The organism is Streptomyces sp. NPDC055103, assembly GCF_053607625.1.
Genome location: NZ_JBSGTX010000029.1, coordinates 1 through 57,272 on the forward strand (window position 1 = coordinate 1; position 57,272 = coordinate 57,272).

The window sequence follows — 57,272 nt, forward strand, 5'->3', positions numbered from 1 at the left end:
TGCGGCCGGGGGGGGGGGGGGGGGGGGGGGGCCCCGGGGGCCCGGCCCCCCCCCCCCCCCCGCGTCCGCGGGATGTCACATACGGAAGCGGGCGGCGTTGCCCTTGTCCGTGTCCTGGTAGCCGGCGACCGACTCGTCGAGGAGCTGGGCGATGCGCGCCAGGTCCTGGTTCATGCCGGCCATGTCGCGGGTCAGGCGGTCCTGGGTCTCGCGGTACGCGATCTTGGCCTCACCCTCCCAGTTGTTGGCGACGCGGTTGACCTCGGCCATGAGGTCGTCGAGCTTCTGGGTGAGGGTGCTGGAGGTCAGCCGGGTGTCGGCCGCCGCCTGCGTCACGGTGTCGTAATTGACCGCAGTGGTCATGGTGATGACTCCTGAAGTGAGAGTGGCGCGGAGGACTGGTCGAGCCGGTGGCTCAGACGCCGAGGATGGCGCTCTGGTTGCCGCCGCCGGCGCCCGCGCCGCCGCTGGCGTCCATCGTGCGGAAGGACCGCAGACGGTCCTCCTCCTCGCGCGAGAAGCCGTCGGCGCTCATGCGCATCATTTCCTCGAGCTTGCTGAGCTCGTTGCGCATGCTGCGCAGACGCAGGTTCAGGTCGTTCTGGACCCGGTCGTACTCCTTGCTCGCAGCGCCCTGCCAGCCCGCCTGGACGCGGTCGACCACGCCGTTGAGGGAGGTGATGCGGGACTGGAGCTCGTCGGAGAAGTCCTGGATCCGGCCTGCGAGCCGAGTCTGTTCGGCACTGGTTACGTTCAGGTCTTTCGACATCTTGCCCCTTCTTCCTTCGGTGGCTTCGACGGCCGGGCCGTCGGGCCTTCCGGTTGTGATGCGGACGGGAATCTTCTGATGCCGCCCCCGTGCGGGGTTCGCACTGCCGTGCCCCCCGCGGTCACTTTAGTCATTGGCGGCGGCAGTTCCAACTGCAAAGGAGGCACCGGATACTTGACCGTTACGAGGTTCACCGAACCCCCCTCCTGCGGCGGCTGTCGCGGATCACGACGGCGCTTCCGGCGACCACGGCCACCAGGACACCGCCGATCCCCAACGCATAGGTGGCGAGCCGTTCGGAGCGCTCTTGGGGCGTCTCCGACAGCGCCAGACGGGCCGCCTCGGGCGCCGGCGGCTTGGGCGGGCCCGGGTCGGGCACGGGCGTGGAGGGCGGCGTCCCCGGCGGCGCGTCGGCGAGCGCCCGCACCGGGTCGACGACCCCCCAACCTACGTAGTTGTCCCGGCCGTTGACGGAGCGGACGGCGGTCTGCTCGATCCGGGTGACGATCTGGGCCGCGGTCCACTCGGGGTACCTGGCCTTGAGCAGGGCGGCGACACCGGCGACGTACGGGGCGGAGAAGCTCGTGCCGTTGTCGACGCACTGGCCGCCGCCGGGGACCGTGGAGACGATGTCGACGCCGGGGGCCGCTACGCCCACGAAGGTGCCGGACTGGGAGAACACGGCCCGTTCGTTGTTCCGGTCGGACGAGGCGACGGCGAGGACCCCGGGGAAGGCCGCCGGGAAGGTCGTCTTGAGCTTGCCGTCCATGCCGTCGTTTCCGGCGGAGGCGACGACGACGATCTTCTTCTCGATGGCCTTGGCGATCGAGACGGCCATCGGCGAGTCCGCGTCGAGGGCCTGGGTGGTGTCCTGCGAGATGTTGATGACGTTCGCGCCCTTGGCGACGGCCCAGTCGATCGCCAGGGCCATCGTGTCGGACTTGCCGCTGTTCTTCTCGTCGTTCTGCCGGATCGGGATGATCGTCGCCTCGGGCGCGAGGCCGACGAAGCCGGTGCCCTTGCGAGGGCGGGCCGCGATGATGCCGGCGACCTTGGTGCCGTGGCCGACCTCGTCGACGGTGCCGTCGGTCTTGCCGCGCTTCTCGTCGCCGAAGCCGGGGTTCTTCGGGTCCGGCTTGAGGAAGTCCTTGCCCGCCTTGGCGTCGACGGCGGTGCGCAGCTGCGGGTTGATGTCGTCGACGCCGGTGTCGATGACGGCGACCCGGACGCCCTTGCCCTTGGTGTGCTGCCAGAGCTCGTCGAGGAGGACCCGCTGGAGCGGCCAGGGGGTGCCCTCGATCTGCTTCTTCATGGGGAACGTGCACTCGCCGCTGCCGTCGAGCGCCCAGCGCTCGGGGCGGGGCGGGGCCGCGGACTCGGTCGCGGCCTCCGTCACCGAGGAGGCCGCCGCCGCGGGCGCCGCGAGCAGGCCCGTCAGCGTGGCCGCGGTGAGCAGGGCGGCCGCCGTGCGGTACGTCGTCGTCACCGGTGCCACCCCCTAGGAACCCTGCGGCTGACGCGCGCTGTTGGTGTCGAGTCGTGGGCCCTTCGACAGGAACTCCGACCATTCGATCGGGACGAGGACCGGCATGACCTTCTCGTAGCCCAGACGCTTCTGGGCCTCGGAGGGTTCCGGGCGTCCGTCGGTCTGCTTCTCCTGGTCCCCGGTGCCGATCTCGGAGCGGGCGGCGTCGCTGTCGCCGTTGGCCTGCACGGCGTAGCGCAGTCCGGTGTCGGTGACGAGGAAGAGCGAGCCGTAGGGCGTCTTCTGCTGGCCCTGGCCCTGGACCTGCATGTAGAGCAGTCCGCTGCCCGGCGTGACGTACGTGCTGGTGCCGCCGGCCGTGATCTCGGCGGGGTACTTGGTGCCGGCCCAGGTGGTGAGGGTGGTCTCGCCCTTCTCGTCGACGTCGGTGAGGACGCTGCAGACGGTGTCGCGGGCGCCCTCGCCGGTGGCGGCGTTGACCTGGACGGACTGCTTCTGCGGCCAGCGCGCGTCGCCGTTGAAGACCTTCGGGTCCGGAACGAAGGAGGAGGCGTCGACCGTGGTGCGCTTGCCGTCCATGTCGAGGACGCCGGTCTCCGGGGAGTTGATGAGGAGCCAGGCGGTGAACGCGGAGACGGGCTGGACCCGGCCGGGCAGCACGACGTAGTTCTGGGGGCCGGAGCCGGTCTGGGCGAGGAGCACCATGCCGACCCGGTTCTCGGCTCCGGTGAGGGTGTTGCCGGGGATGTCGGCGGAGGCGCCCGCCTTGCCTTCGAGGCGGGGGAAGTCGATCGCGTCGCCGGTCTTCAGGGTGGCGAGCCAGTCGTCGGTGACGGGCTGCGGCTGCTTGCCGAGGCCGACGAGGGCGGTGATCAGTCCGGGGCGGTCGGCCCGCACCGGGTACTTGGTACCGGTGTGGTCGACGAGGAACTGGGCCGAGTCCTTCTGGCCCTTGACGTACAGGATCTCGCCGTCGTCGAGCTTGTTGGCGTCCTCGGTGCGCGCGAGGTCGCGCTGGGCGAAGAGGAAGGTCGCCTTCTGGACGCTGGCGCCCTTGCCGCCGCCGGGCTGCTCGCAGACGGCCCAGCGCTTCTCCTTGCCCGCGTCGTCCGCGGCGGGCAGCCGGTCGGGGGCGTAGGGGATGCCGAGGATCGGGCCGCGCTGCTTGCCCTCGTCGAGCGTCTTGTCACTGACCTGCACGACCTGGAACTGGTCGGGGTTGAGCAGGAGACGGGCGGAGGCGAGGTTGAGGACGGGGTGGAGCAGCGTCTTCGCGTCCTTGCCCTTGCCGGTCTCGAGCACGACGTACCGGGTCGTCGACTGCTTGCCGACGATGACCCGGGTGCCGGGGACGTCCCAGTTCTTGGGGGCCTGCGGACTGAACATGCCCCAGGCACCGAAACCCGCGATGACCAGAGCGGCGACGATGAGGCCGGGGACGATCGCGCGCAGCGGCCTCGGCGCCCCCTCCTCCGTACCGGAGGGCGAGGGTTGGAGGAATGCCGCCACCGTGCGCTTCTTCGCAAAGGTGTACGCGTTCAGCTCGTCCCGGCGCGATGCCATGAGTCCCCATTCTCGTCAGGCGCAGTCTTCGCGCGAGGTCCGGGGGAAGTGGCACCCGGGCCCCGGCTGTCGGACCGGCCCCCTACTATGCCTGCTGTCCCGTGGTGTTCGTGGGGCGGGTAGGGTGATCCGGCCGCCAAAGCCCTGGCGGGCCAGGGCGATCGGGACGAATTGAGGGGGATTCTCCATCATGGCTTCCGCCACGCGGACGCGGCCCGGCGCGGCCACCGCTTCCACACCCCCTTCCACGGGATCCGTTTCCTCGGTCTCACCGAGGCTTCAGGCACGTCCCGGACACTTCGGTTCGTTCCGATTGCAACAACTCGTACTGATAGAGGTGGCGGCGGCCCTGCTCGCCGTCGCCTGGGTCGTGGACCGGCTGATGCTGGTGCCCGCGGGTGTCGTGGCCGTCGTGCTCGTCCTGCTGGCGCTCGTACGCCGGCACCGGCGGTCGCTGCCCGAGTGGCTCGGCACCTTCCTCGCGCTGCGCGCCCGGTCGCGCAAGGCCGCTTCCTTCGTGGTGCCCGAGGGCACGGAGCCGGGGCTCGCTCCGGTCGTCGAGTGCGACCCGGCGCTGCGGACGTACGCGTACAGCGACCGTGACCGGCGGCCGGTCGGGATGATCGGTGACGGCACCTTCCTGACCGCCGTGCTGCGGGTCGAGTCGGACGGCACGGCGCTGCGGCCGGACCGCGGGGCGCGGCCGCTGCCCGTCGGGCTCGTGCGGGACGTCCTGAGCGTGGACGGCATCCGGCTGGAGTCGGCGCAGATCGTCCAGCACACGCAGCCCGCTCCGGCGCCGCACCTGCCGGCGCAGTCGATGGCCGCGCGCAACTACGGGCCGCTCCAGGCGCAGACGGGTTCGCCCGCGCTGCGGATCACCTGGATCGCGCTCAAGCTCGACCCCGAGCTGTGCCCGGAGGCGGTCGCCGCGCGCGGCGGCGGCATGACGGGCGCGCAGAAGTGCGTGGTGCGGGCGGCGGACCAGCTGGCGAGCCGGCTGGCCGGTGCCGGTTTCCGCGCGAGCGTGCTGACCGAGCAGGAGCTGACCTCGGCGATCGCGACCTCCACCTGCGCAAGCCCGATGGCGATCGCGCAGGCGGGCCGCGGGCAGGCGCAGACCCGGCGGACGCAGGAGACCGCGCGGACATGGCGGGTCGACGACCGCCGGCACACGACGTACTGGGTGGGGCGCTGGCCCCAGTTGGGCGGTCCCGGCGGCAGCGCGGGCGCCTCGATGCCGCAGCTCGTGGCCCTGCTGACCTCGCTGCCCGCGCTCGCGACGACGTTCAGCCTGACGCTGAGCGGCGGGGACCGGCAGGAGGTGACGGTGACCGGACACGTACGGATCACCGGGCGCAGCGACGAGGAACTGGTCGCCGCGCGGCACGAACTGGAGCGCGCGGCGCGCGGGGTGCGGACGGGCCTGGTGCGGCTCGACCGGGAACAGGGTCCCGGCATGCTCGCGACGCTGCCGCTGGGGGGTGCGCGCTGATGTCCCACGCCTCTCCTTTCGGTACGCCGCCGGGTTCCGGCGCCCCGTCCGGCCTTTCGTCCGCTCGCCGTGACTCCCGCGCGTCCCGCGCCTCCGGGCGTACGGGGCGGGACGCGCGGCCCCGGTTCGGCTTCGGGCTCGTCGGGCCGCGCCGCGACCGGCACTCCGTCCCCCTTGACCAGCTCGACGCGCTGGCCCTGCCCGTCGGTGACGACGGTGTGGTGATCGGCGTGGACGCCGAGAGCCGGCCCGCCGTGCTCGGCATCAACCGGCCCGTGCCGTACGACGTCACGCTCATCGGCGGCCTGTGGACCGCTCAGGTGCTCGCGCTGCGCGCGGCCGCCACGGGCGCGCGGGTCGCCGTCGAGACCGGCCGCGCGCAGGCGTGGACCGCGCTCGCGCAGGCGGCGGGCGGCGGGCAGCCGTGCATCTCGCTGCACGACGTGGGGCGGGTGCCGCCGCAGGGCGCGTCGGCGGGCAGCCCCGTGGTCGTGGTGCGCGACTGCGGCATGCGGCCGCCGCGCGGCCGTGTCGTGTCGGCGCCCTGGCAGTCGGTCGTGACGCTGCTCCCGTATCTGAGCCCGGTCGCGCCCCGCCTCCTGGAGAAGTCCTCGCTGGTCGGCGTCCAGCGGGTCTCTCCGGACGAGGCCGCGCAGATCGGCCGCATCATGAGCCTCCCGCGCCACGAGTACGAGGCGCTGTCGACGCTCGCGGACGGGGTGACCCTGTGGTGCACCCAGGGCGACCGGCAGTTCGTGATGACTCAGGCGACGGACGCCGAGACCGGATTGTTGGGCGGCGCGCGCAGAATGGACTGAGCGGCACGAAGTCGTTCAAGTACGTCCGTTTTTGCATCGTTTTGAACGGTCGGGGTTCTCACTCTGCGGTGTGGCCGGGTCACTTGGGGGCTTGACCCGGTCGGCGTGGTGCTCGCGGAGCGGCTGCCGGGCCTGCCCGCGGGATGCCGCGCCGTTTAGGCTGGAAGAGCCCCGCCCACAACGGCACAAGGGTGCTCGACCACACCAGGAGGCAAAGTGAACGGCGATCGCGACGAGATCCACGGGGGTTGGAATCCGCCCGCCGACGATCAGTCCGACGCGGATCCCGCCGAGATGACGGGTGAGTTCACCATCGACTACACCCCGCCCGCCTGGTACACGCAGAACGCGTCGGGCGGTGCGGCGGCGGGCGGTGCCACTCCCCCGCCGCCGAGCGGGGCGCCGGTCGCGGTGCCCGGCCTCCCGGCGGGAAGCGGCTTCGAGCCCGGCTGGGCTGCGCAGCAGCCGGGCCCGCCGGTGGCACCGATGTCGCCGATGGCTCCGGTGAACCCTGTGGCTCCGGCGGCGCCTGGCGGTCCTGTGGCACCGGTTGCCCCTACGGCGCCTGTGACTCCTGCGGTGCCGGCTGCTCCTGTGGCTCCTGTGGTCCCCGCGGCTCCTGTGGCGCCCTTGCCCGTCCCTGTGCCTGAGGTGCAGGCTTCCTCCGCACCGACGCCTCCGCAGGTGCCGGTGCCCGCGCCCCTGCCGATTCCCGCGCCCGCACCCGCGCCCGAGACGCCCACGGCGGCGAGCGCCGGGGGCGGCGAGCCGTTCGGGGGCGGCGACGTGGAGAGCGGCGCGACCGTGCGCTTCTCGCCCGGCTCGCTCAAGCGCGAGATGGCCGAGCGCTCGGCCGCGGCGAAGGCCGCGCGGGAGGAGGCCGCCGGCGGGGAGACTTCCGGCGCGGACGGCACGGCCGGCGCCGAGGCGCCGGCGGCCGTCGAGGGCGATGCCTCCGCCGGTGCGGCGGTGGACGCCTCGAACCCGGGCGACGTGGTAACAAGCGCGTCCGATGCCGACGGTGGGACGACGGACGCTCCGTCGGCCCCCGCGGCGGACACCGAGGCCGGCACCGAGGCGGGCACCGAGGCCGGCGCCGAGGCCGAGAGTGACACCGGCGTGGGCACCGACACGGACGCCGATCCCGTCGTCGACACGGACACGGACGGCGGTACGGAGCACGACGTCGTCGTCGCACCGGCCCAGGACTCCGGGGTCGCCGCCGCGCAGCCGGACTTCCCCCCTGCGGCTCCGGGTCCGTACCCGGGTGCCGCGCCCCAGGCCGACGCCGCCCCGGGCGCCTTCCCCGGCGCCGCGCCGCCGGCCGCACCGGCTCCCGGCGCCTATCCGCCCGCGGCGCCGCAGGGCGGGGCCGGACTGCCGCCGCTGCCGCCGTCGTTCCAGCCGGCCGCGCCCGCGCCCGCTCAGCAGTGGCCCGCTCAGCAGTGGCCCGCGCAGCCGGCCCCGGGTGCCCAGCCGGCGCCCCAGGCCGCGCCGCTGCCGCCCACCGCTGCCTGGCCCGCCCCGGCAGGGCCCGCCGCGCCCGGAGCCGCCGCGCCCGCCCCCGTACCGCCGCAGAACCCCGTACCGCCGCAGGCTCCCTCGGCACCTCAGGCTCCTGGCGCGTACGGATATCCGCAGTCCGGCGCCGTGCCCCCGCAGGCCCCGCAGGGCGGATACGGCTTCCCGCACCCCGGTACTCCCCCGCAGCCGCCGCAGGGCGGTTACGGCTACCCGCTGGGGGCACCTCCCGGGCCGCAGGGCCCAGGGGGACAGCAGCCCGGCGGTCCCGGTGGTGTGCCGCCGCAGGCGCAGACCGGCGGTGCGGCACCGGGGTACGGCTACCCGCACCCCGGTGCGGTTCCGCCGCAGGAGCAGCCGCCCATCGACCCGCGGACCGGGGCCGCCTGGCCCTCGCCGGTGACGCACGATCAGCGCGAGCGGTCCGTGCCCGGTGCTCCGCTCGGGTACAACGCGGCCGTCGAGCTGTCCTCCGACCGGCTCCTGCGGAACAACAAGCAGAAGCCGAAGTCGAGTCGCAACCCCGGCAACGCGGCCCGCTTCAAGCTCGGCGGCAAGAAGGAGGAGGCGGAGCGGCAGCGGAAGCTGGAGCTGATCCGGACTCCCGTGCTCTCCTGCTACCGGATCGCGGTCATCTCGCTCAAGGGCGGTGTCGGCAAGACCACGACGACGACCGCGCTCGGGGCGACGCTGGCGACGGAGCGGCAGGACAAGATCCTGGCGATCGACGCCAACCCGGACGCCGGCACGCTCGGCCGCCGTGTGCGGCGCGAGACCGGGGCGACCATCCGCGACCTGGTGCAGGCGATCCCGTACCTGAACTCGTACATGGACATCCGCCGGTTCACCTCGCAGGCGCCCTCCGGTCTGGAGATCCTCGCCAACGACGTCGACCCGGCCGTCTCGACGACCTTCAACGACGAGGACTACCGGCGCGCGATCGACGTCCTCGGCAAGCAGTACCCGATCATCCTCACGGACTCGGGTACGGGTCTGCTGTACAGCGCCATGCGCGGGGTCCTCGACCTGGCCGATCAGCTGATCATCATCTCCACGCCCTCCGTGGACGGAGCGTCCAGCGCGTCGACGACGCTGGACTGGCTCTCCGCGCACGGTTACGCGGACCTGGTGCAGCGCTCCATCACGGTCATCTCCGGGGTGCGCGAGACCGGCAAGATGATCAAGGTCGAGGACATCGTGCAGCACTTCCAGACCCGCTGCCGCGGTGTCGTGGTCGTGCCCTTCGACGAGCACCTGTCGGCCGGCGCCGAGGTGGACCTCGACATGATGCGGCCGAAGACCCGTGAGGCGTACTTCCACCTGTCGGCGATGGTGGCCGAGGACTTCGTCCGCGCGCAGCAGGCGCAGGGGCTGTGGACCGGCGACGGCCAGGGCGCGCTGCCTCCGCACATGGCACCGCCGATGCCGGGCCAGGGAACGCCCGAGCAGTACGGGGCGGGGCAGTACGGCGCTGGGCAGTTCGGGGCCGGGCAGTACGGGGCGGGGCAGCCGATGCCCGAGCCGTACGGTTCCGGACAGCCGATGCCCGGACAGCCGATGCCCGGACAGCCGATGCCCGGTCAGTACGCGCCGGAGCAGGCCGCGCCCGGGCAGCCGATGCCGGGTCAGGGCGGTCCGGGGCAGCCCCTGCCCGGTCAGTACGCGCCCGGGCAGCCCGCTCCGGGTCAGCCGTACGCGCCGCAGCCCGGGCAGCCGTACCCGGCGCAGCCGCAGCAGCCGTACCCCTCGCAGGCGTACCCCCAGCCGGGTCAGCCGATGCCGGGCCAGTACGCGCCCGAGCAGTACGCCCCGGGGCAGCCGGCTCCCGGTCAGCCGTACCCGGCGCAGGCGCCGCAGCCCTATCCCCAGCAGCCCGGACAGCCGGGTCAGCCCGGACAGCCGGGTCAGCCCGGTCAGCCGGGTGTGCCGCAGGCCTGGCAGCAGCAGCCGGCGCAGGATCCGTCGCAGCCTCAGCCCGGTCAGCCGCTGCCCCCGCAGGCCGACCCGCAGGGGGCTCCGCCAGCCCCTCAGCAGTAAGGCGTCACAGGCTTAGACCAATGAGGCTCCGTATCGGTCGTCCGTTACGGAGCCTCTTGGCATTCCCGCAGTCCACAAGGGGTTTGAGGCATCGTTGACGCGGTCGGCCGCCGCTGGTAGACCTTCGCTTCACCAGTTGGCGCCCCCAAGATCCACGACACGAGGTCACGTCCTATGGTCATGGTCACGAAGGTCCCGTCCCGTCCGGCCGTCCCCCGAAGACTCCTCCGGCTGTTTCTCGCCACGGGCGTCGCCGCCACCGCGCTCACGGCCGTCCCGCAGGCCGCGCAGGCCTCACAGGCGGCCCCGGCCGCCCCCGTCGCCCAGGCCACCGCCGACCCGAAGAGCGGCGGCACCACCCTCACGGTCGCCATCTCCCAGAGCATCGACTCGCTGAGCCCGTTCCTCGCGCAGAAGCTCACCTCGACCAGCATCCACCGGCTGGCGTACGAGTACCTCACCAACTACGACGCCAAGGACGCCCGGACGGTCCCGGGCCTGGCGACCGCGTGGGCGCCCTCGGCGGACAAGCTGACGTGGACGTACACGATCCGCAAGGACTCGACGTGGTCCGACGGGAAGCCGGCCACCGCCGAGGACGCGGCCTGGACCTTCAACAAGATGATGACGGACCCGAACGCCGCCACCGCGAACGGCAGCTTCACGTCCAACTTCAAGAAGGTCACCGCCACCGACCCGCAGACGCTCGTCATCGAGCTCAAGAAGCCGCAGGCGACGATGACGGCGCTCGACGTGCCGATCGTGCCGAAGCACGTCTGGGAGAAGGTCGGCGACTTCTCGAAGTTCAACAACGACCAGCAGTTCCCGATCGTGGGCAACGGGCCTTTCGTCATCACCGACTTCAAGGTCGACCAGTACATCAAGCTCAAGCCGAACAAGACCTTCTGGCGGGGCGCACCCAAGTTCGACGAGCTGGTGTTCAAGTACTACAAGGACGGTGACGCCGCCGTCGCCGCGCTCCAGAAGGGCGAGGTGTCCTTCGTACCGAATCTGACGCCCGCCCAGGCGGCGGCGCTGAAGACCCAGAAGAACATCAAGGTGAACGACGCCCCCGGCCGGCGCTTCTTCGCCATCGCCACCAACCCGGGCGCCCGCTCGCAGGACGGCAAGACCTTCGGCAACGGCCACAAGGCGCTGCTCGACCCGGCGGTGCGCAAGGCGCTCTTCCTCGCGGTCGACCGGACGACCATCGTCGACAAGGTCTTCCAGGGCCACGCCGTCGAGGGCGAGGGCTACATCCCGCCGCGCTTCGGCTCGTACTTCTGGAAGCCGGAGGCCGCGCAGAAGCGGGCCTACGACCCGGCCGAGGCTTCGAAGGTGCTCGACGCCGCCGGGTACCGGAAGAACGCCGACGGCAAGCGGGTCGGCAAGGACGGCAAGGCGCTGGACTTCCGCATCCTGTGTCACGCCACCGACCCGAACGACAAGGCGATCGGCAAGTACCTCCAGGAATGGTGGGGCAAGCTCGGCATCGGGCTGAAGGTCGAGTGCCTGGACAGCGTCTCCGACCCGTGGGTCAAGGGCGACTACGACCTGGCCTTCGACGGCTGGTCGGTCAACCCGGACCCGGACTACGTCCTGTCGATCCACACCTGCGGCACGCTCCCGGCCACGCCGAAGGACTCCGGCGCCACCGACAACTTCATCTGCGACAAGGAGTTCGACGCGCTCTACGCGCAGCAGGCGGTGGAGTACGACGCCGCCAAGCGGGCGGATCTGGTCAAGCGGATGCAGTCCCGGCTGTACGACACGGGGTACATGAACATCATGGCCTACCCGAACGCCCTGGAGGCGTACCGCACGGACCAGATCAAGTCCATCACGACCATGCCGGAGGCCGCCGGCAACCTGTGGGGGCAGGACGGCTACTGGAGCTGGTGGTCGGCCGTGCCCACCGCCTCCGCCTCGGCGTCCGGCTCCGGCGACGGGGACGGCGGCTCGTCCACCGGGGTGATCGTCGGGGTCGGCGCCGCCGTGATCGTCCTCGCCGGCGTGGGCGTCTGGGCCGCCCGGCGCCGTCGCACCACCGCCGACGACCGCGAGTAGTCCGGGTGACGACGGCAAGCACCGCCGCCGACGTGGCGCGGGCCGAGAAGGCCCGCGCCACGGACGGCGCACCCCGCACCGGTTCCTCCCTCGGCTATCTCCGCCACGCGGCGGGGAAGCTGGGCGGCGCGCTCGTCTCGCTCCTCGCCGTGCTGGTCACCAGCTTCTTCCTCTTCCGGATCATCCCCGGTGACCCGGTGAAGGCGATGACCCACGGCGTGCCCACCACGGCCGAGCAACTCGCCACACTGCGCCGTCAGTTCGGGCTCGATCTGCCGCTCTGGCAGCAGTTCACCGATTACTGCGCCAAGGCGCTGAGCGGTGATCTCGGCACCTCGTTCCAGTTCCGGGCCCCCGTCGGGGAGCTGATCGCGGAGAAGCTCCCCGCGACGCTGCTGCTCACCGGGGTCGCCGTGGTGATCTACTCGGCGCTCGGGCTCTGGCTCGGCACCCGCTCGGCCTGGCGCCACGGCGGGCTCGGCGACAAGCTGAACACCGGCATCGCGCTGACCCTGTGGTCGGTGCCGTCGTTCTGGCTCGGCCTGCTGCTCATCATCGTGTTCTCGGTCGGCATCGGGCCGATCCCGGGGCTCTTCCCGACGGGCGGCATGGAGTCGGGGACCGGCGAGACCGGCTTCGGGTACGTCCTCGACGTCGCCCACCACCTGGTCCTGCCCGTCGTCACGCTCGTGGCCGTCGGCTACGCGCAGACGCTGCTCGTGATGCGTTCCTCGCTCCTCGACGAGATGGGCGGCGACTATCTGACGACGGCGCGGGCGAAGGGGCTGCGGGACGACGTCGTGCGGCGCCGGCACGCCGTGCCGAACGCGCTGCTCCCGACCGTGACCATGATCTTCATCAACCTGGGCCATGTGGCGGCCGGTTCGATCCTGGTGGAGACGGTGTTCTCCTGGCCGGGGCTCGGCGGGCTCTTCTACCAGGCGCTCAGCGTGCCCGACCTGCCGCTCGTCCAGGGCCTGTTCGTGGTCTTCGCCGGGGCGATGATCCTGATGAACCTGATCGCCGACCTGCTCTATCCGCTGCTCGATCCCCGGGTGGGCCGATGACCTCCGTGAACCCGACCGCTTCGTCGCTGGCCCGGGAGCGGCGCCGGGCCTCGGTGGCCCGCTTCTGGAAGACGTACCGCACCCACCGCGCCGGTCTCTACGGCCTCGCCGGGCTCGCCCTCATCGCGCTGCTCGCGCTCACCGCCCCGCTGACCGTCGGCGCGGACGTCCAGTCGGTGACCGAGGCGCCGGGTACGGCCCTGGAACCACCGAGCGCCGAGTTCCCGCTCGGCACCGACCAGTTCGGGCGCTCGCTGCTCGGGCTGCTGATCTGGGGCGCCCGGATCTCGCTGCTCGTGGGGCTGCTCGCGGCGGCCCTCTCGGTCGCCATCGGCACCCTGGTGGGGATCCTCGCCGGGCACTACGGCGGCTGGATCTCGACGGTCGTCATGCGGATCACCGACTGGTTCCTGGTGATGCCGACCCTGGTCCTCGCGATCGTGCTCGCCACCGTCATGTCCCGGTCGATGTGGACGGTGGTCCTGGCGATCGGTGTGACCTCCTGGCCGACGACGGCCCGCCTCGTGCGGGCGCAGACGATCGCGGTCGAGTCCCGCCCGTACATCGAGCGGGCGACCGCGCTCGGCGGCGGCCACGGGCATGTCATGAGCAGGCACGTCCTGCCGAACGTCATGCCCCTGGTGCTCGCGCAGACGACGCTCGGCATCTCGACGGCCATCCTCACCGAGGCGACGCTGGCCTTCCTCGGGCTCGGCGACCCGACGGTCGTCTCCTGGGGCGGGATGCTCCAGGACGCCCGGGAGGCGGGCGCGGTCTCCTCCGGGCACTGGTGGTACCTGGCCCCGCCCGGCATCGCGATCGCGCTGGTCGCGCTGGCGTTCACGCTGTGCGGCCGGACCGTCGAATCCGTACTCAACCCGAAGCTGGGGGCGGGGCGTTGAGCCTGCTGGAGATCAAGGACCTGCGGGTGACGTACGGGTCGGGGCCCACGGCCGTGCCCGCCGTACGCGGGGTCGACCTGACCCTGGAGGCGGGGAGCAAGCTGGGGGTGGCGGGCGAGTCGGGCTGCGGCAAGTCGACGCTCGCGCTGGCGCTGCTGCGGCTGCTGCCGGCCTCGGCGCGGATCGAGGGCGAGGTCCTCCTCGACGGCGAGGACGTCCTCGCGATGTCGTGGGGGCGGCTGCGGGCCGTGCGCTGGGCGGGCGCGTCGATCGTCTTCCAGGGCGCGATGCACTCGCTCAACGCGGTGCACCGGATCGGGGACCAGATCGCCGAGCCGTTGCTCGTGCATGGCAGGTCGACCCCGGCGGCGGCCCGCAGACGCGTGGGCGAGCTGCTCGAACACGTCGGGCTGCCCGCCGCCCGGGCGGCCGCCTATCCGCACGAGCTGTCGGGCGGTCAGCGGCAGCGTGTGATGATCGCGATGGCGCTCGCCTGCGACCCGCGCCTGATCGTCGCGGACGAGCCGACGACCGCGCTCGACGTGATGATCCAGGCGCAGATCCTGCGGCTGATCGAGGGCCTCGTCGCCGAGCAGTCCATCAGCCTCCTGATGATCAGCCACGACCTGGCCGTGCTCGCCGACACCTGCGACCGGCTGGCCGTGATGTACGCGGGGCGGGTCGTCGAGGAGGGCCCGGCACGGGCGGTGTACGAGGCCGCCGAGCATCCGTACGGGCGGGCGCTGTCCTCGGCGTTCCCCCGGATCGGGGACCTCGCGTCCCGGCGGGCGCCGCGCGGCCTGCCGGGCGACCCGCCGGATCCGGCGGACCTGCCGGCCGGCTGCGCGTTCCATCCGCGCTGCCCTGTCGCGGTGGACGCCTGCGCGGCGGAGGACCAGGAGCTGCGGGTGGCGGGCGCGGGACGCCGGGCCGCCTGCGTACACGTGGGGAGCACGTCATGAGTACCGCCGTGAGTGCCGTCCCGGGCGCGGAGGCCCCGACGGGCCCGCTGCTCGCGGCGAGCGGGCTGCACGTCGTCTTCCCCGGGCGGCGGGGCGCCCCGTCCGCCCGCGCGGTCGACGGGGTGGACCTGGACATCGGCGCGGGCGAGATCGTCGCGCTCGTCGGCGAGTCGGGGTGCGGCAAGACGACGCTGGCCCGCTCGCTCCTGGGCCTCGTGCGGCCGACGTCGGGCACGGTCTCCTTCGACGGGAGACCCCTCGCGTACTCCTCCGGCGCCCTCAAGGCCTACCGGAAGCGGGCCCAGCTGGTCCTCCAGGACCCGAGCGGCTCGCTGAACCCCCGGCACACGGTGTACGACGCCGTGGCCGAGGGGCTGCGGATCCACGGGTACGCGGGGGACGAGCGCGCGGCGGTCGCCAGTGCCCTCTCGCGGGCCGGGCTCCGGCCGCCGGAGCGCTTCTTCCTGCGCTATCCGCACGAGCTGTCCGGCGGTCAGCGGCAGCGCGTGGTCATCGCGGGCGCGCTCGTCCTGGAACCCGAACTGATCGTCGCGGACGAGCCGGTGGCATCGCTCGACGCGTCCGTCCGGGGCGAGATCCTGGCACTGCTGCTGCGCCTGCGCGACGAACTCGGGCTCTCGGCCCTGGTGGTGACGCACGACCTGGGGCTCGCGTGGAACATCGCGGACCGGGTGGCGGTGATGTACCTGGGCCGGATCGTGGAGACGGGCCCGGTGGAGTCCGTCCTGACGGCACCGCAACACCCGTACACGCAGGCGCTCTTGTCGGTGCTGCCCGAGTCCGGGGGCGCTCCGGTGGTGCTGACCGGGGAGCCGCCGGACCCGTCGCGCATCCCGTCCGGCTGCCGCTTCCACGCCCGCTGCCAGGTCCTCGCCTCGGGCCGGGCGGCCGAGGTCGCGGACCGCTGCCGGGGCGAGGGCCTGCCGGTCCTCGACGGCGGCGGGGCGCGGGCGGTGGCGTGCCACTGGGCGGCGAGGGAGCCTACGGGCTGAGCTCGCGGCCTCCGGGGGGGAGGGCGGCTGAGCCCGGGGCATGAGCCAGGGGGCCTGGGCCGGGCGCTCTGGGCCGGGGCCTGAGCCGCGGGCCCTGGGCCGGGGGGCCTGAGGATCCCGACGGGCTGCAGAGCCCGCGGCCTCGGGAGACGACGGGCCGAGCCCGCGACCTCGGGAGACGACGGGCCGAGCCCGCGCCCTCGGGAGACGACGGGCCGAGCCCGCGCCCTCGGGAGACGACGGGCCGAGCCCGCGCCCTCAGGAGGCGGCGGGCTCGGCACGGGGGGGGACGGATCGGCGCGGGGCTACGGCACGGCGGGCTTCGCCGGCTTGCCCTCCGGGGCATCGGGCTCGACCTGCGTACCCGTAGGGGCATCCGGCTTGACCTGGGCGCCCGCCGGGGCGTCCGGCTTGACCTGCGTACCCGTCGGCGCGTCCGGCCTGACCGACGGCGTCGTCGGCTTCTCCATGCCGGCGGCGGGTGCCGCCTTCGGCAGGATCTCGCAGGCGCTGATCGAGGTCCGGGTGGAGACCGACTTCACCGTGCAGGTGTCCTTACCGACGCCAGCGTCCACGGTCCCCCAGTGTTCGCCGACGACGAGAACCGCGCCGCCGGGTCCGCTGATCGTGTCGTCGCCGGGCCCGGACTGGATGAGTCCGCCGGACTCGGGGCCGAGGGCCTCCGCCTCGATGGTGTCGGCCTCGCTGCCGCCGAGGACGCGGCCGGAGAAGTCGATCGTGCCGACCTTGATCGTGTCGGCGCCGTCGTTGCCGGTGACGATGCCGCCGCCGCGGTTGAACTTGCCGGGCGCGCCGGTGACCGAGCCGGTGGTGATCTTGTCGTCGCCGTCGTCGCCGTGGACGACGGCGCCGTGCGCGGCGCCGTCGCCGGAGACGGTGGCGACCTTGATGACGTCGTTGCCACGGTTGCCGCGGACCATGCTGGAGGCGTTCTGGGGGACGAGGTGCTTGGCGCGGATGACGTCGTCGCCCTCGCCGCCCATGACGGCCGAGTCGATGACGAGGCCGCGCACCTCGATCATGTCGTTCCCTCCGCCGCCCCACACGGTGACGTTCTCCAGGTCGCTGTCGCAGAAGATGTGGTCGTCGCCGCTCGTGCCGCTGACGAGGTCGCCTGGGGGCGCCGCGACGTCGTTGACCCAGCACTGGTGCATCGGCACCCGGACCGCCTGCGGGGCGGACGCCTGGGCGGGTGCGCCGGCGAGCGAGGCGGCGGCCGCTCCGGCAAGCAGCGCGGTGAGCGCGGCGGGACCGCGCAGGGCTCCTCGGCGGTTCCTGCGGCGGGTCCTGTGGCGGGAGGGTGGCGTGGCGGACATACGGCTCTCCTCTGCTGCGAACGGGGGTGGACGCGGGGTCAGGCGATGGTGCGGGCCGGCGCGAGCGGCGGCGCGTAGCCCACGATGCGGCGGGTGCCGATGCCCGGGTCGAGGGCGGGCGCGGAGTTCACCCAGCGGCCGAGGCACATCTCGGCGGTGATGCCGGGCCCGAAGCCGGCGAGCATGCCGCGCGCGCCCTCCGGCTGGCCGCCCTCCTCGAAGAGCCGACGGACGGCGTCCAGGACGACGGCGCTCGCGATGTTCCCGTACTCGGTGAGGGTGGCGCGGCTGAACCGGAAGGCCTCCGGGGGCACTTCGAGGAAGCGGCTGAGGTCGTCGAGGATGCGCGGGCCGCCCGCGTGGATGATGTAGAAGTCGAGGTCTCCGGCGTCCCAGCCGTGCGCTCCCGCGGTCTCGCGGAGCGCCGGGGCCAGCGGTTCCATGGTGGTGGGCACCCGCTTGTCCAGCAGGAAGTGGAAGCCGGTGGCGCGGACGCTGTAGGCGATCCAGTCCTCGGTGTCGGGCACGAGGTAGGAGTTGTTGCGCTCCAGGGCGATGCCGGTGCCGCCCTGGCCGCGGACGACGGCGGCGGCGACGGCGTCGCCGAACAGGCCGTTGGAGAGCAGCGAGCCGACGCCGAGGTCGGTGGGCTGGTAGCAGAGCGAGCAGAACTCGCAGGCCACGATGAGGACGTTGGCCTCGGGGTAGGCCGTGCAGAAGTCGTGCGCGCGGTTGACGGCGGCTCCGCCGGCCGCGCAGCCGAGCTGGGCGATGGGCACCTGCCGGGTGTGGCTGGGGAAGCCCATGGTGTTGATCATCCAGGCGGTCAGCGAGGGCATCATGAAGCCCGTGCACGACACGTAGACGATCATGTCGATGTCGGCCGGGCGCAGCGCCGCGTTCTTCAGGGCCTCCTCGACGACCGCCGGCACCCGGGCCTTCGCCTCGGCCTCGTACCGGATGTTGCGCTCCTCGAAGCCGGGATGCTTCAGGGTCTCCTCGATCGGCTGGACGATATGCCGCTGATTCACCCCGGTGTTGCCGATCAGCCTTAGCGCCAGGGGCAGTTGGGGATGACCGGCATGGTGCGATCGAGCGAGTTCGAGCGTCTCCTCCATCGTGATCACGTGCTCGGGCACGGACACAGCGGGCTTGCACAAGGTCACCACGACACTCGCTCCTTCGTCTCGTTCGCGCGAACTGTCGCCCACACTCACCCGGTGATCGCCGGCCCGCAACCGCGAGCGCGACCGACCGGTCACGGAGGGTGACCCGCTCGGCGTACGGGCGTGCTCCGTTCAGGCGGCTGTCGACGCTCGGCGTGTCGCGGCCGTACGCCGCCGGGAACACGCACGTCATGACCCCCGAACCCACGGCCGCGCCGCGGCCCGCCCGCACCTGGACCGTCGAGGACCTCCCCGGCCTCGACTTCGACCCGCTGCTCGTCGAGCTCCTCGACAAGGAACCCGTGGCCCGTATCCGGCTGCCGTTCGCCGCGGAGAACGAGGCCTGGCTCGTGACGCGGTACGAGGACGTCCGCGCGGTGACCTCCGACCCGCGCTTCAGCCGGACGGCCCTGCTCGACCACCAGGTCACCAAGATGACCGGCCACATGGTGGCCTCGAAGGCGGCCCTCAACTACGCCGATCCGCCGTACCACACGCAGCTGCGCAAGGCCGTGACCAAGGCCTTCACCGGCCAGAGCACCAAACGACTCAAGCCGCTGGCGCAGGCGAGCACCGACCGGCTGCTGGACGCGATGGAGGAGGCGGGCCCCCCGGCCGACCTGATGAAGCACCTGCACGGCCCGCTGCCGATGGAGGTGGTGTGCGATCTGCTCGGCATCCCGGACGAGGACCGGGCGGAGCTGGCCTCCTGGCCCGATCTCATCCTGTCCTCCGGGCCCGGCCCCGAGAACAGCCGCGCGGCCAAGGCCCAGATCCACGCCTACATCACCCGGCTGCTCGACCGGCGGCACGCGGAGCCCTCCGACGATCTGGCGGGGGTGCTCGCGGAGTCCCTCGCGGAGGGACACATCACCGTCGACGAGGCCGTCTCGCTGGCCATGGCGATCCTGATCAGCGGCGCCCACGCGGTCCGGAACAACAGCGCCAACATGGTCTACACCCTGCTCACCCGCCCGGAGCTGACGGCCCGGCTGCGCGCCGAGCCGGAGCTGCTCCCGCAGGCCGTGGACGAGCTGCTGCGCTGGATCCCGCACCGGAACGGCGTGGGGCTGCCCCGGATCGCCACGGAGGACGTCGAGGTCGGCGGGGTGCTGATCCGCGCGGGCGAGGCGGTGTACGCCTCCTACCTCGCGGCGAACCGGGACCCGGAGGCCTTCGACGACCCGCACACCCTCGACTTCGACCGCGAGGGCGTCGGGCACGTCTCCTTCGGGCACGGCCCCCACCACTGCATGGGCGCGATGCTCACCCGCATGGAGTCCGAGGTGATGCTGTCGACGCTGCTGCGCCGCTATCCGGAGCTGCGGCTCGCGGGCCGCGCCGAGGACGTCGTATGGCAGTCGAAAGGGCTGATCCGCGGTCCGAGGGAACTCCTCGTCACCTGGTGAGCCGCCGGTCTCAGACGGCCGGGTGCTCCCGGTCGTACGTCTCCGTCAGCTCGCGGCTCCGCTTCACGTCCGCCGCCATCGCCTGGAGCAGGTCGTCGAGGGTGTCGAACTTGAGCATGCCGCGCACGTACTCCAGGAAGTCCACGGCCACGTGCAGCCCGTACAGGTCAAGGCCCTCGCGGTCGATCGCGTACGCCTCGACCGTCCGCTCCGTGCCGTCGAACTGCGGGTTCGTGCCGACGGAGATCGCCGCCGGCATGCGCTCGCCCGCGGCTGTCAGCCAGCCCGCGTAGACGCCGTCCGCCGGGATCGCCGTGTGCGGCAGGGTCTCGACGTTGGCCGTCGGGAAGCCCAGCTCGCGGCCGCGCTGCGCGCCGCGGACCACGATGCCCTCGACGCGGTGCGGGCGGCCGAGGATCTCGGCCGCTCCGGCCATGTCACCCTCACCGACGAGCCGGCGGGTGAGAGTGGAGGAGAAGGGCTGTCCGCCGCCGGCCGAACCGCTGACGTACAGGTCGATGACCTCGACCTCGTAGTCGTACGTCTCGCCGAGCTCGGCGAGGAACGCGACGTTCCCGGCGGCCCGGTGACCGAAGCGGAAGTTGGGGCCCTCGATGACGGCCCGGGCGTGCAACTTGTCGACGAGCACCTTCACGATGAAGTCCGCCGGGGAGAGCTGGGAGAACTCGGCGGTGAACGGCAGCACGAGCACCGCGTCCACGCCCAGCTCCGCGATCAGCTCGGCGCGCCGGTGGTGCGGGGCGAGCAGCGGCGGGTGGCTGCCGGGCCGCACGACCTCGGAGGGGTGCGGGTCGAAGGTGACCACGACCGAGGGGACGCCGAGTTCCCTGGCGCGCTCGACGGCGCGCCCGATGATCAGCTGGTGCCCGCGGTGCACACCGTCGTAGGAGCCGATGGTGACGACGCTGCGCCCCCAGTTCTGGGGGATGTCCTCCAAGCCACGCCAGCGCTGCACTGTGACCGCTCCTCGTCCGCCTGTTCGCCGATTACGCAGGTCTAAGACTGCCATGCCCACGCCCGTCGGTACGCATCGGCATGGAAGTACCGGGGCTCCGCAGCACCCTGAGGGTCTCGGGACCGAGCAGCGGGACCCACTCCCCCGGTACGGCGACGGTCCAGCCGACGAGGAGCACGGCGAAGCCGAGGTGCTCCCGGGCGAGCCCCGCCAGGGCCCGGTCGAGCCGCCCGGCGCCTTCGGGGGTGCGGGTGTACAGGGCGGCGGCCCGGTGGACGAGCTCCCGGGTGCGGGGCTCGCTGCGCTGTCCGGCGCCCTCGGCGGCGGCCGTCAGGAGGGCGTCCAGGACGGAGTACTCGCCGGTCTCGGCCTCGTACCGCTCGTGCTCCAGGAGTACGTCGAGCAGCTCGGCCCGCAGGTGGCGGGAGGCGCCCGTGCCGGGGGCGGCGAGCACAGGGGCGAAGGCGCGGCGGACCGCGGCGGGACGGCCCCGGATCAGCCCCGAGACCAGGGGGAAGAGGACGGCCCGGCCGGCCGGGCCGTCCTCGAACCGCCGGTCGACGTAGCGGGCCACGTGCCCGGCGCCGTCGGGCAGGCGGGCGACGTAGTCGCGGACGAGCGCGGCGACGCGGCGGGTGAGCGCGGGCGTGTCGATCTCGGCGAGGGCGCGCAGGGCTGCGGCGGCCTCCTCGCCCGTGCCGTGCAGCCGGGACCGGAAGGCGGTGAGGACGGGCCCGGGGTGGGTCGTGAGGGCTTCGGCGAGGGCGGACGCGGGCACCCGGGGCTCGGCGATGGCGCGGGGCAGATGGCGGGCGCGGGTGTGCGGGTCGCGAACGAGCAGGCCGAGGGCGGGGCCGTGGAGGGCCTGGTCGGAGGGGCGGGCGAGCAGGGCGAGGGCGGCGTAGCGGAGGAGTTCGCGGTCGGCGGGGGCGGTGAGCCGGCCGGCGACGAGATGTCCGTACGCGGCGGCGGCGACCCGGCGCTCGGGGCGGCCGTCGTCGTGGGCCCAGCGGTCGACCGCCCGGCAGAGCGCGGAGGGCTCGTCCTCGGCGAGGGCGGTGAGCAGCCCGTCGGCGAGCGGATGGGCGGTGGAGACGAGCGCCTCGCAGAGGTCGTCGACGGCGAGTCCGCGATGGGTGTGCAGGAGGGCCTGGGCGGCGGTGGCGACGGTGGCGTGCGGGGCGGCGGGGAGCGGGCGCTCGTCGCCGAACCAGCGGCACAGCAGCGGCTGGACGCCCCGGGGGTCGGCGACGAGCAGCCCGGCGACGGTGTCGAGGCACCGGTCGCCGCCCACGGCTTCGCCCTGCGGCGGGTCGGCGGGCACGAGCCGTCGCAGCAGGTCGATCCGCTCGTCCTCGCCGAGCGGGAGCGCCTGCCAGAAGGCCGCGCCGAAGCCGGCGAAGACCGGGTGACGTGTGCGTCGACCGCCGATCCGGTCGGCGAGGAAGCGGAGGACCGGCAGATACGGCCGCGGGTCGCCCACCCGGCGCACGGTCTCGCCGAGCAGGCGGTCCGCCCACCAGACGGCGTCGGCGTGCGGGTGGGGCGGGCCGGCGACGGGTGGTGATCCCGGCTCGGCGGCCGGTCCTTCCGCGTCCGCGAACCGGTCGAGGGTCTCGACGAGCGCGGCGAGGCGCGGGGCGAGGACGGCCGGCCCGTGCTCGCGGTGCAGACGCAGCAGCGCCTGGAGGACGGGGCCGATGCGGTGACGGGGCACGGGAAGGCGATCGGCCGCGGGCTCGACCGACGCGGCGGCGGTCCGCTGCCGGGGCACGTCGGCGGAGGGCGCCGCGGCGGGTGATCCGGAACGGCCCGCCGGAACGTCCGGGGCGGGCACCGGGGCGGCGTGGTCCCGGTCGAGCGGACGCGCGGCCGCCACCGTTTCGCGCCCGGCGGGAAACACGGGGCCCGCCGGTTCCCCGCCCGTCGGCCGGGCGGGAGGTACGGCCGCCCGCTCGGATAGGGGGCCCGATGGGCCCACCAGGGCCAGGAGCACCCCGTCCTGCCCGCCCGGCGAGACGCCGCCCCAGGGAGCCGCGCCGGACCCGGAGACGGAAGCGGTCACGGGAGCGGAGACGGCGCCCGGGAAGGAACCGCCGTCCGGGACGAACCCGCCCGCCGGCACGGGACCGGACCCCGGACCAGGAACGGGACCGGATCCCGGACCAGGAACGGGACCGGATCCCGGACCAGGAACGGACCCTCGACCAGGACCTGACCCCGCCGCGAAACCGCGCCCCGGCGCCGCGGCGGACGCGGAAACCGCACCGGACGCCGGAGCCTGGCCCGTGCCGGTACCGGTACCGGCACCCGGCCTCATGCCCGTCCCCGTACCCGTACCCGCCCCCTCCTCCCCCGGCGGATCCGTCCCCTCCGCGCGGCTGTGGACCAGGGCGTACAAAGCCGCGTCCAGGTCGAGGTGGGCGGACTGGAGCCAGTCGGCGAGCTCCTCGTGGGCGAAGCGGTAGCCGGAGCCCGCGGGGACGAGCAGCCCCTCGGTGAGGACGGCCGAGGCCCACCCCTCGCGCCACGGGAACAGTTCCTCGAAGGAGGCCCGGTCGAGGACGCCGTGGCCCGGGCCCAGACAGCGACGGGCGGCCTCGTGGACCTGCCCGGCGACCCGGGCGGCGAGCAGCCGTACCGCCGTCCCCCGCACGAGGGGCCGGGAGCCCGCGGCGACTCGGACGGCGACGCGCAGGCACATCAGGTCCAGATGGGCCGTGAAGATCTCCTCCCGGCCCGGCCGCCCCGGCACCGCGCCCGGGAGCGCCGCCCGTACCTCGGCCAGCAGCCGCAGGGCGAGCGGATGGCGGGCGTCGGCCTCGGCGAGGTCGGTCTCCCCGAGCCCGTACCCCTGCCGTACCGCCCGTGCCTCCTCCTCGGTGTACGGGCCGAGCACGAGGGCGGCGGGCCGCCCTTCGCCGCTCCCCGTCACCGTCCGGTGCAGGACCCTCGGGTCGTAGAGGGCGCCGGCCAGGTCCCAGTGCTCGGGGCGGCAGGCCGTGACGAGGCGTGCCCCGTGGGCGCGCAGCCACTGCTCGGTGGCGGCGGTCCAGTCGGCGAGGCGGTGGGCGAGGAGCGGCGGCATCTCCTCGGGCCCGTCGAGGACGACGAGCAGCGGGCGGCCCGCGTCCCGGGCGAGGGAGGCGGCCCGCTCGGGGGTGGCGGTGGCGGTGTCGCCGAGCGCGCCGGAGGCGGCGACGATCCGGCCCGCCTGGCGCAGGGCCCGGCCGACGGCGTCGGCGAGCGAGTGGTCCTCGGCGCGCAGGTCGGCGCCGCGCAGCCGGACCGTGGGGGCGGGCGCGACGCCCCGGGCGCGGCGGGCGCAGAGCGCGGCGAGGGCGGTGGTGCGGCCGGTGCCGGGGGCGCCGACGACGGCGAGGACGAGGGACTCCCCGGCGGTGAAGCGGGCGAACTCGCGGGCGAACTCGGGGCGTTCGACGGGCTCGGGCCATGGGTCGGGTTCCCTCGCCGGGCCGGTGGAGGTGGCGGTGAGCTCCAGGATCCCGGCGAGGTTGAGGTCCGGTCCGTAGGCGGGGACGGTGGCGGCGTTGCGCCGCAGGAGGGCGGCGAGCGGGCCGTCGGGCCGCAGCGGCACCGCGTATCCGGCGGCCGGGCGCTCGCCGTGCAGGGCGGTGCCGAGGACGGCGACGACGGTGCCGGTGGCGGCGTCGAGGACGGGGCCGCCCGCCGCCCGGCCGCCGATGCGGAGCGCCTCGGCGCCCTCGGTGCCGATGGCGAGTTCGAGGGCGTCACCGAGGACGTGGAAGCGGTCGGAGGCGGTGTACGTGACGGCGGCGGGGCCGAGGACCCGGGCCTCGCGCCAGCCGTGGGCGGCGATCCGGACGTACGTACCGGGTTCGATCTCGGGGCGGGTCGCGAGCGCCACGGGGCGGACGCCGAGCCCCTCGGTCCGTACAAGCGCGAGGCCGCTCTCCGGCAGGGGGGTGACGGCCTCGGCCTCGGCGAGCCAGGTGTGGTCGCCGGGGGCGTGCAGGACGACGCGCGCGAGCCCGTCGACTGCCTCATGGCTGGTGACGACCGTGCCGTGATGGTCGGCGAGGAACCCGGTACCGCGCGGCCGGCCCGCCGGATCACAGATTTCCACCAGCGTCGCCAGGTCCCCGCGTCCCATGTGTCGACGGTAGGTCGCCGGTGATCACCCGGAGAAGCCCATAGGGGAACGCGCCCCCCGACGCTCCCCTGATTCACTCCGAGCGCCTCCCCGATGGGGTGAATCTCACGGAAACCGCCGCGGGGCGGGCACGTACCCGTGCCCGCCCCGCGGTCGTGAGCGTCGGAACGCCGCTCGCCTCAGCCGAAGACGGCGAGGCTCTTGGCCTTCCCCCGCTGGTCCTCGACCAGCGCGAGCAGCGTCCCCTCGGGTCCGTAGACCGCGACGGGACCCGCCGGGTAGGACGGCATCTCCAGCCGGACACCGTTCAGGAGCAGCTTGGCCCGCTTCTCGTCGACGTCCCAGCGCGGGAACGCCGCGTCGGCCGCCTCGGCGATCGGCATGACCGTGAGCTCCTCCTGGAGCTGGTCCAGCGTCTTGGCCGCGTCCAGTTTGTACGGGCCGACGCGGGTGCGGCGCAGCGCGGTCAGATGACCGCCCACGCCGAGCCCGGCACCGAGGTCCCGGGCCAGCGCGCGGATGTACGTACCGGAGGAGACGACGACCGAGACGACGAGGTCGATGACGGGCGTGCCGTCCTCCGCCTCGGCCTCGCGGACGTCGTACACGTGGAAGGACGAGACGGTCACCGGGCGGGCCGGGATCTCGAACTCCTCGCCGCCGCGCACCCGCGCGTACGACCGCTTGCCGTCGATCTTGATCGCGGAGACCTTCGACGGCACCTGCATGATGGCGCCGGTCAGCTCGGCCACGCCCGCGTCGATCTGCTCCCGGGTGACCTTCGAAGCGTCGACCGACGCCGTGATCTCGCCCTCGGCGTCGTCGGTGATCGTGGTCTGGCCCAGCCGGATGGTGCCCAGGTACTCCTTCTCGGTCAGCGCGAGGTGACCGAGAAGCTTGGTCGCCCGCTCCACGCCGAGGACGAGGACGCCCGTGGCCATGGGGTCGAGCGTGCCGGCGTGGCCGACGCGGCGGGTCTTGGCGATGCCGCGCATCTTGGCCACGACGTCATGCGAAGTGAAGCCCGAGGGCTTGTCGACGACGACAAGCCCATCGGGCGTCTTTGCTGCGTTGCTCATTCGGCGGCTTCGTCCTCGCCCGGCTTCTTGTAGGGGTCGGCCTCGCCCGCGAAGGCGGCGCCCGAGGACGCCTCCCGCACCTGGGCGTCCGAGGCCCGCGCCTTGTCGAGGAGGTCCTCGATCGTCTTGGCGTTCTCAGGGAGGGCGTCGGCGATGAACGTCAGGGTGGGGGTGAACTTGGTCCCCGCCGCCCGGCCCACGGCCGAACGGAGGACGCCCTTGGCGCTCTCCAGACCGGCCGCGGCGCTCGCCCGGTCCTCGTCGTCGCCGTAGACCGTGTAGAAGACCGTGGCCTCCCGCAGGTCGCCGGTGACGCGGGTGTCCGTGATGGTCACGTGCGTACCCAGGCGGGGGTCCTTGACGCCGCGCTGCAGCTTCTCGGCGACCACCTCCCGGATGAGGTCTGCCAGCTTCTTCGCCCGCGCGTTGTCGGCCACTGGTCCTTCTCCTTCTTTGCCTTGCTCAATCAGTCTTCATCAGTGTGGAGCCTGCGGCGTACCGAAAGCAGCTCCACCTCGGGACGCGCGGCGACGAGCCGCTCACAGCGGTCGAGCACGTCCGATACGAATCCGGGGTCCCCGGACACCAGCGCGACGCCCAGCCGGGCCCTGCGATGGAGGTCCTGGTCGCCGACCTCGGCCGCGCTCACAGCGAACTTGCGCTGGAGCTCGGCGACGATGGGGCGGACCACGGAGCGTTTCTCCTTCAGCGAGTGAACGTCGCCGAGGAGCAGATCGAAGGACAGAGTCCCCACGTACATGTGGTGCCGGATGTCCCGCCGGTTCGGGTTCGGTGACCTGCCGGGCCGTCGCTCGGCAGGGACACCAGAACCGTACACGCAACGGCCGGGGCCGATCGACGGAATAATCTTCCACCGACCGGCCCCGGCTCACTGCTGCGATCGAACGCGATCAGCCGCGGGGCTTCTCGCGCATCTCGTACGTCGCGATGACGTCGTCGATCTTGATGTCGTTGAAGTTTCCGAGGTTGATACCACCCTCGAAGCCTTCGCGGATCTCGGTAACGTCGTCCTTGAAGCGGCGCAGACCGTGGATCGTGAGGTCCTCGGCGATGACCTTGCCGTCGCGGACGAGGCGCGCCTTGGTGTTGCGCTTGACCTCGCCGGAGCGGATGAGAACACCGGCGATGTTGCCCAGCTTGGACGAGCGGAAGACCTCGCGGATCTCCGCCGTACCGAGCTCGACCTCTTCGTACTCCGGCTTGAGGAGACCCTTCAGGGCCGCCTCGATCTCCTCGATGGCCTGGTAGATCACCGAGTAGTACCGGACGTCGACGCCTTCGCGCTCCGCCATCTGCGCCGCGCGGCCCGCAGCGCGGACGTTGTAGCCGATGACGATGGCGTCGGAGCCCATGGCCAGGTCGATGTCCGACTCCGTGACCGCACCCACACCGCGGTGCAGGACGCGGATGTCGACCTCTTCGCCGACGTCGAGCTGGAGCAGCGAGGCTTCGAGGGCCTCGACCGCACCGGACGCGTCGCCCTTGATGATGAGGTTGAGTTCCTGGACGAGACCGGCCTTGAGCACCTTGTCGAGGTCCTCGAGGGACACCCGGCGGACGCGCTTGGCGAAGGCGGCGTTGCGCTCACGCGCAGCGCGCTTCTCGGCGATCTGACGCGCCGTACGGTCCTCGTCGACCACCAGGAGGTTGTCGCCGGCACCCGGCACGTTGGTGAGACCGAGCACCAGGACGGGAGTCGACGGGGTCGCCTCCTCGACGTTGTTGCCCTTGTCGTCGAGCATCGCCCGGACGCGGCCGTACGCGTCGCCGACCACCACGGTGTCGCCGATGCGCAGCGTTCCGCGCTGGACGAGGACGGTCGAGACGGCACCACGACCACGGTCGAGGTGGGACTCGATCGCAATACCCTGCGCGTCCTGGTCCGGGTTGGCCCGGAGGTCGAGCGAGGCGTCGGCGGTGAGGACGACGGCCTCCAGCAGGGAGTCGATGTGCAGACCCTGCTTGGCGGAGATGTCGACGAACATCGTGTCGCCGCCGTACTCCTCGGCCACCAGACCGAACTCGGTCAGCTGGCCGCGGACCTTGACCGGGTCCGCACCCTCGACGTCGATCTTGTTGACCGCGACGACGATCGGGACGCCGGCGGCCTTGGCGTGGTTGAGCGCCTCGATCGTCTGCGGCATGACGCCGTCGTTGGCCGCGACCACGAGGATCGCGATGTCGGTCGACTTCGCACCACGGGCACGCATGGCGGTGAACGCCTCGTGACCCGGGGTGTCGATGAAGGTGATGCGACGCTCTTCGCCGTTGACCTCGGTACCCACCTGGTAGGCACCGATGTGCTGGGTGATGCCACCGGCCTCGCCCGCGACGACGTTCGTCTTGCGGATCGCGTCGAGAAGTCGGGTCTTACCGTGGTCGACGTGACCCATGACGGTGACGACCGGCGGACGGGAGACCAGAGCCTCTTCGCCACCCTCGTCCTCGCCGAACTCGATGTCGAAGGACTCGAGCAGCTCGCGGTCCTCCTCCTCGGGGCTGACGATCTGAACGGTGTAGTTCATCTCGTCGCCGAGCATCGACAGCGTGTCGTCGGAGACCGACTGCGTCGCCGTGACCATCTCGCCGAGGTTCATCATCACCGCGACGAGCGACGCCGGGTTGGCGCCGATCTTCTCGGCGAAGTCGGTGAGGGAGGCACCGCGCGACAGGCGGATGACCTCGCCGCCACCGCGGGGAAGCATCACGCCGCCCACGGACGGGGCCTGCATGGCCTCGTACTCCTGGCGCCTCTGACGCTTCGACTTGCGACCACGACGCGCGGGACCGCCGGGGCGACCGAAGGCGCCCTGCGTGCCACCACGTCCACCCGGACCGCCGGGACGGCCACCGAAGCCACCGGGACGACCGCCGAAGCCGCCGCCACCGCCGCCGGGACCACCCGGACGACCGCCGCCACCACCGGGACCACCGGGACGACCGGCGAAGCCGCCGCCGCCACCGCCGGGACCGGCCGGACGACCGGTGAAGCCGGGACGACCGCCACCGCCGCCGCCGGGACCTGCCGGACGACCGCCGGGGCCGCCGGGGCCACGTCCGCCGGGACCGGGGCGCGGGCCGGCAGCGGGACGCTGCGGCATCATGCCCGGGTTCGGACGGTTACCGCCGGGCGCGCCGCCCGGACGGGGAGCCTGCGGGCGAGGCATCCCACCGGGGGTGGGACGCGCGCCGCCCTGACCCTGCGGACGCGGGGCGCCACCGGGGCCACCCTGCGGACGCGGAGCGCCCGGGACGGCGCCGGGGCCGCCCTGCGGACGCGGGGCGCCGCCACCGGGACGCGGCGACTGCGGCCGCGCCATGCCGGTGGAGCCACCCGAGGTGAAGGGGTTGTTGCCCGGACGGGGACCGGCCGGACGGGCACCGCCCGGACGCGGGGCGCCCTGGCCCTGCGGACGCGGGGCACCCTGACCCTGACCCTGCGGGCGCGGGGCCTGCTGGGCGGGGCGGGCGGCCGGGCGCGGGCCCGGGGTCGCGCCGGCGGGACGCTGACCGGCGGCCGGAGCCGACGGAGGCGCGGTGAACTCCGGAGTCGTCGGAGCCGGGGAGGCCGGCGCAGGCTTCTGCGGGGCCGGGGGCTTCGGACCCGGGGTGGGACGCGAGCCCGAGGTGGGCGCCGCGGCGGGCTTCTCCGCGACCACGGGCTTGGGCGCCGCCGGGGCGGGCGCTCCAGGCTTCGGGGCCGAGGGACGTACAGCCTGCGCCGGGGACGGCGCGGGGGATGCCGGCGCCGGCTTGGGCGCGGCGGGGGAGGGCGCTGCCTTGCGGGGCGCGCCGGGCTTGGCAGCGGTCTTGCCGGCGTTGCCGCCGGGCCCCTGCAAAGCGTCAGTCAACTTGCGCACGACCGGCGCCTCGATAGTCGAGGACGCCGAACGGACGAATTCACCGAGTTCTTGGAGCTTGGCCATGACGACCTTGCTCTCTACGCCGAACTCCTTGGCGAGTTCGTATACCCGGACCTTAGCCACTTCGCTCCTTTTAGGTCCGGTTACCGCCGGACCGTCGCTACTTCATGGGCGTACTCATCGCGTACTCATCGAGTGCTCATCGCAATCTCGACCTACTTCCAACTCGCGAGGTACCTGACCGCACGGTGATCCGTGCCGTACTTCTTCACTGCGGTGCCGACCGCTCGACGTGGTGACGGAGCTCCGCGGTGTCGAACGGGCCCTGGGCCTTGAAGGCCCTCGGGAACGCTCGGCGGCGGACCGCCAGGTCGAGACAGACCACGGCGGGGTGCAGATACGCACCCCGGCCGGGCAGCGTACCGCGATGATCCGGAACACACTCGTCCTTATTCACCACGATCCGCAGTAGATCGCTCTTGGCCGCTCGCTCCCGACATCCCACACAGGTTCGTTCAGGGCATACGCGGGCTTGCGTCCGGCCAGACACGATTAAGTCTACCTCCCCGTACCGACCCCACCCGTTTGGGGCAAGAATCGAACACTCGTTGGCCAAAAACGGTCTCAGTCCTGCGGACCGGCCTGCTCGGTGTCCGGACGGATGTCGATCCGCCAGCCGGTCAGACGGGCGGCCAGGCGGGCGTTCTGGCCCTCCTTGCCGATCGCCAGCGACAGCTGGTAGTCCGGCACCGTCACCCGGGCGGAACGGGCGGCCAGGTCGACGATCTCGACCCTGGAGACCCGCGCCGGGGAAAGCGCGTTCGCCACCATCTCGGCCGGGTCGTCCGACCAGTCGACGATGTCGATCTTCTCGCCGAGCAGCTCCGCCATCACGTTGCGGACGCGGCTGCCCATGGGGCCGATGCAGGCGCCCTTGGCGTTCAGGCCCGAACGGGTGGAACGGACGGCGATCTTGGTGCGGTGACCGGCCTCACGGGCGATGGCCGAGATCTCGACGGAACCGTCGGCGATCTCGGGCACCTCCAGGGCGAAGAGCTTCTTCACCAGGCTGGGGTGGGTGCGCGAGAGCGTGACGGACGGACCGCGGACACCGCGAGCCACCCGGACGACGTACGTACGCAGCCGCAGACCGTGCGAGTAGTCCTCGCCCGGCACCTGCTCCTGCACCGGGAGGATGGCCTCCAGCTTGTCGTCCAGCCGGACGAGGACGTTCTTCGGGTCCTTGCCCTGCTGCACCACACCGGCGACGACATCGCCCTCACGGCGAGCATACTCGCCGAACGTCACGTCGTTCTCCGCGTCGCGCAGTCGCTGCTGGATCACCTGGCGGGCGGTGCTCGCCGCGATCCGGCCGAAGTCCGACGGGGTGTCGTCGAAGTCCTTGGGCTCCTGGCCCTCCTCCAGCTCGGAGGGGTCCTCCTTCGCCCACACCGTCACGTGACCGGTCTGCCGGTTCAGCTCCACGCGCGCGTGGCGGCGGGCGTCGGGGGTGCGGTGGTACGCGATGAGGAGGGCCGACTCGATCGCCTCGACCAGCAGGTCGAAGGAGATCTCCTTCTCATTCGCCAAGCCCTTGAGCAGCTTCACGTCGATGTCCACGGCTACGCCTCCTCTTCCTTCTTGTCCTTGCGGTTGAACTCGATCTCGACACGCGCCTTGGCGACGGCGGCGAACTCGACCCGGCGGGCGGTGGGCTTGCGCCCCTTCACGCCCGGCACTTCGAGGTTGAGGCCGTCCTCGTCCACGGCGAGGATCCGGGCGACGAGCTCGCCGTCCTCGACGAGCTGGAGCTTGGCCAGCCGACCGATGGCCCGCACGTAGTGGCGGTGCTCGGTCAGGGGGCGGTCGGCGCCGGGGGAGCTGACTTCGAGGACGTACTCGCCCTCGCCCATCACATCGGTCTCGTCGAGCTTCTCGGAGATCTCACGGCTCAGCTCGGCGCAGACGTCCAGCTCCACGCCCTCTTCCGAATCGACGACCACACGCAGCAGTCCACGACGGCCGGCCCGGGACACCTCGATCTCTTCCAGATCCAGGTCCTTCGCGTGGACCAGCGGCTCAAGGAGTCCGCGCAGCCTGTCGCTCTGGGTGGTGCTCATCCGGGTGACTCCTCGGCCGCGTGTGCTGTTGTGGGTTTCTTCGCGTGTCGTCGCGTGTCAGACCAAAGGGTATCCGGTCCCGGAGGGTGTTGCCGTCCACCGCCCCGGGGCCCGCGGGTACGCTCGCCTGCGGTGATCTCGACGATCTTCGACGACGCACGGCGGACGAGGGAGAGAGCGTGACGACGACGGGCAGGCGCGCACTCCTCAGGGCGGGCGCGGCAGCGGGAGCGACGGCCCTCGTGGGCTGCACCTCCTCCGGCGACGAAGAGGGGGTGCGGCGACCGAGCGCCGCCGAGCTGGAAGCCGAACGGGTGGCGCGCGCCGAGGCGTCGCTGCGGCTCCGCTCCGTGACCGTCGCGCGGGGCCTGCTGGAACGTTACGACGCCACGCTCGCCGCGCATCCCGCCCTCGCGCCCCGGCTGACCCCGCTGCGGCGCTCGGTGGCGGCGCACACGAAGGCCCTGGGCGAGGGCGGTACGGCGGTGAAGCCCGCGGCGGCGGCCCCGTCCGCGTCGGCCTCGGCACCCCCCTCCGCCTCTCCGGCTCCCGCCCCCCCGCCGGTCCCGGCCGATTCCCGTACGGCCCTCAAGGAACTCGCGGCGGCCGCGCGCAAGGCCTCCGACCAGCACATGGACACCCTGCTCACGGCGCCTCCCGAGTACGCCCGAATGCTCGCCTCCGTGGCGGCGGCCGGCGCCGTTCACGCCTACCTGCTGACCGAAGGAGCACCGGCATGAGCGCCCTCGACGCCGCCCAGGCGGCGCTGGCCGCCGAGCACGCGGCGGTGTACGGGTACGGGGTCGTCGGCGGCCGGATCGGTACGGAGCGCAGGGCGGAGGCCACCGCCGCCTACGAGGCACACCGGGCCCGCCGGGACGCGCTGCGCCGCACGGTGCGGGACCTCGGCGGCGCGCCGGCCGTCGCGGCGGCCGCCTACCAGCTGCCCTTCCGGGTGGCCGACGCGGCCGGCGCCGTGCGGCTCGCGGCCGTCCTGGAGGACCGGGTCGCCGGGGTCTACTCCGATCTCGTCAGGGCCTCCGACGGCCCGCTGCGGCGCGAAGCGGCCGCCGCGCTGCGGGAGGCGGCGGTACGCGCCGTCCGCTGGCGCGGCAGCGACGTAACCTTTCCTGGGCTCGCCGAGCGAGCGTGAGTCCACTCCCCTGCCGGGGACCGACCGAACGTCAGAAGGACAACGCACGCATGGCTTTCGAACCGCCGCAGCGACTCGTACGGGCGCTCGGCGAGACGTACGGGGACACCGCGGCGACCGAGTGGCTCGGGCCGCTGCCGGAGCACGCGCGGACCGCGCTCGACCGGGCGTCGCTCGACGCCGAGCGGGTGATGGCCCCCGGCGGGCGGAGCAGTCTGGTCCTCCTCGTCCGGCGCTCCGACGACTCCCCCGCCGCCCTCAAGATCGCGCCGCCGTTCGCCCGCCCCGACCTGGAGCGGGACGCGCTGGCGCACTGGAACGGCTGGGGCGCCGTCCGGCTGCTCGACGAGACCCCGGACGGCGGGCTCGTCCTCGAACGGCTGCACCCCGAGGTGTCGCTGCGCTCCCTCCCGGAGGCCAAGGCGCTCCTGGAGGCGGCGGGGACCGTACGGAAGCTGTGGGTCGAGCCGCCGGCCGGGCACGGGTTCGAGTCGGTGGCCGAGCGGACGGAGCGGCAGGCCGCGGCGATGGAGCCGCACCGCGCGGATCCGGCGACCGCCGAGCTGACCGGGGCGGCGCTCGCCGCCCGCGAGGAGCTGGTGGCCGCCCCTGAGGAGGCCCTGCTGCTGCACGGCTGCTTCCGGCAGGGCAAGGTGCTGGGCGGTGACCGCGCCCCCTGGCTCGCGGTCGGGCCCGAGCCGCTCGTCGGCGAGCGCGCCTACGACCTGGCCCGGCTCGTCCGCGACCGGGTGGAGGACCTGGTGGGCGCGTCGGCGGGCGCCTCGACGGCCCGGCGGCGGGTGAACAAGCTGGCGGACTCCCTGGACATGGACCGGGAGCGGCTGCGCGGCTGGACGCTGTTCCGCGCGGTCGAGTCGGGGACGCGGGCGCTCACGGCGGGGCGGCGGCAGGACGCCGAGCTGCTTCTGGAGTTCGCGAGCTGGCTGTAGGGGAATACCCTTTTCGTACGGTTTGACTTTAGTTCGGTTTGGCTTTCGTTCGGTTCGGCTCGATCCCAGGGGGCCGTGATGATCCAAGAGCTGCTGATGGCGGTGGCCGGCGCGAGTGCGGCGGTCGCGGTGTACACGGCCGCGGCGGCGCGGGTGGTCAAGCAGTACGAACGCGGTGTGGTCTTCCGCTTCGGCCGTCTGCGCGACGAGATCCGTTCGCCCGGATTCACCATGATCGTGCCGCTCGTCGACCGGCTCCACAAGGTCAACCTGCAGATCGTCACGATGCCGGTGCCCGCGCAGGAGGGCATCACCCGGGACAACGTCACGGTGCGGGTCGACGCGGTCGTGTACTTCAAGGTGGTCGACGCGGCGGACGCGCTGGTGCGGGTGGAGGACTACAGGTTCGCGGTCTCGCAGATGGCGCAGACCTCGCTGCGGTCGATCATCGGCAAGAGCGACCTGGACGATCTGCTGTCCAACCGGGAGAAGCTCAACCAGGGCCTTGAGCTGATGCTCGACAGCCCGGCGATGGGCTGGGGCGTCGCGATCGACCGGGTCGAGATCAAGGACGTCTCGCTGCCGGAGACGATGAAGCGCTCGATGGCACGGCAGGCGGAGGCGGACCGGGAGCGGCGCGCGCGGGTGATCAACGCGGACGCGGAGCTCCAGGCGTCGAAGAAGCTGGCGGAGGCGGCGGGCGTGATGTCCGCGCAGCCGGCGGCGCTGCAGCTGAGGCTGCTGCAGACGGTGATGGCGGTGTCGGCGGAGAAGAACTCGACTCTGGTCCTGCCGATCCCGGTGGAACTGCTGAGGTTCCTGGAGCGGGCGGCGCCGGAGCGGAAGGCCGCGGGCGGGCCGATGACGGTGGTCGGGCCGGTGATCCCGCCGGACGGGCCGACGGCGGCCGGCGGTACGGAGGCCGGGGCCGCCGGGCACGCGTCGGAGGCCGAGGCCGGGTCCGCTGCCGAGCTCACGGTGACGGGCGAGGCGTACCTCACGGGACGTGTGCACGCGGCGGACGCCGTCGAGGACCTGGCGGGCGCGCCGGTCGAACCGACACCGCACCCGGACGACGCCCCGGCGTGAGGACGACCGGGCCCCCGCCGTCTGCCCTCGTCACGGGCACCGCGGCGCTCGGCGCGCTGCTCGGCGGCTGGCTGGGCGGTGCGATCGGACTGCGGACGACGCTGTTCCTGGCCGGACTCGCCACCCTCGGCGCCCTGCTCTTCGTCGTGGGGTCGCCCCTGGCCCGGCTCCGTACCCTCGCCGACGCGGGCCCGGCCGTCGGAGCGCCCTGAGCGGTGCCGCGGAAACGCGGAGCGGGGGGCCGGGGCCGCTCAAGGCCCTGCCCCCCCCCCGCTCCGTGGTGTCCTACGCGGTCAGACGGGCGATCGCCTCGTCGACGGTGAGCTCCTCGCGCTCGCCCGTGCGGCGGTCCTTCAGCTCCACGACGCCCTCGCCGGAGCGACGGCCCGCGACCAGGATCTTCGGGACGCCGATGAGCTCCGCGTCGGTGAACTTGACGCCCGGGGAGACACCCGCGCGGTCGTCGACCAGGACGCGGAGGCCGGCGGCGGCCAGCTTGTCGGAGACCTCGAGGGCCAGCTCGGTCTGGAGGGCCTTGCCGGCGGCGACGACGTGGACGTCGGCCGGGGCGACCTCGGCGGACCAGCACAGGCCCTTGTCGTCGGCGGTCTGCTCGGCGAGCGCGGCCACGGCGCGCGAGACGCCGATGCCGTACGAGCCCATGGTCACGCGGACCGGCTTGCCGTTCTGGCCGAGGACGTCGAGCTTGAGGGCATCGGCGTACTTGCGGCCCAGCTGGAAGATGTGGCCGATCTCGATGGCGCGGTCCAGCTTCAGGCCGGTGCCGCACTTGGGGCACGGGTCGCCCTCCACCACGACGACGACGTCGACGTACTCGTCGACCTCGAAGTCCCGGCCCACGACGACGTTCTTCGCGTGCATCCCGTCCTTGTTGGCGCCGGTGATCCACGCCGTGCCCGGCGCGACGCGCGGGTCGGCGATGTACCGCACCTTCTCCAGGCCCTGCGGACCGACGTAGCCGCGCACCAGGTCCGCGCGCTCGGCGAAGTCGGCCTCGGAGACCATCTCGACGGTCGCCGGGGCGAAGTGCTCCTCGACCTTGCCCAGGTCGACCTCGCGGTCGCCGGGAACGCCCACGGCGACGATCTCGCCGTCGACCTTCACCAGGAGGTTCTTGAGCGTCGCGGAGGCCGCCACGCCGAGCGAGGCGGCGAGCGTCTCGATGGTCGGGGTGTCGGGGGTGGGGATCTCCTCGGCGGCCGGGACGGCGGAGCCGTCGACGGGCCGCAGCTCGTAGGAGACCGCCTCGGTGTTGGCCGCGAAGTCGCAGTTCGGGCAGTCGGCGAAGGTGTCCTCGCCGGCCTCGGCCGGGGCCAGGAACTCCTCGGACTTCGAGCCGCCCATCGCGCCGGCGGTGGCCTTCACGATGCGGTAGTCGAGGCCGAGGCGCTCGAAGACCCGCTGGTAGGCCTCGCGGTGCAGGGCGTAGGCCTCGGCGAGGCCCTCGTCCTCCGTGTCGAAGGAGTACGAGTCCTTCATGAGGAACTCGCGGCCGCGCAGGATGCCGGCGCGGGGGCGGGCCTCGTCGCGGAACTTGTTCTGGATCTGGTAGAGGATGACCGGCAGGTCCTTGTAGGACGAGCACTGGTCCTTCACCAGGAGCGTGAAGATCTCCTCGTGCGTCGGGCCGAGGAGGTAGTCGCCGCCCTTGCGGTCCTGGAGCCGGAAGAGCTCGGAGCCGTACTCGTCCCAGCGGCCGGTCGCCTCGTAGGGCTCACGGGGCAGCAGCGCCGGCAGGGTGACCTCCTGCGCGCCGATGGCGTCCATCTCCTCGCGGACGATGCGCTCGACGTTGGAGAGGACCTTCTTGCCGAGGGGCAGCCAGCTCCAGATGCCGGCGGCGGTGCGACGCACGTAGCCGGCGCGGACGAGGAGCTTGTGGCTGAGGACCTCGGCGTCCGCCGGGTCGTCGCGCAGCGTCTTCGCCATCAACTTCGACATGCGCTGGACCGGTGCGTTGGCCATGGTTCTCGTACTCCTGCCGGATGGGGGTCCCCCCGTTCGAGCGCAGCCGAGAATCGGGGAGGGTGATGGCCCGAGGTTAGCCGGGCCGCCCCGCCTCGGAGAAATCAGTTACGTCGCAGGAGGGGCAGCGGGGCGCCCATCACCGCGTACGGGCGGGCGGCGCTCGGGAAGTGCACCTGGCGGGCGAGGTCGTCGTACCCGAGGGCGCGGTAGAGGCCGCGGGCCGGGGAGTCGGTGTCGATGGCGGAGAGGATCGAGCGCGGCTCGGCGGCCTCGTCGGTGATCGTGGTGATCAGCCCGCGGCCCACGCCGCGCCCCTGGAAGTCGGGGTGGACGTGGAGTTCGGTGATGACGAAGGAACCGTCGAGCCAGTCGGCGGTGCCGGTGGCGCGCAGATACGGCTCGACGACGGTGGACCACCAGTGCGTACGGTCGTTGGGCATGCCGTACACGAAGCCGACGAGCAGGCCGTCGGGCGTCGTGGCCCCGTAGGCGCGGGCGCCGGGGCTCATGAGGTGGCGCAGCACGATGTGTCGGCGTACGGCGACCTCGTCCTGGTCCAGGCCGAAGGCGACCGCCTGCACGGCGAGCGCCTCGTCCACCCGGGCGGCGAGATTGACCGGTCCGATCACGACGTCTGCGTCATCCATGCGGCGCACCCTACAAGCCCCCTAGAACAGCACGCTCATGAAGGCGCCGGTCTCGCGGAAGCCGACGCGGCGGTACGAGGCCCTCGCGGGGGTGTTGTAGTCGTTGACGTACAGGCTGACCACGGGTGCGACGTCGGCGAGGGCGTACTGGAGGACGGCGGCCATGCCCGTCTCCGAGAGGCCCTTGCCGCGGTGCTCGGGGGCGACCCAGACGCCCTGGATCTGGCAGGCGAGGCGGGTCGCGGCGCCGATCTCCGCCTTGAAGACGACCTTGCCGTCCTCGATCCGGGCGAAGGAGCGGCCCGCGCCGACGAGCTCGGCGACCCGGGCCTGGTAGAGCAGTCCCCCGTCGTTGGCGAGCGGGGAGACGCCGACCTCCTCGGTGAACATGGCCACGCAGGCGGGCATGATCGCGTCCATCTCGTTCTTGCGGACGCGGCGGACCAGCGGATCGGGGGCGACCGTCGTGGAGGGCTCCTCGGCGATCATCAGCGGCTGGCGGGCGCGGACGTCCCGCGCCGGGCCCCAGCTGGGCTCCAGGAGCCGCCACAGCTCGGCGGTGGGCTCGACGGGGCCGACGATCGAGGAGCAGCGGCGGCCGATCCTGCGGGCCCGGTCGGCGAAGGCGCGGACGGCCTCGGGCGTGGCGCAGATGGGGACGAGGTTGGCGCCGGAGTAGCAGAGCGAGCGCAGCCGGCCCTCGGTGTACCAGCCCCACATCTCGCCGCCGAGCCGCCAGGGATCGAGGCCGGCGACCTGGACGCGCGCGGTCACGAAGGCGTTTTCGACGGGGGCGCTCTCCAGGACGGCCAGAGCGGCGCCGAGGTCGGCGGGTTCGAGGACCCGGGTGGTGGTCTGTGTCAGCACGAGGGGGCCTCACGGTACGGATCTGCTGGTCTCCGCACTTTACCCCCGTGTCCTGTGGCGGGGCCCGCCACAGGACACGAAACCCCTCCGCCCGGTGGGGCGGAGGGGTTCATGAGGGATCTCCGTGGTCAGCCGGCGACGGCGACGGTCGGCTCGCCGCTTTCGATGCCGTCCTTCTCCATCTGCTCGGCGATCTTGAGGGCCTCTTCGATGAGGGTCTCGACGATCTTCGACTCGGGGACGGTCTTGATGACCTCGCCCTTGACGAAGATCTGGCCCTTGCCGTTGCCGGAGGCGACGCCGAGGTCGGCCTCGCGGGCCTCGCCGGGGCCGTTGACGACGCAGCCCATGACGGCGACGCGCAGCGGGACGGTCATGCCGTCGAGGCCGGCGGTGACCTCCTCCGCGAGCTTGTAGACGTCGACCTGGGCGCGGCCGCAGGACGGGCAGGAGACGATCTCCAGGCGGCGCTGGCGGAGGTTGAGCGACTCCAGGATCTGGATGCCGACCTTGATCTCCTCGACCGGCGGGGCGGAGAGCGAGACGCGGATGGTGTCGCCGATGCCCTGGGCGAGCAGCGCGCCGAAGGCGACGGCCGACTTGATGGTGCCCTGGAAGGCCGGACCCGCCTCGGTGACGCCGAGGTGCAGCGGGTAGTCGGACTGGGCGGCGAGCTGGCGGTAGGCCTCGACCATCACGACCGGGTCGTTGTGCTTGACCGAGATCTTGATGTCGCGGAAGCCGTGCTCCTCGAAGAGGCCGGCCTCCCAGAGGGCGGACTCGACGAGCGCCTCGGGAGTGGCCTTGCCGTACTTCTTGAGGAGTCGCGCGTCGAGCGAGCCGGCGTTGACGCCGATCCGGATCGGGGTGCCGGCGTCGCCGGCCGCCTTGGCGATCTCCTTGACCTTGTCGTCGAACTGCTTGATGTTGCCCGGGTTGACGCGGACGGCCGCGCAGCCGGCGTCGATGGCGGCGAAGACGTACTTCGGCTGGAAGTGGATGTCGGCGATGACCGGGATCGACGACTTCCGGGCGATCGTGGCGAGCGCGTCGGCGTCGTCCTGCGTCGGGCAGGCCACGCGCACGATCTGGCAGCCGGAGGCGGTCAGCTCGGCGATCTGCTGGAGCGTGGCGCCGATGTCGGAGGTGCGGGTCGTCGTCATCGACTGCACGGAGACGGGGGCGTCACCGCCGACGGCCACGCTGCCGACCTGGATCTGCCGGCTCTTGCGCCGCTCGGCGAGCCGGGTGGGGACGGTCGGGATACCGAGAGAAATCGCGGTCATCTTCTGTGCAACCTCAAGGTTGTGCGTCGGCGGGCTCAGGTCTCCGAGGTTACCGCCCCGGGCGCGGGGGGCCGGACATCGTGGTGTCCGGCCCCGCTGGGAGTTACGTGATCCTCACCGGGTTGACGATGTCGGCGGCGAGGACGAGCAGGGTGAAGCAGACGAAGACGCCGGCCACGACGTACGCGGCGGGCATCAGCTTGGCCACGTCGAACGGGCCCGGGTCGGGGCGCCGGAAGATCCGGGCCGCGTGGCGGCGCACGGACTCCCAGAGGGCGCCCGCGATGTGGCCGCCGTCGAGCGGCAGCAGCGGAAGCATGTTGAACAGGAACAACGAGACGTTGAACATGACCAGGAGGTCCATGAACATCACGAGGATCGTCGTCGGCGGCGCCTCGATGTTCATGAGTTCGCCGGTGATCCGGGCGGCGCCGAGCACGCCCACCGGCGAGTCGTCGGCGCGCTCCCCGTCGCCGAAGGTGGCGTCCCAGAGGCCGGGGATCTTGCCCGGGAGGGCGATGACCGAGTGGACGCTGCTCTCCAGGCGGTCGGTCATGCGTTCGGTGGTCTCGCCGAAGGTGAGGGGCGCGACCTCGGACTTGGAGGCGAAACCGAGGTAGCCGGCGTCGATGTACGTCAGGGGCTGGACGACCTTGCCGTCCTCGTCCTTCTTCGGGACCTTGTTGGAGACCAGCGTGGGCTGCAGATCGACCCGCTGCCCGGCCCGCTCGACGGTGATCGTCGCGGGGCCGATGGTCTCCCGGATGTGGTCGGAGAGGGTGTCCCAGTCGTTCACCGGCGTGCCGTTGAAGGCGACGATCTTGTCGCCCTCCTTCAGGCCGGCCTTGAACGCCGGGGAGACGGGGTCGCCCGTCGCACACTTCTCGCGCTTCTCGCTCTGCTTGATGACGCACTGCTGGACGCCGGCGACCTCGGTCGTCTGGCCCGCGATGCCCAGCGTCATCATCGAGCCGAAGAACAGCGCGAGGGCCAGGACCAGGTTCATGAACGGTCCGGCGAACATCACGATCACGCGCTTCCACGGCTTGCGCGTGTAGAAGAGCCGGGTCTCGTCGCCGGGCTGGAGCTCCTCGTACGAGGCCTCCCGGGCGTCCTCGATCATGGAGCGCCAGGGTGAGGTGGAGCGGGCCTCGATCTTGCCGTCCTCGCCCGGCGGGAACATGCCGATCATGCGGATGTAGCCGCCGGCGGGGATGGCCTTGATGCCGTACTCGGTATCGCCCCGCTTCTTCGACCAGAGCGTGGGACCGAAGCCGACCATGTACTGCGGCACACGGATGCCGAAGAGCTTGGCGGTGGAGAGATGGCCCAGCTCGTGCCACGCGATCGAGACCAGCAGGCCGAGGGCGAACAGCACGATGCCCAGGGCGTACAGGAGTACTTCGGTCATGCGCGCGCCTCCGCTGTTGCCTTCACTGCGAGCTCTCGGGCCCGGGCCCGTGCCCAGGTCTCCGCTTCGAGGACGTCCGGGACGGTGAGGGAGGTTCCCGTAGCGGGAACACCGTGCTCCTCGACGACCGCCGTGACGGTGTCCATGATGCCGTTGAACGGCAGGCGTCCGGCGAGGAACGCCTCGACGCACTCCTCGTTCGCGGCGTTGAAGACGGCGGGGGCCGTGCCGCCCAGGGTGCCCACGTGCCGGGCCAGGCCGACCGAGGGGAAGGCCTCGGTGTCGAGCGGGAAGAACTCCCAGGTGGAGGCCTTGCTCCAGTCGAAGGCGGGGGCCGCGTCCGGGACGCGCTCGGGCCAGCCGATGCCGATGGCGATGGGACCGCCCATGTCGGGCGGGGTCGCCTGGGCGAGCGTGGAGCCGTCCGTGAACTCGACCATCGAGTGGACGTACGACTGGGGGTGGACGACGACCTCGATGCGGTCGAAGGGGATGTCGTACAGCAGGTGGGCCTCGATGACCTCCAGGCCCTTGTTCACCAGGGTCGCGCTGTTCACCGTGATCACCGGACCCATGGCCCAGGTCGGGTGGGCCAGCGCGTCCTCGCGGGTGACGTGGGCCAGCTCCGCGCGCGTACGGCCGCGGAAGGGGCCGCCGGATGCGGTGACGACCAGCTTGCGGACGTCGGCGCGGGTGCCGGCGGCGAGCGCCTGGAAGAGGGCCGCGTGCTCGGAGTCGACCGGGATGATCTGGCCCGGCTTGGCGAGCGCCTTCACCAGGGGGCCGCCGACGATCAGCGACTCCTTGTTGGCGAGGGCGAGGGTGCGGCCGGCTTCGAGGGCGGCGAGCGTGGGCGCGAGGCCGATGGAACCGGTGATGCCGTTGAGCACGGTGTGGCACGGGGAGGCGGCCAGCTGGGTGGCGGCGTCGGGGCCCGCCAGGAGCTCGGGCAGCGGCTCGGAGCCGTACAGCGCCGTCAGCGCCTCGCGCAGCTCGGGCAGCACCTCCTCGCGGGCGACCGCGACCGCGGCGACCCTCAGCCGGTGCGCCTGCTCGGCAAGCAGTCCGACCCGGCCGCCGGAGGCGGCCAGGGCGGTGACCCGGAAGCGGTCGGGGTTGCGCAGCACCAGGTCGATGGCCTGGGTGCCGATGGACCCGGTCGAGCCGAGGACGACGATGTCCCGGCGTCCTTCGGAGACGTCGAAGGCGATGTGGGGATCGGCGAGAGGAGAGGGGCGGTCGCTCATGCCCCCCATTCTTGCCGCAAAGACTGTGCGCTCATCACGGGGGCGGGCCTCACGGGGTGTGGACGAACGTGTCGAAGACCCGGTGGAAGTCCGGGAAGGTCTTCTTCACACAGCCGGGATCGTCGAAGGTGACGCCCGGCGTGCGCAGGGCGGTGACCGCGAAGGACATGACGATCCGGTGGTCGCCGTGGGTGGCGATCTCGACCGGTCCTGTGGGCGTGCCGGGGTGGATCTCGATCCAGTCGGGCCCGGTGTGGACGGTGATGCCGAGGCGGCGCAGGTTCTCGGCGCAGGCGTCGAGGCGGTCGCACTCCTTGACCCGGGTGTTGGCGACGTCCTCGATGCGGACGGGGCCTTCGGCGAAGGGAGCGATCGCGGCGAGGGTCGGCATGGTGTCGGAGATGTCCCGCATGTTGACGGTGAGGCCGCGCAGGGTGCCGGTGGACCGGACGGTCGTGCCGGTGTCGGTGATCTCGACGTCGGCGCCCATGCGGCGCAGGACGTCGACGAAGGCCAGGTCGCCCTGGAGGGCGCCGGTGCCGAGGCCGGGGACGGTGACGGAGCGGCCCGGTTCGAGGGCGGCCGCGGCGAAGAAGTAGCTGGCGGTGGAGGCATCGGGCTCGATGCCGTAGGTCCTCGCGCGGTAGCCGGTGGGGGCGACCCGGTACGTACGGCCCTCCTGGCGTACGTCGGCGCCGAAGGCCCGCATCATCGCGAGGGTGATCTCGACGTACGGCTCCGAGACCAGGTCGGTGACGGTGATGTCGAGGCCCTCGGCGGTGAGCGGGCCCAGCATGAGCAGGGCCGTCAGGTACTGGGAGGACTGGCCGGCGTCGAGGGTGAGCGCGCCGCCCTTGACCCCGTCGGCGGCGACGGTGAGGGGGTGGTGGCCCTCCTTCTCGCCGTGCCGGAGGTCGACGCCGAGCCTGCGCAGGGCCTCCGTCAGGGGCGCGAGGGGGCGGCGCCGCATCTGGGCGGAGGCGTCGAAGCGGTACGTGCCGCGGCCCGCGGCGACGAGGGTGGGCAGGAAGCGGGCGGTGGTGGCGCCGTCGCGGCAGTAGACGTCGGCGGTGTCCGCGCCGGGGCCCGCGGGGCGGCCCTCGATGTGCCAGGCGTCGGGCTCGCGGCGGACGGCGTACCCGAGGGCGGCGAGGCCTTCGGCGAAACCCTCGGTGTCGTCGGAGACGAGCGGCCTGAGGAGGGTGGTGGTGCCCTCGGCGGCGGCGGCGAGGAAGAGCGCGCGGGCCGTGACGGACTTGGAGCCGGGGATGTCGATGACGGTCACGGAGCCATGGTGCCGTGCCCTGCGCCCGTGTGGGCGATCGTCCCGCAGTGCGGGACGGGTGGGCACGCGGGACGGCGCCCTTGGCGGCGCCTCCGCCGCCCTGCCCGTGCCCGCACCACCGGCGCGGCGCACACGGGGGGGGCGGCGGAACGTTCGCCCGCGGCACGCCTACGGGACCCGCCGGTGGACGTTCTCCTCCGTGGACGCGCCGGGGCTCGCGTCCGCGATCCAGGGGCCGTCGTCGCCGGGGTCGACGATGCCTGCCTCCAGCCAGGCGTACCGGCCGTCGAGGACGCCGTCGACGATCCGCCGGTCGAGGTCGTCGGTGTTGGACCAGAGGCGGCCGAAGAGCTCCTCGGTCCGCAGCCGGGCCTGGCGGCAGAAGGCGTCCGCGAGCTCGTGCGCCTCCCGGCCGTGGTCGCCGGTGGTGCGGAGGAGTTCGGCCCGTACGCAGGCGGCGCTCATCGCGAACAGCTCCGCGCCGATGTCGACGATCCGCCCGAGGAATGCCTGCTTGAGCTCCATGCGGCCCTGCCAGCGGGACATCGCGTAGAAGGTCGAGCGGGCGAGCTTGCGGGAGGTCCGCTCGACGTACCGGAGGTGGCCCGCGAGGTCGCCGAACTCCCCGTACGCCCCGGGCAGCTGCCCTGGCCCGGCGACGAGTCCGGGCAGCCAGCGGGCGTAGAAGCCGCCGGCCCGCGCGCCCGCCCGCGCCTTGTCGGCGAGCGACTTCTCGGGGTCGATGAGGTCGCCGGCGACGGAGAGATGGGCGTCGACGGCCTCGCGGGCGATCAGCAGGTGCATGATCTCGGTCGAGCCCTCGAAGATCCGGTTGATCCGCAGGTCGCGCAGGATCTGCTCGGCGGGGACGGCGCGCTCGCCGCGGGCGGCGAGGGAGTCGGCGGTCTCGTAGCCCCGGCCGCCGCGGATCTGGACCAGTTCGTCGGCGATCAGCCAGGCCATCTCGGAGCCGTACAGCTTGGCGAGGGCGGCCTCGATGCGGATGTCGTTGCGGTCCTCGTCGGCCAGCTGGGAGGCGAGGTCGACGACGGCCTCCAGGGCGAAGGTGGTGGCCGCGATGAAGGAGATCTTCGTGCCGACGGCCTCGTGCCGGGCGACGGGCCTGCCCCACTGCTCACGGACTCCCGACCACTCGCGGGCGATCTTCAGGCACCACTTTCCGGCGCCGGCGCACGCCGCGGGGAGCGAGAGGCGGCCGGTGTTGAGGGTAGTGAGGGCGATCTTGAGACCGCTGCCCTCCGGGCCGATGCGGTGCGTGGCCGGGACGCGGACGCGGTGGAAGCGGGTGACGCCGTTCTCCAGGCCGCGCAGCCCCATGAAGGCGTTGCGGTGCTCGACGGTGATGCCGGGCGAGTCGGCCTCGACGACGAAGGCGGTGATGCCGCCGCGGTGGCCCTCGGAGGCGGGGACGCGGGCCATGACGACCAGCAGGTCGGCGACGACGCCGTTGGTGGTCCACAGCTTCACGCCGTCGAGGACGTAGTCGTCGCCCTCGGGGACGGCGGTGGTGGCGAGGCGGGCCGGGTCGGAGCCGACGTCGGGCTCGGTGAGGAGGAAGGCGGACAGGTCCGTACGGGCGAGGCGGGGCAGGAACGCGTCCTTCTGCTCCTGCGTGCCGAAGAGTTTCAGCGGCTGCGGTACGCCGATCGACTGGTGCGCGGAGAGCAGGGCGCCGACGGCGGGGCTCGCGGAGCCGACGAGGGCCAGCGCGCGGTTGTAGTACAGCTGGGTGAGGCCGAGGCCGCCGTACGCCGGGTCGATCTTCATCCCGAGCGCGCCGATCTCCTTCAGGCCGGTGATCGTCTCGTCCGGGATGCGGGCCTCGCGCTCGATGCGGGCGCCGTCGATCCGGGTCTCGCAGAAGGTGCGAAGGGTCGCGAGGAAGGCCTCCCCGCGCCGGACGTCCTCGTCGGCGGGGAGCGGGTGGGGGTGGACGAGGTCCAGGCGGAACCGGCCGAGGAAGAGTTCCTTGGCGAAGCTCGGCTTGTGCCAGTCCTGCTCGCGCGCGGCCTCGGCGGTCTGCCGGGCCTCGCGCTCGGTGACCTTGGGCCGCTGGGTGGGTGCGGACATGGACACCTCCTCGGGTTTCCTGTCCGTCGTACCCGATTTCCGCGGGTTCGGAAAGAGGAGAGGAGCGGTCCCGGGGGTCGCGGAGCCGCTCGTCTCCGGAGGAAACGCCTCGCCCCCGGGGAGGGGCGCCCCGTAGGGCCCCCGCCATGTCTCAGCCCATGTCTCAGCCCATGTCTCAGCCCATGTCTCAGCCGATGTCTCAGCCGATCAAGCTCATCGTCCACATCACTGTCCTGCCCGGCAGGGGCGCGGACCAGGTAACCGCCTTCGAGGCGCTCGCACCGCTCGTACGGGCGGAGGACGGCTGCCTGCGGTACGACCTCCACCGGGTGGCGGACGATCCCGACCGCTTCGCCCTGATCGAGCGCTGGGCCTCGGCCGAGGCGCTCGCCGCGCACGAGGTCGCCCCGCACATGACCGCCGCCGCGGCGGCGAACAAGGCCTTCCGGGCGGGGCCCGCCGAGGTCGTGCGTCTCGTGGACTCGCCCGTCGGCTCTCCCGTCGGCTCTCCCGGCGGCTCTCCCGGCGGCTCTCCCGGCGGCTCTCCCGGCGCATGACAGAAGACGGCCCGAGCCCCCGCACAGTGGGCTCGGGCCGTCTGGCCTGGTGACGTACGCCCTACAGGGCCGTACGGCTTACAGCGCGAGGCCCGTCAGGACCAGGACGCGCTCGTAGGTGTAGTCGTCCATCGCGAACTTGACGCCCTCGCGGCCGACGCCGGAGCGCTTGGCGCCGCCGTACGGCATCTGGTCGGCGCGGTAGGACGGGACGTCGCCGACGATCACACCGCCGACCTCAAGGGCGCGGTGGGCGCGGAAGGCGGTCTGCAGGTCGTGGGTGAAGACGCCCGCCTGGAGGCCGAAGTCGGAGTCGTTGACCGCGGCGAAGGCCTCGGCCTCGCCGTCGGTCCTGGTGATCGTCAGGACCGGGCCGAAGACCTCGGCGCGGGCCAGGGTCACATCGGCGGGGAGGTCGGTGAGGACGGTCGGGGCGTAGGTGGCGCCCTCGCGCTTGCCGCCGGCGAGGAGCTTCGCGCCGGCCGTGACGGCCTCGTCGACCCAGGACTCGACGCGCTTCGCGGCGGCCTCGTCGACCAGCGGGCCGACGTCGGTGGCGGCGTCGGACGGGTCACCGGTGACCTGCGCCTCGACGGCGGCGACGATCTTCGGCACCAGGCGGTCGTAGACCGAGGCGTCGGCGATCACGCGCTGCACGGAGATGCAGGACTGGCCGCCCTGGTAGTTGGAGAAGGTGGCGATACGGCTCGCGGCCCAGTCCAGGTCGGCCTCGGAGGACCAGTCGGGCAGGACGACGGCCGCGGCGTTGCCGCCGAGCTCCAGGGTGCAGTGCTTGTGCGGCACCGACTCCTGGATGGCGTAGCCGACCTTGTCCGAGCCGGTGAAGGAGATGACCGGGAGGCGCTCGTCCTTGACGAGGGCCGGCATGCGGTCGTTCGGCACGGTCAGGATCGACCAGGAGCCGGCCGGCAGGTCGGTCTCGGCCAGGATCTCGCCCAGGATCAGGGAGGAGATCGGCGTCGAGGGAGCCGGCTTGAGGATGATGGGGGCGCCGACGGCGATGGCCGGGGCGACCTTGTGGGCACTGAGGTTCAGCGGGAAGTTGAACGGCGCGATGCCGAGGACGACGCCCTTGGGGATGCGGCGGGTGAGGGCGAGGCGGCCCGCGCCGCCGGCCTCGGTGTCCAGGCGCTGGGCCTCGCCGGCGTTCCAGCGGCGGGCCTCCTCGGCGGCGAAACGGAAGACGGAGACGGCACGGCCGACCTCGCCGCGGGCCCACTTGATGGGCTTGCCGTTCTCGGCGGAGATCAGGAGGGCGATCTCCTCGGTGCGCTCGGCGAGCCGCTTCGACACGTGGTCGAGGGCGGCGGCGCGGACGTGCGCCGGGGTCGCGGCGAACTCGTCGACGACGGCGTGCGCGGCGGCGACGGCCTCCTCGACCTGGGCCTCGGTGGGCACGCTGACCTTGCCGACCAGACGCCCGTCGAAGGAGTTCGTGACGTCGAAGGTGGCCTCGCCGGTGGCCTCGCGGCCGGCGAGCCAGAAGGCGTGGGTGGTCGTCATTGCGTCCCGGCCCTTTCCGTATCGGTGGTGCGAGCGATCGCTCTGGTTCACACGTTAGGGCCGGGGCGGCGGGCGCGGGCTTGTCCGGTATGGAGTAGTGGGGTGAAAGCTCTGTCCGCTTCGGCCGAAGAGCGGAGGCGGACCGCCTTCACCCGCGCCGTTCGGTCACGAGCGGCAAGCGGTCACTTGCCGCGTTCGGTCACTTGCCGCGTTCGGTCACTTGCGGCGTTCCGTCGAGACGATCAGCCAGACGCCGGCCACGACGATCGCGCCGCCGAGGAGGAGGGGCCAGGTCAGTGCCTCGTTGAGGACGAGGGCGCCCAGGGCGACGGCGACGACGGGATTGACGTACGCGTAGGTGGCCACCAGGGAGATCGGGGCGGCCTGGAGGAGCCAGGCGTACGCGGTGAAGGCGATCAGCGAGCCGAAGACGACCAGATAGGCGAGGGCGACCCAGGAGCGGGTGGAGACCTCGGAGAGGTCGAAGCCGTGCTGCTCGCCGCGGATCAGGCCGACGGTGAGGCCCGCGATGCCGCCGGCGACCATCTCGTACGCGCTGGCCGTGAAGGGGTTGGCCGGCATCGGCAGGCGCGAGGAGGAGAAGGAGCCCACGGACCAGCAGAGGGTCGCGGCGACGACGAGGAGGACGCCGCCGATCCGCACGTCGCCGCTGAGCCCGGGGAGGGTCAGGACGGCGAGGCCGGCGAGGCCGAGGAGCACTCCGGCGGTGCCGCCCAGGGTGGGGCGCTCGCCGGAGACGGCCTTGAGGACGACGACCCAGGCGGGGACGACGGCGATGAGGAGCGCGGCGAGGCCCGACGGGATGGAGGTCTCGGCGAGGACGACGAGGCCGTTGCCGCCGAGGATGAGGAGCAGGCCGACGAGGACGGCCGAGGCGAGCTGCCGGCGGGTCACCTTGAGGGCGGCGGGACCCTGGCGCCAGGCGATGATCCCGGCCAGGAGCAGTCCGGCGGTGACGAAGCGGGCGCCGCCGGAGAGGAAGGGCGGCACCGTCTCCACGACGATCCGGATGCCGAGGTACGTCGACCCCCAGACGACGTAGACGATGCCGAGCGCGGCCCATACGGCGCCGGTGATCCGACGGGCGGACACCGCCGCGGGCTTGGTGGTGCGGGGTTCGGGGGCGGCCTGCCGGGCCTCGGGGGCCGGATCGACGGCGGGTCTTGTCATGTGCAGGAGAGTAAGGAGTCCAGGAGGCGACTACCAAGAAAACTGCCCGGATTCGGGCAGGAATCCCGAAATTCGGACGGTTACGACGAGGTAAGGGGCCTTCCGGACGGGGGTGGCAGGATGGCCCCGACCACGCACGTGAATGGGGGAAGAACATGATCCTGATGGTCCTGATCGGCGTCCTGGTGCTCGCCGTCGGAGGGTGCGTCTGCGTCGTGTGGGCGTCGCGCGGAGGCCCGCGCTGGGTCCGCGGGGTGGCCAGGGCGACGCTGCTCGGCGGGGAAGTGGTGCGCGACCACCAGCGGCGGAGCCGTAAGCAGCAGGGCGACGGCGACACGCTCGGCGAGTAGGGGGCCCCTGCGGGCCACCGCCCTCAGGCCTCAGCCCTCAGGGCGTGTCCTCGCCCGTCGCCTTCAGCGCCAGCCACAGCTCCATCCGTACGTCCGCGTCGTCCAGCGAGCGGCCCAGGATCTCCTCCACGCGCCGCATCCGGTAGCGCAGGGTGTGCCGGTGGACGCCCAGGTCCGCCGCCGCCGCGTCCCACTGCCCGTGCCGGGAGAGCCAGGCGCGCAGGGAGGCGACCAGGTCGCCGCGGCCCGTGGCGTCGTGCTCGCGCAGGGCCCGGAGCATGCCGTCGGCGAAGGCGCGGACGGCGTCGTCGGCGAGGAGCGGCAGCACCGAACCGGCGGCCAGCTCCTCGTGCTCGACGAGCGCGCGGCCCCGCCGCCGGGCCACCGCGAGGGCCTGCTCCGCCTGCTTGTACGCGGTCGCCGCGGCGACCGGACCGGCCGGGGCCGAGAGCCCGACGACGACGCCGGCGTCGTCGGCGTCGCGGTTGCCGTACCCGTGGCAGGCGGCGGCGACCGCGCCCCCGTCCCCCGCGAGGACGACGAGCCGCCCCTCGCTCTCCGGGACCGTGAGCACCGCCTCGCCCGCCCGGGCGGCGGCCGTCTCCAGGGCCTCGGCGAGGGCCGGCAGCGGCGGTTCGCCAGCCGGATCGCCCCCGGCGGGCTCGGCGACGACCAGCCGGAAGGGGGCGTCGAGCAGCCCGCCGTACACATCGCCCGCCACCGCGCGGGCGTGGTCCGGCTGCCCCGCGAGCAGCATGCGCAGGACGGCGGCGCCGAGCCGGTGTTCCGCGGCCTGGAGGGCGCGTGAGCGTTCCGTCGTGAGGGTGAGCAGGGCGATCGCCGAGTGGACGGCGTACCGCTCGGCGGTGCCCAGCGGTGCGCCGGTCCCGACCGCGAGCGCGCCGCGCACCCGGCGTCCGCTCCCGAGGGACTGGAGTTCGACCCGGTCGTCCGTACCGCCCACGACGGCGCTCGCGGGGGCGGGCCGGTCGCGGAGCCGCTCCACGTCGGGGGTGAGGCGGGCGGCGCGGCGGGCGGCCCACTCGGGCGAGACGGCGACGACCGTGCCGGAGGTGTCGTACAGCGCGGCCCAGCCGTCGACGTGCGCGGCGAGCCGGGCGACGACGGCCTCCGGGCCCTCGGCGAGGGCGGCGCGGGTCAGCTCGCGCTGGGCCTCGAAGCCGGCCGTGACGGCCCGGTACTGGTCGGCGGAGATGGCCGCGGAGACCGCCTTGCTGATCGCCAGGAACGGCGTCCTGCGCGGCACTTCGAGGAGCGGCAGGTGCTCCTCGCGCGCGGCGTCGAGCAGGGCCCGCGGGATCTCCTCGTAGTTGACGCCGACGGCGAAACCGAGCCCGACGACACCCGCGCCGAGCAGCCGCCGCACGTAGCGGCGCATCGACTCCAGGTCCTCCGCGTCCAGGGTGAGCGCGGTGGTGAGCAGGAGCTCGCCGCCCTCCATGTACGGGACGGGGTCGGCCAGCTCGCTGACGTGGGCCCAGCGGACGGGGGTGTCGAGGCGGTCCTCACCGGCGCGGACGACCAGCTTGAGGGCGGAGTGCTGCACGAGCGAGGCGAGGGTGGGCGGCATTGGGGACCGTCGGACCTTTGAGCGAGGGGGCGCCGCTCAGCCGAGCGGCGCCCCCGATTGTGCCAGGGCCGAAAGGAGCCCGCTCAGCCGCGGAACCCACCCGGCCGCGACGCCCCGCTCAGCCGCGGAGCTCGACGAGGAGCGGCGGGGTGTGCGCGCCGCGCACATGGGTGAGGGAGAGGACGGCGTGGCCGGGCGGCACGGCGTGAGCGAGATCGGACGCGGACCACCGCTGCCGCTCGACCTCCCGCACGGTGACGGCCTCCGCGGTGGCGGCCTTGCCTGTCACCACCCTTCGCATCGCGTGCAGGGCCTTGGTGAGGGGCTCGTCGGAGATGATCTGCCGGTTGGTGACGTCCTTCGTCTGGACCCATTCGGTGCCCCAGGTGTCGGCGAACCGTCCGCCGTCCCAGGGTGCGAGACCCGCGAAGGCCATCCGGCAGCCGACCGCGCCGAGCAGCGGTCCGCGCAGCGCCTCGGGCACGTCCTCCAGGCTGCGCAGGGCGAGAACGACGCCGGCGTGCGCGGAGCGGAGCCGCTGGACGGCGCGGAGGGCCTCGCCGGTGACGGTGTACGTGGCGTCGTCGAGGACCAGACAGGCGAAGAGGGAGCGGTCGCGGCGGCCGAGGGCGGCTTCCGTGAACTGGGAGAGGAGCAACCGGGAGACGATCCGGGAGGCCTCGGCGTGGCCGCGTTGGGGGAGGTCGACGCGGACCCGGAGGGGGTGCTCGAGGGCCGTGAGGGAGAACTGCGGCCGCTCGGCCGGGCCCGTGGCGAAGAACGTGGCGAAGGCCGGCCGGTCGAGGAAGGCGATCCGCTCGGCCAGCAGGACGCCGGGGTCGTCGCCGCGCTCGGCCTGCCGCCGCCGGGCGTCGAGCTCGCGCAGCTGGCCGGGGTCGGCGGCGACTGCGGCAAGGAGGGCGTCGAGGACCGCGGAGGTGCCGGAGAGGAGTTCGCGCAGTTCCGGCACGGCGGGGAAGCGCCCGTACGCGGCGCGGAAGGGGCCGATGAGCTGCGCGAGCGCGGTGGCTGCCCTGCGACTGTCGGCCACGAGGTCGCCGACGAGTGCCTCGGCGAGGATCCGGGCGGCCTCGTCGGGGTCGTCGCTGCCGCCGTACAGGTCGAGGTCGTGAGTGGATTCGGGGCGGCCGACGGAGACGACGACGTCGAAGGCCTCGTCGGCGCCGAGCGAGGCGCCCTGGGAGGTGACGGCGACGACGGCGGCGCGGTTGGCGAGGGCCTGGAGGCAGAGGGACTCGACTACGGGCCTGACCAGCCGCGCGGTCTTACCGGACCCGGCGGGCCCGACGGCGAGCAGCGAGGTCCCGAGCAGCGAGGGCTCCAGGGCGACGCCGGTGGTGCGCCGCGCGTAAGGGTTGCGGGGGTGGTCGGCGGTGGTGCCGATGAGGACCTGTCCGGTGGCGAGGTCGTGGGTGGCGGAACGGACGGGCAGGTCGCGCTTCCCGGAGGGATGGCCGCAGGCGGCGGCGCCTTGGGTGCGTACGGCCTCGGTGAAGGCGGGCAGGCGCTCGGGGCGGGTCCGTACGCCCTGCCAGGCGCGGCGGATCCTGGCGTAGTCGACGTCCCCGAGCGTCCCTTGCCGGGTGGCCTCGGCGAGCCGCGCCGCGGCCTCGGTCAGTCCTGCGTCGCGCAGCTCGGGCCACTCGGCGGGGTCGGCTCCGGGCGGGGGCGGGGGGACGGGCGCTTCCTTCTTACGGGTGTAGCGGCGCCAGATGTCCGGTACGTGGCCGATGCGGGCGAAGAAGACGAGGAAGCCAGCACCGACGATCGCGTAGTAGGTGTAGCTGGCCATCCCCCAGGTGTCGGCATCGGTGCGCCAGGAGTCCGGGGTGAGGACGACCAGGGGCCAGAGCCAGTAGCGGCCGAGGTAGCCGTTCCAGAGCAGCGACCACAGGAGCCAACCGCTGAGCAGGGCGATGGCGGCGCCGGTGAAGAGCCGGCGGGCGGGTACCTCGTCGGGCTCCTCGGCCGGGCGGGGCCGGTGCCCGAGGCGCCACACCCCGGGCTCCGCGGCGGGCCGGGGGACGCGCAGCCATTCGGCGACGGCGACCCGACCGGGCGCCTGGCCGGGCGGCGGGGGAACGGAAGCCGGGTGCGCCTGCGGCGCCGAAGGGACACGACCGGGCGGCGGCGGGACGACGGGCGCCGTGTGAGCGGCCGGTGCCGGGGGAACGCCAGGTGCGGAAGCCGGGGGTGGGCCCGCCGGGCGGGGTACCGCGTCCCCCCTGGTGTCGTGTGACTCGTACGTGCCGTCGGTCTCCATGTACCCCTGCCCCCTGACCAGCCAGGTCGCCGCCTCTGTGCCCCCGTCAATCTAGTGGGCCGCACGCGGCCCGGAGGGGTTTCGCCCACCCGTACGGCCGATCGCCGCCGAGTGGCGGAAACCGTCACCCTTGGGGGTGGAAGCGGAGCCGCCATGTCCATCCCGGACAACGGCGCACCCGCCATCACTCCCGATCGGCGCATGCCGTGTCCCCTCCCCCGCGCCTAGCCTGCGGAGGAAACCCGCAAGTGCGTCCAGAACACCCCCAGGAGCCCCGCATGAACGCTGTCCCGCAGGAGCGGCGCGTCGTCACCGCCATCCCCGGTCCGAAGTCGCTGGAGCTTCAGGCCCGCCGTCTCGACACGGTCGCCGGTGGCGTCGGCTCGACGCTGCCCGTCTTCACGAAGCGGGCCGGCGGCGGCATCATCGAGGACGTCGACGGCAACCGCCTGATCGACTTCGGCTCCGGCATCGCCGTGACCTCCGTCGGCGCCTCCGCCGAGGCCGTCGTGCGCCGCGCCTCCGCGCAGCTCCAGGACTTCACGCACACCTGCTTCATGGTGACGCCGTACGAGGGTTACGTGGAGGTCTGCGAGGCGCTGGCCGAGCTGACCCCGGGCGACCACGCGAAGAAGTCGGCGCTGTTCAACTCCGGTGCCGAGGCCGTCGAGAACGCCGTCAAGATCGCCCGTTCGTACACCAAGCGCCAGGCCGTCGTCGTCTTCGACCACGGCTACCACGGCCGTACGAACCTCACGATGGCGCTGACGTCGAAGAACATGCCGTACAAGCAGGGCTTCGGTCCGTTCGCCCCCGAGGTCTACCGCGTGCCGGTGGCCTACGGCTACCGCTGGCCCACCGGTGCCGAGAACTGCGGCCCCGAGGCCGCCGCCCAGGCGATCGACCAGATCAGCAAGCAGATCGGCGCCGACAACGTCGCCGCGATCATCATCGAGCCGGTCCTCGGCGAGGGCGGCTTCATCGAGCCGGCCAAGGGCTTCCTGCCGGCGATCGTGAAGTTCGCCAACGACAACGGCATCGTCTTCGTCGCCGACGAGATCCAGTCCGGCTTCTGCCGTACGGGTCAGTGGTTCGCGTGTGAGGACGAGGGCATCGTCCCGGACCTCATCACCACCGCCAAGGGCATCGCGGGCGGTCTGCCGCTGGCCGCCGTCACCGGTCGCGCCGAGATCATGGACTCCGTCCACGGCGGCGGTCTGGGCGGCACCTATGGCGGCAACCCGGTGGCGTGCGCCGGTGCGCTCGGCTCCATCGAGACGATGAAGGAGCTCGACCTCAACGGCAAGGCCAAGCGCATCGAGGAGGTCATGAAGGCGCGCCTGGCGGTGATGGCCGAGAAGTTCGACGCCATCGGCGACATCCGCGGCCGCGGCGCCATGATCGCCATCGAGCTCGTCAAGGACCGCGCGACCAAGGAGCCGAACCCGGAGGCCGCCGGCGCCCTGGCGAAGGCCTGCCACGCCGAGGGCGTGCTGGTCCTGACCTGCGGCACCTACGGCAACGTGCTGCGCTTCCTGCCGCCGCTGGTCATCGACGAGAACCTTCTGAACGAGGGCCTCGACGTCATCGAGAACGCGTTCGCGCAGATCTGACCCCACCCCGTGAGGGCCATGGTGTGAAGACTCTGTGGGGGGCCGATGGCGGGATGCCCTTCCCGCTGTCGGCCCCCTCTTCTCTGGCGTACGGTTTCTGCAGATGAGAGAAACACCCCGGGCGGAACATCCCCAGCACCGCCCGCACCGCGCCTCGGCGCACACCGCTGGAGCCTCGTGCTCCGGGACTCCTCACCGATCGGATGGCCGCCCGCCCCACACCCCCCGGGGCGCGCGGCAGCCCGATCCCCTCGGCCGCCCTGGAACCACCCCCCCTGTTCCAGGGCGGCCGGCTCTCTTCTCGGCGCTCGTCGCCCTCGCCGTCGTGACCTGGCAGGTGCTCGTCCACGGCCCCCTGGCCAGGCTCGACGAGCGGGTGTCCCGCTCCCTGGTGGACACGGTCCCCCGCTCCCTGAGCGAACTCGCCTCCGGCCTCGGCGACATGACGGTCGCCCTGCCGGTCCTCGCCTGCGCGATGGCGTACGCGGTGTGGCGCGGCCGCCGGACCGCCGCACTGTACGCGGGGCTGGCCATGGCCCTCGTACCGCTCCTGGTGATTCCGCTGAAGGAGTGGACGGCCCGGCCCGGCCCCCTGGAGCCCTGGGCCGCCGGCTACTACCCCTCCGGCCACACGGCGACCGCCATGGTCGCCTACTTCGGCGCGGCCTTCCTCGTCTCGAAGCGGCTGGTCCCCGTCGCCGCCGTGCTGACGGCGGTGACGGGGACCGGTCTTGTCCTGCGCGGCTACCACTGGCCCCTGGACGTGCTGGCCAGCCTCTGCCTGGGGGTGCTGGTCCTGGCGGTCAGCTCCACGTGTACGAATCGAAGTTCTTCGAGAACGCCCACTGGTTGTAGCGGTCCCAGTTGATCGACCACGTCATCAGGCCGCGCAGCGCGGGCCAGGTGCCGTGGGTCTGGTAGGTGCCGCAGTCGGTCTTCCTCGTCAGGCAGTCGAGGGCCTTGTTCACCTCGCCCGGGGCCGTGTGGCCGTTGCCCGCCTGGGTGGAGGCCGGGAGGCCGATCGCGACCTGGTCGGCGCGGAGGGCCGGGAAGAAGCGGTCCGTGTTGCCGGCGACGGGGAAGCCGGTGAGGAGCATGTCGGTCATGGCGATGTGGAAGTCGGCGCCGCCCATCGAGTGGTACTGGTTGTCCAGGCCCATGATGGAGCCCGAGTTGTAGTCCTGGACGTGGAGCAGGGTGAGGTCGTCGCGCAGGGCGTGGATGACCGGGAGGTAGGCGCCGGCGCGCGGGTCCTGGCCGCCCCAGGGGCCGGAGCCGTAGTACTGGTAGCCGAGTTGGACGAAGAAGGTCTCCGGGGCCATCGTGAGGACGAAGCCGGAGCCGTACTTGGCCTTGAGGGTCCTGACCGCCTGGATGAGGTTGACGATGACCGGGCTCGTCGGGTTCCGGAAGTCGGTGTCGCCGGTCTGGAGCGAGAGGGAGTGGCCCTCGAAGTCGATGTCGAGGCCGTCGAGGCCGTACTCGTCGATGATCTTCGAGACGGAGGAGACGAAGGTGTCGCGGGCGGCGGTGGTGGAGAGCTGGACCTGGCCGTTCTGGCCGCCGATGGAGATCAGGACCTTCTTGCCCGCGGCCTGCTTGGCCTTGATCGCCGCCTTGAAGTCGGCGGCGGATTCGACGTTCGGGCATTCCGCGGCGGGGCAGAGGGAGAAGCGGATGTCGCCCGAGGTCACCGAGGTCGGTTCGCCGAAGGCGAGGTTGATGACGTCCCAGGAGTCGGGGACGTCGGCCATGCGGGTGTAGCCGGAGCCGTTGGCGAAGCTCGCGTGGAGGTAGCCGACGAGGGCGTGCGCGGGCAGGCCGGGGGTGCCGCCCCCGCCGCCGCTGGTCGTCGTGGCGGTGACGGCGGCCGACTTCGGGGACTCGCCCGCGCTGTTCACGGCGGTGACCTGGAAGGTGTGGGAGGTGGCGGGGGCGAGGCCGGTGACGGTGTACGAGGTGCCGGTCACGGTCGCGACGGGCGCACCGCCCTTGTAGACCTTGTACGAGGTGGCTCCCGGGACCGCGGTCCAGGTCAGCGGCACGGTGGTGGAGGTCGGGGAGCCCGCGGCGAGGCCGGTGGGGGCAGCCGGGAGCTGGACCGGGTCGCCGCCGGGGCCGAAGAGGGAGAGGTCGTCGGCCTGGTAGGCGGGGGTGCCGTACCAGCCGTGGGTGTAGATCGTCACCGAGGTGGTCGAGGCGCCCGTCGTGAACCGGGTCGAGAGGCGCTGCCAGTCGGGGGCGGAGCCCGTCCAGGTGGAGACGTCGGTGGTGCCGGTGCCGGAGGCGCCGAGGTAGACGTAGCTGCCGCGGACCCAGCCGCTCAGCTCGTACGCGGAGT

General features: G+C 72.9%; 46 protein-coding genes (1 of these 46 running past the window's edge). 18 read left to right on the top strand and 28 right to left on the bottom strand.

Annotated features, from left to right (window positions below; genetic code table 11):
* Window positions 1–75: 75 nt before the first annotated feature.
* From ACWFR1_RS19550 to eccB, 4 genes are all read right to left on the bottom strand, one after another.
* Window positions 76–363: a WXG100 family type VII secretion target gene (locus ACWFR1_RS19550; protein ID WP_453552747.1), complete on the bottom strand. Its 288-nt coding sequence runs from the start codon at window positions 361–363 to the stop codon at window positions 76–78.
* A 52-nt stretch (window positions 364–415) separates the two neighbouring features.
* Window positions 416–769 (bottom strand): WXG100 family type VII secretion target, encoded by a 354-nt coding sequence (locus ACWFR1_RS19555; RefSeq protein ID WP_453552749.1) that lies wholly within the window; start codon window positions 767–769, stop codon window positions 416–418.
* A gap of 190 nt (window positions 770–959) precedes the next feature.
* Window positions 960–2,255, bottom strand: coding sequence for a type VII secretion-associated serine protease mycosin (gene mycP / locus ACWFR1_RS19560; RefSeq protein WP_453552750.1), 1,296 nt, complete (start codon window positions 2,253–2,255; stop codon window positions 960–962).
* 12 nt (window positions 2,256–2,267) lie between these two features.
* Complete coding sequence (gene eccB, locus ACWFR1_RS19565; protein ID WP_453552752.1) at window positions 2,268–3,818, bottom strand: type VII secretion protein EccB; 1,551 nt, start codon at window positions 3,816–3,818, stop codon at window positions 2,268–2,270.
* Window positions 3,819–4,008: 190 nt separating this feature from the next.
* Between eccB and eccE the strand changes: the two genes are divergently transcribed.
* The 8 genes from eccE to ACWFR1_RS19605 all read left to right on the top strand — a co-directional run bounded on the left by eccE (window position 4,009) and on the right by ACWFR1_RS19605 (window position 15,700).
* A complete protein-coding gene (gene eccE / locus ACWFR1_RS19570) occupies window positions 4,009–5,313 on the top strand; it encodes a type VII secretion protein EccE (protein ID WP_453552754.1) in 1,305 nt (434 codons plus the stop codon).
* Window positions 5,313–6,131, top strand: a complete 819-nt coding sequence (locus tag ACWFR1_RS19575; protein WP_453552756.1) for a hypothetical protein — start codon at window positions 5,313–5,315, stop codon at window positions 6,129–6,131. Before eccE ends, ACWFR1_RS19575 begins: the two co-directional genes overlap by 1 nt.
* A 216-nt stretch (window positions 6,132–6,347) precedes the next feature.
* A complete protein-coding gene (locus ACWFR1_RS19580) occupies window positions 6,348–9,689 on the top strand; it encodes an SCO5717 family growth-regulating ATPase (RefSeq protein WP_453552758.1) in 3,342 nt (1,113 codons plus the stop codon).
* A gap of 180 nt (window positions 9,690–9,869) precedes the next feature.
* Window positions 9,870–11,756: an ABC transporter substrate-binding protein gene (locus ACWFR1_RS19585; protein ID WP_453552760.1), complete on the top strand. Its 1,887-nt coding sequence runs from the start codon at window positions 9,870–9,872 to the stop codon at window positions 11,754–11,756.
* A gap of 5 nt (window positions 11,757–11,761) precedes the next feature.
* A complete protein-coding gene (locus tag ACWFR1_RS19590) occupies window positions 11,762–12,823 on the top strand; it encodes an ABC transporter permease (protein ID WP_453552762.1) in 1,062 nt (353 codons plus the stop codon).
* Entirely contained in the window at window positions 12,820–13,725 is a 906-nt protein-coding gene (locus ACWFR1_RS19595; protein WP_453552764.1) for an ABC transporter permease, read from the top strand. Before ACWFR1_RS19590 ends, ACWFR1_RS19595 begins: the two co-directional genes overlap by 4 nt.
* Window positions 13,722–14,687, top strand: coding sequence for an ABC transporter ATP-binding protein (locus ACWFR1_RS19600; protein ID WP_453552766.1), 966 nt, complete (start codon window positions 13,722–13,724; stop codon window positions 14,685–14,687). Before ACWFR1_RS19595 ends, ACWFR1_RS19600 begins: the two co-directional genes overlap by 4 nt.
* Window positions 14,684–15,700, top strand: a complete 1,017-nt coding sequence (locus ACWFR1_RS19605) for an ABC transporter ATP-binding protein (RefSeq protein WP_453552768.1) — start codon at window positions 14,684–14,686, stop codon at window positions 15,698–15,700. Before ACWFR1_RS19600 ends, ACWFR1_RS19605 begins: the two co-directional genes overlap by 4 nt.
* A 305-nt stretch (window positions 15,701–16,005) precedes the next feature.
* Here the strand turns inward: ACWFR1_RS19605 and ACWFR1_RS19610 are convergent, their stop codons facing one another.
* Window positions 16,006–17,037 (bottom strand): hypothetical protein, encoded by a 1,032-nt coding sequence (locus tag ACWFR1_RS19610; protein ID WP_453552769.1) that lies wholly within the window; start codon window positions 17,035–17,037, stop codon window positions 16,006–16,008.
* Window positions 17,038–17,075: 38 nt separating this feature from the next.
* Window positions 17,076–18,206 carry a type III polyketide synthase gene (locus ACWFR1_RS19615; RefSeq protein WP_453552771.1) on the bottom strand — a complete coding sequence of 377 codons (1,131 nt, stop codon included), beginning with the start codon at window positions 18,204–18,206 and terminating at the stop codon, window positions 17,076–17,078.
* Window positions 18,207–18,394: 188 nt separating this feature from the next.
* On the opposite strand from ACWFR1_RS19615, the gene ACWFR1_RS19620 reads away from it, so the two are divergent.
* On the top strand, window positions 18,395–19,612 hold the full coding sequence (locus ACWFR1_RS19620) for a cytochrome P450 (protein WP_453552773.1): 1,218 nt from the start codon (window positions 18,395–18,397) through the stop codon (window positions 19,610–19,612).
* A gap of 10 nt (window positions 19,613–19,622) precedes the next feature.
* Here the strand turns inward: ACWFR1_RS19620 and ACWFR1_RS19625 are convergent, their stop codons facing one another.
* From ACWFR1_RS19625 to rimP, 9 genes are all read right to left on the bottom strand, one after another.
* Window positions 19,623–20,588, bottom strand: coding sequence for a bifunctional riboflavin kinase/FAD synthetase (locus ACWFR1_RS19625; RefSeq protein WP_453552775.1), 966 nt, complete (start codon window positions 20,586–20,588; stop codon window positions 19,623–19,625).
* 31 nt (window positions 20,589–20,619) lie between these two features.
* Window positions 20,620–24,723, bottom strand: coding sequence for a trypsin-like peptidase domain-containing protein (locus ACWFR1_RS19630; RefSeq protein ID WP_453552777.1), 4,104 nt, complete (start codon window positions 24,721–24,723; stop codon window positions 20,620–20,622).
* Window positions 24,724–24,902: 179 nt separating this feature from the next.
* Window positions 24,903–25,802 carry a tRNA pseudouridine(55) synthase TruB gene (gene truB / locus ACWFR1_RS19635; RefSeq protein WP_453552778.1) on the bottom strand — a complete coding sequence of 300 codons (900 nt, stop codon included), beginning with the start codon at window positions 25,800–25,802 and terminating at the stop codon, window positions 24,903–24,905.
* Window positions 25,799–26,239, bottom strand: coding sequence for a 30S ribosome-binding factor RbfA (rbfA, locus tag ACWFR1_RS19640; RefSeq protein WP_024759616.1), 441 nt, complete (start codon window positions 26,237–26,239; stop codon window positions 25,799–25,801). The genes truB and rbfA overlap by 4 nt, the downstream gene beginning before the upstream one ends.
* A gap of 29 nt (window positions 26,240–26,268) precedes the next feature.
* Window positions 26,269–26,562, bottom strand: a complete 294-nt coding sequence (locus tag ACWFR1_RS19645) for a DUF503 domain-containing protein (RefSeq protein WP_453552780.1) — start codon at window positions 26,560–26,562, stop codon at window positions 26,269–26,271.
* 151 nt (window positions 26,563–26,713) lie between these two features.
* Entirely contained in the window at window positions 26,714–29,809 is a 3,096-nt protein-coding gene (infB, locus tag ACWFR1_RS19650) for a translation initiation factor IF-2 (RefSeq protein ID WP_453552782.1), read from the bottom strand.
* Window positions 29,810–29,954: 145 nt separating this feature from the next.
* The gene (locus tag ACWFR1_RS19655) at window positions 29,955–30,236 is read right to left on the bottom strand and encodes a YlxR family protein (RefSeq protein ID WP_453552784.1); all 282 of its coding nucleotides are present in this window, start codon (window positions 30,234–30,236) and stop codon (window positions 29,955–29,957) included.
* 74 nt (window positions 30,237–30,310) lie between these two features.
* Complete coding sequence (gene nusA / locus ACWFR1_RS19660; protein ID WP_453552786.1) at window positions 30,311–31,306, bottom strand: transcription termination factor NusA; 996 nt, start codon at window positions 31,304–31,306, stop codon at window positions 30,311–30,313.
* Window positions 31,307–31,308: 2 nt separating this feature from the next.
* Window positions 31,309–31,806, bottom strand: a complete 498-nt coding sequence (gene rimP / locus ACWFR1_RS19665; RefSeq protein WP_453552788.1) for a ribosome maturation factor RimP — start codon at window positions 31,804–31,806, stop codon at window positions 31,309–31,311.
* Between the two features lie 179 nt (window positions 31,807–31,985).
* Between rimP and ACWFR1_RS19670 the strand changes: the two genes are divergently transcribed.
* The 5 genes from ACWFR1_RS19670 (at window position 31,986) to ACWFR1_RS19690 (ending at window position 35,210) form a co-directional block, all read left to right on the top strand.
* Window positions 31,986–32,546 carry a hypothetical protein gene (locus ACWFR1_RS19670; protein ID WP_453552790.1) on the top strand — a complete coding sequence of 187 codons (561 nt, stop codon included), beginning with the start codon at window positions 31,986–31,988 and terminating at the stop codon, window positions 32,544–32,546.
* Entirely contained in the window at window positions 32,543–32,959 is a 417-nt protein-coding gene (locus ACWFR1_RS19675; protein ID WP_453552792.1) for a ferritin-like domain-containing protein, read from the top strand. The genes ACWFR1_RS19670 and ACWFR1_RS19675 overlap by 4 nt, the downstream gene beginning before the upstream one ends.
* A gap of 50 nt (window positions 32,960–33,009) precedes the next feature.
* Complete coding sequence (locus ACWFR1_RS19680) at window positions 33,010–33,909, top strand: aminoglycoside phosphotransferase family protein (RefSeq protein WP_453552794.1); 900 nt, start codon at window positions 33,010–33,012, stop codon at window positions 33,907–33,909.
* A gap of 78 nt (window positions 33,910–33,987) precedes the next feature.
* Window positions 33,988–34,998, top strand: coding sequence for a slipin family protein (locus ACWFR1_RS19685; protein ID WP_453552796.1), 1,011 nt, complete (start codon window positions 33,988–33,990; stop codon window positions 34,996–34,998).
* The gene (locus ACWFR1_RS19690) at window positions 34,995–35,210 is read left to right on the top strand and encodes a hypothetical protein (RefSeq protein ID WP_453552798.1); all 216 of its coding nucleotides are present in this window, start codon (window positions 34,995–34,997) and stop codon (window positions 35,208–35,210) included. The genes ACWFR1_RS19685 and ACWFR1_RS19690 overlap by 4 nt, the downstream gene beginning before the upstream one ends.
* Window positions 35,211–35,283: 73 nt before the next feature.
* Here ACWFR1_RS19690 and ACWFR1_RS19695 read toward each other — a convergent pair whose 3' ends face one another.
* From ACWFR1_RS19695 to ACWFR1_RS19730, 8 genes are all read right to left on the bottom strand, one after another.
* On the bottom strand, window positions 35,284–36,984 hold the full coding sequence (locus ACWFR1_RS19695) for a proline--tRNA ligase (protein ID WP_453552800.1): 1,701 nt from the start codon (window positions 36,982–36,984) through the stop codon (window positions 35,284–35,286).
* A 104-nt stretch (window positions 36,985–37,088) separates the two neighbouring features.
* A complete protein-coding gene (locus ACWFR1_RS19700) occupies window positions 37,089–37,634 on the bottom strand; it encodes a GNAT family N-acetyltransferase (protein ID WP_453552802.1) in 546 nt (181 codons plus the stop codon).
* Between the two features lie 21 nt (window positions 37,635–37,655).
* A complete protein-coding gene (locus ACWFR1_RS19705; protein ID WP_453552804.1) occupies window positions 37,656–38,501 on the bottom strand; it encodes a GNAT family N-acetyltransferase in 846 nt (281 codons plus the stop codon).
* Window positions 38,502–38,629: 128 nt separating this feature from the next.
* Window positions 38,630–39,787: a flavodoxin-dependent (E)-4-hydroxy-3-methylbut-2-enyl-diphosphate synthase gene (gene ispG / locus ACWFR1_RS19710; RefSeq protein WP_453552806.1), complete on the bottom strand. Its 1,158-nt coding sequence runs from the start codon at window positions 39,785–39,787 to the stop codon at window positions 38,630–38,632.
* 103 nt (window positions 39,788–39,890) lie between these two features.
* Window positions 39,891–41,198 carry a M50 family metallopeptidase gene (locus ACWFR1_RS19715; protein ID WP_453552808.1) on the bottom strand — a complete coding sequence of 436 codons (1,308 nt, stop codon included), beginning with the start codon at window positions 41,196–41,198 and terminating at the stop codon, window positions 39,891–39,893.
* Window positions 41,195–42,445 carry a 1-deoxy-D-xylulose-5-phosphate reductoisomerase gene (gene dxr / locus ACWFR1_RS19720; RefSeq protein ID WP_453552810.1) on the bottom strand — a complete coding sequence of 417 codons (1,251 nt, stop codon included), beginning with the start codon at window positions 42,443–42,445 and terminating at the stop codon, window positions 41,195–41,197. The genes ACWFR1_RS19715 and dxr overlap by 4 nt, the downstream gene beginning before the upstream one ends.
* A gap of 49 nt (window positions 42,446–42,494) precedes the next feature.
* Window positions 42,495–43,730: a 3-phosphoshikimate 1-carboxyvinyltransferase gene (gene aroA, locus ACWFR1_RS19725; protein WP_453552812.1), complete on the bottom strand. Its 1,236-nt coding sequence runs from the start codon at window positions 43,728–43,730 to the stop codon at window positions 42,495–42,497.
* A 168-nt stretch (window positions 43,731–43,898) separates the two neighbouring features.
* Complete coding sequence (locus tag ACWFR1_RS19730; protein ID WP_453552814.1) at window positions 43,899–45,821, bottom strand: acyl-CoA dehydrogenase family protein; 1,923 nt, start codon at window positions 45,819–45,821, stop codon at window positions 43,899–43,901.
* 194 nt (window positions 45,822–46,015) lie between these two features.
* Here ACWFR1_RS19730 and ACWFR1_RS19735 point away from each other — a divergent pair, with 194 nt between their 5' ends.
* The gene (locus ACWFR1_RS19735; RefSeq protein ID WP_453552816.1) at window positions 46,016–46,378 is read left to right on the top strand and encodes a putative quinol monooxygenase; all 363 of its coding nucleotides are present in this window, start codon (window positions 46,016–46,018) and stop codon (window positions 46,376–46,378) included.
* Between the two features lie 78 nt (window positions 46,379–46,456).
* Here the strand turns inward: ACWFR1_RS19735 and ACWFR1_RS19740 are convergent, their stop codons facing one another.
* The gene (locus tag ACWFR1_RS19740) at window positions 46,457–47,902 is read right to left on the bottom strand and encodes an aldehyde dehydrogenase family protein (RefSeq protein ID WP_453552818.1); all 1,446 of its coding nucleotides are present in this window, start codon (window positions 47,900–47,902) and stop codon (window positions 46,457–46,459) included.
* Between the two features lie 216 nt (window positions 47,903–48,118).
* Window positions 48,119–49,093, bottom strand: coding sequence for an EamA family transporter (locus ACWFR1_RS19745; RefSeq protein WP_453552820.1), 975 nt, complete (start codon window positions 49,091–49,093; stop codon window positions 48,119–48,121).
* Between the two features lie 155 nt (window positions 49,094–49,248).
* On the opposite strand from ACWFR1_RS19745, the gene ACWFR1_RS19750 reads away from it, so the two are divergent.
* On the top strand, window positions 49,249–49,443 hold the full coding sequence (locus tag ACWFR1_RS19750) for a hypothetical protein (protein WP_453552822.1): 195 nt from the start codon (window positions 49,249–49,251) through the stop codon (window positions 49,441–49,443).
* Window positions 49,444–49,480: 37 nt separating this feature from the next.
* Here the strand turns inward: ACWFR1_RS19750 and ACWFR1_RS19755 are convergent, their stop codons facing one another.
* Together ACWFR1_RS19755 and ACWFR1_RS19760 are read right to left on the bottom strand one after the other, a co-directional pair.
* On the bottom strand, window positions 49,481–51,034 hold the full coding sequence (locus ACWFR1_RS19755) for a PucR family transcriptional regulator (protein ID WP_453552824.1): 1,554 nt from the start codon (window positions 51,032–51,034) through the stop codon (window positions 49,481–49,483).
* Between the two features lie 118 nt (window positions 51,035–51,152).
* Entirely contained in the window at window positions 51,153–53,318 is a 2,166-nt protein-coding gene (locus tag ACWFR1_RS19760; RefSeq protein ID WP_453552826.1) for an ATP-binding protein, read from the bottom strand.
* A gap of 278 nt (window positions 53,319–53,596) precedes the next feature.
* Between ACWFR1_RS19760 and gabT the strand changes: the two genes are divergently transcribed.
* Both gabT and ACWFR1_RS19770 read left to right on the top strand, forming a co-directional pair.
* A complete protein-coding gene (gene gabT, locus ACWFR1_RS19765; protein ID WP_453552828.1) occupies window positions 53,597–54,931 on the top strand; it encodes a 4-aminobutyrate--2-oxoglutarate transaminase in 1,335 nt (444 codons plus the stop codon).
* A 103-nt stretch (window positions 54,932–55,034) separates the two neighbouring features.
* Entirely contained in the window at window positions 55,035–55,799 is a 765-nt protein-coding gene (locus ACWFR1_RS19770; RefSeq protein ID WP_453552830.1) for a phosphatase PAP2 family protein, read from the top strand.
* Here ACWFR1_RS19770 and ACWFR1_RS19775 read toward each other — a convergent pair.
* A protein-coding gene (locus ACWFR1_RS19775; RefSeq protein ID WP_453552832.1) for a chitinase crosses the window boundary here: on the bottom strand, window positions 55,735–57,272 show its 3' portion. The gene runs 268 nt beyond the window's last position; the window shows 1,538 of its 1,806 coding nt (coding positions 269–1,806); its start codon lies off the right edge, out of view; the stop codon is at window positions 55,735–55,737. The two genes, ACWFR1_RS19770 and ACWFR1_RS19775, sit on opposite strands and share 65 nt — an antisense overlap.

Excerpts from the sequence above, each read along its gene's own strand:
- gabT (WP_453552828.1), top strand. The coding sequence starts at position 53,597 with ATGAACGCTGTCCCGCAGGAGCGGCGCGTCGTCACCGCCATCCCCGGT.
- ACWFR1_RS19715 (WP_453552808.1), bottom strand. The coding sequence starts at position 41,198 with ATGACCGAAGTACTCCTGTACGCCCTGGGCATCGTGCTGTTCGCCCTC.
- ACWFR1_RS19595 (WP_453552764.1), top strand. The coding sequence starts at position 12,820 with ATGACCTCCGTGAACCCGACCGCTTCGTCGCTGGCCCGGGAGCGGCGC.
- ACWFR1_RS19575 (WP_453552756.1), top strand. The coding sequence starts at position 5,313 with ATGTCCCACGCCTCTCCTTTCGGTACGCCGCCGGGTTCCGGCGCCCCG.
- ACWFR1_RS19555 (WP_453552749.1), bottom strand. The coding sequence starts at position 769 with ATGTCGAAAGACCTGAACGTAACCAGTGCCGAACAGACTCGGCTCGCA.
- ACWFR1_RS19680 (WP_453552794.1), top strand. The coding sequence starts at position 33,010 with ATGGCTTTCGAACCGCCGCAGCGACTCGTACGGGCGCTCGGCGAGACG.
- ACWFR1_RS19730 (WP_453552814.1), bottom strand. The coding sequence starts at position 45,821 with ATGTCCGCACCCACCCAGCGGCCCAAGGTCACCGAGCGCGAGGCCCGG.
- ACWFR1_RS19745 (WP_453552820.1), bottom strand. The coding sequence starts at position 49,093 with ATGACAAGACCCGCCGTCGATCCGGCCCCCGAGGCCCGGCAGGCCGCC.
- ACWFR1_RS19630 (WP_453552777.1), bottom strand. The coding sequence starts at position 24,723 with ATGGGACGCGGGGACCTGGCGACGCTGGTGGAAATCTGTGATCCGGCG.
- ACWFR1_RS19735 (WP_453552816.1), top strand. The coding sequence starts at position 46,016 with ATGTCTCAGCCGATCAAGCTCATCGTCCACATCACTGTCCTGCCCGGC.
- ACWFR1_RS19750 (WP_453552822.1), top strand. The coding sequence starts at position 49,249 with ATGATCCTGATGGTCCTGATCGGCGTCCTGGTGCTCGCCGTCGGAGGG.
- dxr (WP_453552810.1), bottom strand. The coding sequence starts at position 42,445 with ATGAGCGACCGCCCCTCTCCTCTCGCCGATCCCCACATCGCCTTCGAC.
- ACWFR1_RS19755 (WP_453552824.1), bottom strand. The coding sequence starts at position 51,034 with ATGCCGCCCACCCTCGCCTCGCTCGTGCAGCACTCCGCCCTCAAGCTG.
- rimP (WP_453552788.1), bottom strand. The coding sequence starts at position 31,806 with ATGAGCACCACCCAGAGCGACAGGCTGCGCGGACTCCTTGAGCCGCTG.
- ACWFR1_RS19685 (WP_453552796.1), top strand. The coding sequence starts at position 33,988 with ATGATCCAAGAGCTGCTGATGGCGGTGGCCGGCGCGAGTGCGGCGGTC.
- ACWFR1_RS19695 (WP_453552800.1), bottom strand. The coding sequence starts at position 36,984 with ATGGCCAACGCACCGGTCCAGCGCATGTCGAAGTTGATGGCGAAGACG.
- ispG (WP_453552806.1), bottom strand. The coding sequence starts at position 39,787 with ATGACCGCGATTTCTCTCGGTATCCCGACCGTCCCCACCCGGCTCGCC.
- ACWFR1_RS19760 (WP_453552826.1), bottom strand. The coding sequence starts at position 53,318 with ATGGAGACCGACGGCACGTACGAGTCACACGACACCAGGGGGGACGCG.
- ACWFR1_RS19620 (WP_453552773.1), top strand. The coding sequence starts at position 18,395 with ATGACCCCCGAACCCACGGCCGCGCCGCGGCCCGCCCGCACCTGGACC.
- ACWFR1_RS19675 (WP_453552792.1), top strand. The coding sequence starts at position 32,543 with ATGAGCGCCCTCGACGCCGCCCAGGCGGCGCTGGCCGCCGAGCACGCG.
- ACWFR1_RS19700 (WP_453552802.1), bottom strand. The coding sequence starts at position 37,634 with ATGGATGACGCAGACGTCGTGATCGGACCGGTCAATCTCGCCGCCCGG.
- ACWFR1_RS19610 (WP_453552769.1), bottom strand. The coding sequence starts at position 17,037 with ATGTCCGCCACGCCACCCTCCCGCCACAGGACCCGCCGCAGGAACCGC.
- eccE (WP_453552754.1), top strand. The coding sequence starts at position 4,009 with ATGGCTTCCGCCACGCGGACGCGGCCCGGCGCGGCCACCGCTTCCACA.
- ACWFR1_RS19770 (WP_453552830.1), top strand. The coding sequence starts at position 55,035 with ATGAGAGAAACACCCCGGGCGGAACATCCCCAGCACCGCCCGCACCGC.
- truB (WP_453552778.1), bottom strand. The coding sequence starts at position 25,802 with ATGAGCAACGCAGCAAAGACGCCCGATGGGCTTGTCGTCGTCGACAAG.
- ACWFR1_RS19740 (WP_453552818.1), bottom strand. The coding sequence starts at position 47,902 with ATGACGACCACCCACGCCTTCTGGCTCGCCGGCCGCGAGGCCACCGGC.
- ACWFR1_RS19585 (WP_453552760.1), top strand. The coding sequence starts at position 9,870 with ATGGTCACGAAGGTCCCGTCCCGTCCGGCCGTCCCCCGAAGACTCCTC.
- ACWFR1_RS19550 (WP_453552747.1), bottom strand. The coding sequence starts at position 363 with ATGACCACTGCGGTCAATTACGACACCGTGACGCAGGCGGCGGCCGAC.
- ACWFR1_RS19645 (WP_453552780.1), bottom strand. The coding sequence starts at position 26,562 with ATGTACGTGGGGACTCTGTCCTTCGATCTGCTCCTCGGCGACGTTCAC.
- ACWFR1_RS19605 (WP_453552768.1), top strand. The coding sequence starts at position 14,684 with ATGAGTACCGCCGTGAGTGCCGTCCCGGGCGCGGAGGCCCCGACGGGC.
- eccB (WP_453552752.1), bottom strand. The coding sequence starts at position 3,818 with ATGGCATCGCGCCGGGACGAGCTGAACGCGTACACCTTTGCGAAGAAG.